Below are 55,912 nucleotides of genomic sequence, written 5' to 3'. Positions count from 1 at the left end.
CTTCGCCGTGTCGAACGCTTTGCGCGCACTGTTAAAGGCCTGATAGGCAAGCGCCTCGTATTCGCCAGATTGTTGCATCCAGTTGAGCGCGCCCACATTCTGCTGCTCCAATTGATAGCGGGCCGCACGCTGGTCAGTCACACAGCCAGACAGCGCGGCAGAACAAACAAGCGCGATTGAAATTGGAAATATTACTTTTCTCATAAAACCCCTCTTTGAAAGAGAGGTATTTGCCAACACGCTCCGTGTTCTCACAATCGCGGTTTATCGCCCGCGCAATTTTGCACCCTGAGATGTTGAGCAGCGCTCTAGGCTATTGAAGCCACCCATCGAGCTTTCCAAAAATAGATTCCGATTTTTGGGCTGATGCTGTAGTCGCAGTTGCAAGCCCCGTCGACAGCATTCATGAAGAGTGAAGTCCACGATTCTTCGAAGGTGGAGCACGCCTATGTCTACGACTGAATGTTTTGCCAACACACCGCAACCGCCCTACTTCGTAGTCACATTTTCATCGCAACGATTTGGCGCTGATGATGGCTATGGTGAAATGGCTCAATGCATGGCGGAACTGGCCTCAAAACAACCCGGTTATATTGGGGTTGAAAGTGCGCGCGATACGGAAGGCTTCGGCATCACCAATTCGTTCTGGGCAGACGAAGAGAGCATCCGGGCATGGAAGCGCGACGTTGATCATCTCGTCGCGCAAAAACTCGGTCGCCAGCAATGGTATGAAACTTATCGCGTTCGCATCGCCCGGGTAGAACGCGCTTATGGTTTTGACGCAAAAACCACATAAAGCAATCTCCCAATTTGCTTCGTGAAGCGCTATGAGAGTTGTGAAACTATTCGGGAGCCAGCCATGCCCTCAAAAACCATCGACCATGCTTTCACCGCCCGCAGCCTAACCAGCGCTGCCACCGACCCCACCCACGCGGGTGTGCTGTCGTTCATGCGGCGTGTTTATACGAAGTCGCTGAAGGGTGCTGAAGCAGTCGTTTGGGGCATTCCGTTTGATGCGGCGGTTTCCAACCGGCCCGGCGCGCGCTTCGGTCCGCAGGCGATCCGTCGCGCATCGGCGATTTTCGACAACGATCCACAATATCCGTTTGAGCGCGATCTATTCGAAAACCTCGCCGTGATCGACTACGGCGACTGTCTTCTTGATTACGGCAATCATTATAAGACGCCCGCAACGATAGAGCGGGAAGCCGGAAAAATCCTCAAATCCGATGCGTTTTTGCTAACGCTTGGCGGGGACCATTTTGTGACATGGCCACTACTCAAAGCCCATGCCGCAAAATACGGCCCGCTTGCACTGGTTCAATTCGACGCGCATCAGGATACCTGGTTTGATGATGGCAAGCGCATTGACCACGGTTCTTTCGTAGCTCGAGCCGTGCGTGACGGAATTATCGATCCTGAACATTCTATCCAGATCGGCATTCGGACGCATGCGCCAGAAGATTGCGGAATCAAGATCATCTATGGTCACGAGGTTGAGGACATGTCGGCGCAGGCAATTGCCGACGTGATTCTGAAACGCACTGTTGGCAAGAAGACCTATCTGACTTTTGACATTGATTGTCTTGATCCGGCATTTGCACCAGGAACCGGCACGCCAGTTGCTGGTGGCCCGTCTTCAGCGAAGGTGCTGTCTGTGCTTCGCAAGCTCACACAACTTGATTTTGTGGGTGCAGATGTTGTTGAGGTTGCACCCGCTTACGATCATGCCGATATAACGGCAATAGCCGGAGCGACCATTGCGATGTATTATCTCGGACTTCTGGCCGAGCAAAAAGCGCGACGATAAAAACTAAGCCTTGCTGCAGCTCAGAAATTGATTCAAGCAGCTCGAAAATTGATTCCGAATAATGGCGTAACTTTCTGAAATCTAAAGGCAAAGCGCATGAAACCGAAAATCTTCATCGACGGCGAACACGGCACAACTGGTCTGCAAATTCGCAGTCGCCTTGCCAAGCGCGACGATCTTGAAGTGATTTCCATTCCAGAAGCCGAGCGTCGCAACAAGGATTTGCGTACCGACTATCTGCGTTCTGCCGATATTGCGATCTTGTGCCTGCCGGATGACGCTTCCAAGGAGGCTGTTTCGCTGCTCGAAGGTCACAACTCGACCCGGATAATCGATACGTCGACTGCTCATCGAGTGCACTCAGAGTGGGCCTACGGCTTTGCGGAGCTCGCCAAAGGCCAGCGTGAGCGGATTGCTGAAGCACGCCTTGTTGCTAATCCCGGCTGCTATCCGACCGGCGCTATCGCCCTTGTTCGCCCCTTGCGCGATGCCGGGTTGTTGGCGGCTGATTATCCAATCAGTGTCAACGCGGTTTCCGGCTATACAGGCGGCGGCAAACAGATGATCGCGCAGATGGAAGATAAGAACCATCCGGAGCATCTAGTGGCCAACAACTTCCTCTATGGCCTGCCGCTGCGTCACAAGCATGTGGCTGAACTGCAATTGCATGGTCGTCTGGATCGCCGCCCACTCTTCAGCCCAAGCGTCGGCCGTTTCCCTCAAGGCATGATCGTTCAGGTTCCGCTCTTTGTGACCGAACTTGAAGGCTCGCCGTCGCTTAATGATATCCATAAGGTTTTGACCGAACATTATGCTGGGCAGAATATCGTTGAGGTTGTTTCGCTGGAGGAAAGCAGTCAACTGCCGCGCGTCGATGCTGAAGAGCTTGCTGGCAAGGATGGCATGAAGCTTTTCGTGTTTGGAACGGAAGGCGACAATCAGGTCAATCTCGTAGCGCTGCTCGACAATCTCGGCAAGGGCGCATCGGGTGCCGCTGTTCAGAATATGAATCTGATGCTCGGCAAAGCCTGATGACGGAAAGGCCGATATTCCCCGCCGAATGGAATGTCGGTTCTTATGTGCCGCTCGCGGACACACATTCAAGTCTGGTCTGGAAAGTCGAACGCAATGACTTTCCAGACGAAGTTTTTGTTGTCAAGCAGCTCAAGCCCGCTGGGATGGAGGAACTGCGAGGCACACATTATCTTTCATGGCGTGACGGTCATGGGGCTGCAAAGCTCTATGATCTCAAGGAAACATCGATGTTGCTCGAATATGCGGGCGGCTACCACCTCGATGAGCATCTCAAAAGTGGCAAAGACGAAGAATGTCTCGCTATTTTTGGGCAAGTGCTGACTGCATTGCATCAGCCTTCCGCCTCACCTGTTCCAGATGATTTGCAACCACTTAACAAGCATTTTTCCGGCCTCTTTGCAGTCGCAAGACACAAACCAATTTATGCGGAGGCTACGGAACTTGCAAAGCGCCTTTTGGAAATGCCGCGTGAAGCAATTCCGCTGCACGGCGATATTCATCATGAGAATGTCATGCGAGGGCCGCGCGGCTGGCTTGTGATCGATCCCCACGGGCTGATGGGGGATGCGACATTTGATGCCGCCAACATCTTCTACAATCCGCTGGATCGCGATGATCTGTGCCTCAATCTCGAACGCGCTCAGCGCATGGCAGAGCATTTCGCGCCGATCCTCAGATGCGATCCTGCCTATGTCCTCGATTTCGCATTTTCCTATGGCTGTCTCTCAGCCGCTTGGCATCGCGAAGACCGCAATGATGCCGATGAAGCGCGGGAGCTGAAGATAGCTTCCGCGCTAAGGCATCTGCGTCAGACTGTTTATTCTTTGTAAGCGCCTTTTGTTGCGCGCCAGTGTGCAACGGCGAAAGCCAGCACCATCAACGCCACGAACTGGTGCGTTAGGCCGAGATCAAGAGGAACACTCATCAAAAGTGTGGCAATGCCTATCGCTGCCTGCACGAGTATCAGGCCGAGCAACACGATTGTACGGCGGGCATGGGTGGTTGCTGCCGCATTTTTCCAAACCTGCACGGCGTGAATGACCGCCAGAACCAGAACTGTGTAGGCGAACATGCGGTGTACGAACTGCACGGTCTTTGGATTTTCAAACAAATTGCGCCACCAAGGCGACTGGATGAACAAATCTGACGGGATGATCGCACCATCCATCAGCGGCCAGGTATTGTACGTAAGACCTGCATGGAGCCCGGCGACAAGACCGCCAAGATAGATCTGCACCAGCACAGCAAAGACCAACCAGCCTGCGAAACGCTGGATAGACCGTTCCGCCGGGCGCTCGGTATAAGTGACGAGCCCTCGCGCGATATAGAACACGGCCGTTATGATGACGCAGGCCGTCGTCAAATGGATGGCAAGACGATACTGGCTGACGCTGGTAAGCTCGCTCAGTCCCGATGCAACCATCCACCAGCCAATAGCGCCCTGAAAGCCGCCGAGTGCCAGAAGGCCAAGCATCCGGTATTTAAGGCTGCTGTTCAGACGTCCGGTCAGCCAGAAGAAGGCGAGTGGAATTGCAACCAGAAAGCCGACAAATCGCGCAAGCATGCGATGCGCCCACTCCCACCAGAAGATGGACTGGAACGCTTCGAGTGACATGCCCTTATTGATCTGCTGATATTGCGGAATCTGGCGATACTTATCGAATTCTTCCAGCCATTCGGCATGATTGAGCGGCGGAATGACGCCGTGGATCGGTTTCCATTCAGTAATCGACAAACCAGAGCCAGTCATGCGCGTTGCACCACCGACCATGACGATTGCGATCAGAACGACAAAAACTGCATAGAGCCAATAGCGGATCAGCCGACGATTTTTATCCTCGCCGGATCTCACTGCGCTCTGCCCTTCATGTCGAACGGATACTGCCGCCATGCCATTTTATCCCTGACTGTTCATCTGCCCGATACATGCCGCATAGGAGAAGCGGTTACAAGCCAAGTTCACGCGACATGCCGACGCGTTTTCACTTCCTTTGCGTGTTCTCACAAGCTAGTGAAGAGCAGGATAGAGGAGAAAGACATGCCCGTTCGGCTGAAAAAACTCATAGGCACATTTCTGCTGGTTGCTCTTGTGATCGTCTATGCAGTTTTTGCGACAATTATAGCTGTGGCCCAGCTTGGTAATTCACCTGCATGGGTGCATCTCCTTTATTTCTTCTTCACCGGTATTCTCTGGGTGTTGCCTGCTATGGGTATCATCTGGTGGATGGCTCAGCCTCCTCGCCCAAAACGTCGTTGAGTGATTTGCGGGGGCAACCGAAACGTGACTGATGAAGCCCAAGCCAATCTAACGCCACGCCTCATTGTTGATTACGCGCAACTGCGTGCTTTTTGGTCAAAGCCGGGTGCACTGCACGGTAACGCGCAAACTTTCGACTGGATCGACTGCTGGCGCAGGCATGTCAATTCGGACACTCTGGTTGCTGGTCTGTTTGCTGACAATGCGCCGGTTATGTTGCTGCCACTTGAGACTGTTAGCGTAAACGGCACACGCGTGTTGCGTTATCCAGGCGGAAGCCATGCAAACTGCAACTTCCCCTGGCTTGACGGTTCGGTCGACCACGCATCCGTCGGCCTGCTCGTGTCGACCATTCGGATCGCTAGGCCAGATATCGATGTGCTTTCGCTAACGCGGCAACTGCCCATTCTATCCGGCCAAGATAACCCTTTGTTGCAGCTGAAAAGTATGGAGAACCCCAATCCTGTGCTTGCCGCGTCTCTGGTCAGCGGATTTGATGCAGTCCTTGAGCGAAGCAACGCCAAGCGAAAACTCAAAAAACATCGTCAGCATGGCCGTCGATATGAAGAGGCTGGCGGGTGGCGAATTTATGCCCCCCAGTCCCGTGAAGAAACGAACGAGATACTCAATGCTTTCTTTGCTCTCAAAGCGCATAGATTCCGGCAAATGGGGATCGACGATCCTTTTGCCGATGCCCATATTCAAACGTTCTTCAAAGAGCTTTACGGAAACGCGACTGGGAGCCTGCACGCAGCATACGAACTGCAAGTCCTTGAAGTCGGCGGCAAAATCCGCTCGCTGATCGGCAAAACCCGTTCGAAACTCGGTCCGACTGTCGAATTCAGCGCGATAGCCGATGACGAGTTAATGACTGCCAGCCCTGGGGAGTTTCTGTTCTATGAAGACATCAAGAGAAGCTGTGACGCTGGCCTGACCATCTATAGCTTTGGGATCGGCGACGAGCCCTATAAGCGAGAATGGTGCGATATTGAATCGAGCATCTTCGACACCATTATCCCTCTAACGGCCAAAGGCAAAGCCTTCACCGCACTGCAATCAGTCCGTAACAAAGTCGTCGCGACAGTTAAAGGCAATCCCCACTTATGGCAGTTCGCAAAAGCGCTACGCAGCAAACTGGCGAAACGCTAAGATTTCACGATAAGCGCTTCTCAATTTGATTCAGACGAGAGCGCTATCTCGTTGATCGTGAATCGAAATCAGGCCGTAGGTTGTGACGCATCAGGGTTAGCACCTGTCGCCTGCTGATTGTCCATCAGAATGATGACGTCTTCATAGCCGCCCTGATCCATATCAAGCGCTGCCATAACGACACTGTTGTCGTCGGGATCGACAATATTCATGATCACGACAGCCGGACCGTCGGCAATACGGCGTATCTGCCGCGATGTGGAAGGGCCGCATTCGACCACCACGAAATCATAAACCGTTTCCAGCGCATCCAGGATATACGGCAGGCGATCAGCCGAACGCATCGCGTTCTCAGGCGCTACCTTGCCTAGCGGCATCACATGCGCCTGAGAATAGTGGTCCGTATGAATGACATCGTTGAAGCGCCGCTCACCGGCCAGAAGCTCTGTAATACCGGCTCGGTTACTGCCATCGAGCATAACTAGCCCCAGCGTACCGTAGGCTGTCATATCGATCAGAATAGCGCGTTTGCCCCGATCCGCCAGCTCCCGCAGAAGACGCACAGTCGCAGCGGATGCACTATCGCCTTCCGGAGATATCGCGATGACCCGCTTTAAACTGCCTTCAATCAGGCCGTTAGCCACCGTCTTCACACCATTTGGATTTTCTGGTGCGTCTTCCGCAGAGGCAATTTTTGAACCTGACATGAAAGGCGACGTCCAGCGCCGCACAGGGCGGCTATCGGCAGTTTTGAACTCGCTTGCGGAAGGCGGCGTGAAAGCCATGTCTGTTGCAGCTTCAATCACTGGCATTTCAATTTCTTCCACCGCTGCAATAAGGCGCCCGTCCACTGTGACAAAGGCCCGTCCACTGAACAATTCACGCAGCAAGACGAAAATTGATAGGAGCAACAGTCCAGCAACAAAGGTCGCGCTGACAACCGGCAAGGTCTTTGGATAATATGGCAATCCCGGCGCATCAGCGCGAGAGAAAATCCGCGCATCGGCGGGGACATAATTGCGATCCGTGCGCGAGGCAGCTTCGCGATAACGCGTCAGATAGGTCTCAAGAAGCTGACGCTGCGCAGCCGCTTCACGCTCGAGCGCCCGCAGTTCCACTTCCTGCTCACCAGCCTGGGCGGCCTGTGCCTTGACACGATTTAACTCACGATTGAGTTCATCCTCGCGCAGTCTCGCAGCACTCACCTCATTGTTGAGGCTCGTCAAAAGCTTGCGCCCTTCTCCATCGATCTGTCGGTCGAGATCGGCGAGTTGCGAGCGCAACGATTTGATGCGCGGATGGCCATCAAGCAACGTTACTGAAAGATCAGCGATTTGCGAATTGAGCTGAATGCGACGTTCGGAAAGGCGCTGCATCATACCGGATGCTACAACATCAGGCAGAGTATCAACCGGGACACCGGCTGCAAGCGCTCTGCGAATGCTTTCCGCTTTTGCTTCCGAGGTTGCGCGGCTTGAACGCAGTCGCGTCAATTCCGTCGAGACTTCGGATAGCTGCTGGGTGGCAATGGTGCTGTTTGTCTGTCCCGTCAGAAGGCCATTTGCTCCGCGATAGTCCGCAACTTTCTTTTCTGAATCCCGCACTTTGCCGCGCAGATCCTCGATTTCTGGTGCAAGCCAGCCGGTTGCATCATCGTTAGACTGGAGTTTTGCAGCGCCTTGCAGCGCGATATAGGCGTCAGCCACTGCGTTTGCGATATCCGCTGCTTCCTGCGGATTTGAAGACGTATATTGGACGACGATCACACGCGAACCGCTGACGTTGAAAACCTGCAAGTTCTGGCGCAACCTTTGCAGTACACGCTCTTCAGGTGCCAGACTGGTCGGATTGTTGCGCATACCAAGAAGAATCAAGATACGCGTCCAAGGCCTTACATTTGTTGAGGTAAATGCCTCGTTGTCGGTGAGCTTGAGCTTATCTGAGACTTGTTTCAGAAGATCGCCCGAAGTCAGCACTTCGACCTGGCTTTTCACCCCTTCCGGGTCCATCAATGGCCGTTCAGCTGTGGCTTCACCATTTGGACGTGTGAAAACGGATTCACGGGATTCGATCAGAATACGGGTCTCAGCGCGATAATCAGGTGTCAGAAGGAGACATATGATCCAGGCAAGCACTGCCATAATGAGTGCGCCGCTGACAATCAAAAGCCAATTGCGGCGCAAGCTCGAAAAGAGCGCACCAATATCAATATCTGCGTCTTTCGACAGCCTATCGACTTCAGACATTCTCATACTCCGCCCGATGTTCCGCCCAATACTCTGGATGTGCGGTTCCCGAGCCATCACCTCGCCCACTCAAAACGTGTCGAAGGCCAATTTTGTAAGAAAATGTAAACGAACAAGGTAACCAGAGGGTTAAACTGTCTATTTGTTCGGTTTCACTGGAAAGAGAGAAAGTTTTTCCGGAAGCGCATCACTTCTTTACCAGCCATTAACCTTAATCAATCGATAACGTCATGTATCAGCATTTGGATATCTCCTATCCGAATCTGCAAATGCGGCAATGCTTTTCGGAAGAGACCGAGGCGACAATGACGATGCAGAAAACTCATAAAAAGCGCACGAGCCGGTTGGTTCTTGTTGCGCTTGGCCTTGCGGCGATGACGCTTTCCGCATGCTCCAGCTATCGCCCTGCCCCACAGGCGTTTCATGCCGCGTTAAACGAACCCTATTTGCTCAATGCAGGTGACCGTGTGCGCGTTACCGTGTTTGAGCAGGCAAGCCTCACCAATAATTATAGCGTCGATCAGTCGGGCTATATCGCATTCCCGCTTATTGGCAGCGTTCCGGCAAGTGGAAAGACGGTAAAGCAGCTAGAAGGCACAATTGCCTCAAAACTGCGTGGCGGCTACCTGCGCGATCCTGACGTCAGCGTTGAGGTCGACCGTTATCGTCCGATCTTCATCATGGGTGAAGTGGGCGGTGCGGGCCAATATTCTTACGTGCCAGGTATGACTGTGCAAAAGGCAATCGCCGCAGCTGGAGGGTTTACTCCACGCGCCAATCAGGAAAGTGTCGATATTACACGCACGATCAATGGAGACGTGATGACAGGACGCGTCCTGATCTCTGATCCGATCCTACCGGGCGACACCGTCTATGTGCGCGAACGTCTATTCTGATGACGATAAATGTCTGATGAAAAGCACAACACGCCCTTACGAATCGTCCATTGTTTTCGCGAACCTACGGGTGGCTTGTTCCGCCATGTCCGCGATCTCATCAGCATTCAGGCTTCAAACGGGCACCAAGTTGGCATTCTCTGCGATGCGACAACCGGTGGCGTGCGCGAAGATGAATTACTGGAAGAATTACGGCCCAAGCTTGCATTGGGCATCCATCGTATCGCCATGCAAAGACATATCGGCATTGGCGATATCAAAGCTGCATACAAAGCCTATCGCATTATCAAGAAATTGCAGCCGGACATCTTGCACGGACATGGCGCCAAAGGTGGCGTTTATGCACGTCTGTTCGGCTCAGCTCTACGGGTTTTTAAGTCTCGCGTAGCCCGTATCTACTCACCGCATGGCGGCAGCCTGCATTTTGACAGAAAGACGCGTCGTGGTGGCGCGGTCTTTCTGGTCGAAAGGTTGCTGGCTCCGCTCACCGACGCTGTTCTGTTCGTTTCAAACTTCGAGAAGCGGACATATGAAGAGAAGGTTGGCAGGCCATACGACCTTCATGCGGTTATTTATAACGGCTTGTCTGATGAAGAGTTTGTTCATACGACAACCGCAACTGACGCCACTGATTTCCTTTTCATCGGAACGATGCGTGAATTAAAGGGGCCCGATCTGTTGATCCGCGCCCTTGCTTCTCTTCGTGACAAATCCGGGAAGCGTTTTACCGCCACTATGGTCGGCGATGGCGCGGAGAAGTCCGATTTTCTCACGCTCGCAAATGAGCTCGGCATGGCTCACCAAATCCGCTTTTTGCCCGGCATGGCTGCGCGAGAAGCGTTTCCGCTTGGCAAAAGCATCGTGATTCCATCACGCGCGGAAGCATTTCCTTACATCGTGCTGGAGGCATTGGCTGCTGGAAAAGCTGTCATTGCGAGCAGTGTTGGCGGCATTCCGGAAATCTTCGGCCCCAACTCACCGGCTCTTGTTGAGCCCAACTACGAGCTGCTCGCAGCCAAGCTGCTCGTAGTTGCCAGCGCTGAGGCTGATTTCGTAAAATCGATGCCCGACAGAACACGCCTGCGCGAGCGGTTCAACCTTCAGGCAATGGCACATTCTATAGAATTGGTTTACCGTGAAGCACGTTCCTGAAAATCTTGCACCAGCTAGGACCATTTGATCAGCAAATCCTTAGGATTTGCAGTTAAATATAGTCCGGCACGTTGATTAGCAGGGGTAAAATTGTGCGGGATAATGATGTGTCTTCTCCAATCGATCCTGAGGCAAGTAATGCCAAAGGCACGAGTGGTTCCAAACCGAGCGAACAGAACGGGTTGAACGCAATGGCGCGCCAGATGGCCGCGCAATATGAGCGTAACACCCTGTCGCCAACCATGCTCAGCGGTGTGATACGGCTCGTTGAATTCGGCATCGTCCTCACGACTGGCATTCTGAGCTTTGCCTATTATGTCAGTTTCAACACCTCGCTCCTGATCTACTATCTGCTCATCATGCTCGCGGGCGGTGGCCTTTACGTTCTGATGATGGAAATAAACAACGGCTATCAGATCAATATTCTGCGCAGCCCCAGCCGCCACCTGAAACGCGTAATCATCAGCTGGGCAACTGTGCTGGGAGCCGTTGCCGTAGCAGGTTTTCTCTTCAAGGTTTCATCGGATTTTTCGCGCGCCTGGTTTCTGATCTGGGCTTTGAGCGGAATGATCGTACTCATCATCTGCCGCCTCTTTGTCTCGTGGAGAATCCGTCGTTGGGCACGGAATGGTATTATGGAGCGGCGCGCTGTCATCGTCGGCGGTGGACCCAATGCCGAAGCCCTGATCCGCACACTTGAACAGCAGCCGGATAACGACATTCGCATCTGCGGCATCTTCGATGACCGTGATGACAAGCGTTCGCCGCCCATCGTGGCAGGCTACCCCAAACTCGGAAACGTAAAGGAGCTGATCGAATTTGCGCGTATTGCGCATATCGATATGCTGATCGTTTCGCTCCCTATCAGTGCCGAAGAACGCATTCTGATGATCCTTAACAAGCTGTGGGTGCTGCCGGTCGATATCCGTCTGTCGGCACTTAACAACCACCTGCGTTTCCGCCCCCGCGCCTATTCCTATATCGGCAGCGTGCCGATGCTCGACATCTTCGACAAGCCAATCAACGACTGGGACTCAGTTGCCAAGCGTATTTTCGACATTGTGTTCAGTCTGCTTGGCATCGTCTTTCTTTCGCCCATCATGCTGGCAACCGCGATTGCCATTAAGCTCGACAGCAAAGGCCCGGTAATCTTCAAGCAAAAGCGGCATGGCTTTAACAACGAAGTCATCAATGTTTGGAAGTTCCGCTCGATGTATGCGGAGCAGAGCGACCCGACTGCACGCAACGCCGTCACAAAAAACGATCCCCGCGTGACCCGCGTCGGACGCTTCATCCGCAAGACATCCATCGACGAACTGCCGCAGTTCTTCAATTCGCTGACAGGTTCACTGTCGCTTGTGGGCCCTCGCCCCCATGCGGTGGCCGCGCACTCTCACAACGTGCTCTATAATGAAGTCGTTGATGGCTATTTCGCACGTCACCGCGTCAAGCCGGGCGTAACCGGCTGGGCGCAGATCAATGGCTGGCGCGGCGAAATCGACAATGAAGACAAGATCACCATGCGCACAGAATATGACCTGTTTTACATTGAAAACTGGTCGCTCTGGTTTGATCTCAAAATCCTGTTTCTGACCCCCGTCAGACTTCTCAACACGGAAAACGCTTATTGAGAACAGTCGCCAACGGTACCAGCAGTGTTTCGGCACCTTACCGCGTTTTACCTGCAACAGAGGTTGCAGGTAAGCGCGCTTTAAACAGGCTCATCGCTAACTTTGCTATTGGACTTGGTGTTTTTCTACTTGGGTTCGTGATGAGCGAACCCGCTCCATACGAACTTTATATGGTCGCGCTCATAGCAATCGCCATGCTTTTTGGGATGCGGTTGACACGAACCAGCCTGGTGTTGCTCGCTTTGCTGACCGTGTTCAACTTCGGCGGTATGATTTCCGTCATGCAAATGGCTGACACTAAGGATGCGCCATTATATATCGCTGTTTCGCTGTTCCTTGCCTTTACGGCTGTCTTTTATGCCGCAATCATCGAAGCAGACTATCGTCGCCTGAAAACGATATTCAACGCCTATCTTCTGGTCGGTATCCTATCGTCGCTGCTCGGCATTGCGGGATATCTAAACCTGTTTCCTGGCGCCGATGCCTTTACCCGTTATGGCCGTGCAATGGGTGGCTTTAAAGATCCGAATGTTTACGGGCCGTTTTCGGTGCTTCCCTTCACATGGAGCCTTTACCGCATCATGAAAGGCAATGGCCGAGATTTGCTCGTCTATATGCCGTTGTGCTGTGTACTGACACTCGGCATACTGGTTTCCTTCTCACGTGCTGCTTGGGCCATGGCGCCGCTCTCGTTCCTTTGTCTTTTTGCAGTGCTGCTGCTTCAGAGCCAGAGCAACAGGTTTCGCCTGCGCTTGATCACAATCGGCTTGCTTGCGGTCCTTGTCATTGCACTGGCTATTCTACTACTCCTGCAAATTCCCGACGTAAGAGCGCTCTTTTTAGAGCGCGCGCGCCTTGAACAAAGTTACGACAGTGCGCGTCTGGGCCGGTTTGCCCGGCACTGGCTCGGCATGGTGCTTGCGACCGAACATCCACTGGGAATTGGACCATTGGAATTTGGTCCCATGTTCGGCGAAGACACCCATAATGTCTGGCTGAAAGCAGTGCTTGATTATGGCTGGATCGGTTTCATCGCCTTCATGACTTTAACCTTCCTGACACTGGCCATCGGTTTCAAACTAATGTTCAGAAATCGACCATGGCAACCTTTTCTGCTTTGCGCTTATGCGACCTATCTTGGTCATGTACTCATCGGCAATGTGATTGACACTGATCACTGGCGGCATTTTTATCTGCTTTTTGGCCTCATATGGGGGTGTGCTGGGTTGGAGTATAAACACTACCGCAAAGCCGCTTCACACAACCAATTCCAAGGAAATTTGCTTTGCAATTCGTGATTTATGCCGCCGCAGCTATATTCGAAATAGCCGGATGCTTCTCGTTTTGGGCGTGGCTTAAACTGGACAAATCCCCCCTCTGGCTTGTTCCAGGTTTGGTTTGTCTCGCCCTTTTCGCCTATCTGTTGACACTGATTGAAAGCGATGCTGCGGGACGTGCCTATGCAGCCTATGGCGGGATTTATATTATTGTATCGATCGTATGGATATGGGCTGCAGAAGGCATGCGCCCAGATCGCTGGGACGTTATAGGCGCGACCGTAGCCTTTGTTGGCGCGTGCATTATTCTTTTCGTTCCACGCACTTAGTTCACATCCTGAAAAATGTGAAACGCTTCAGCTGATCTTACTGAACTCAATATAAAAATCGCGGATACCCGAGGCAAGAAACTGTACGGCCACACAGGTCAGCAAAAAGCCCATGATCTTTGTCACCGCCTGCATACCGTGTTCCCCGAGCACCTTCTCGATGAGCGATGCGGAGGACAGTGCAAGATAGGCGACACAGATCGTTATAGCGACTCCCAAAATAACAACCACATGGCCCACAACGGTATGCTCAGATGGTATCTGCGACGCAAAGCTCATAACAACCGCTATAGAACCCGGCCCTGCCAGGCTAGGCATTGCCAGTGGCGAGAAAGAGTAATCCAGTTCAGCCTTTTTGATATCGGCAGGTTCTGCATCCACTTCGGACGAAGAATCCTCACCAGAGAAAATCATCCGCAAGGCCAGGATCATGATAATCAGCCCGCCAGCCACACGAATACCGGGCATGGAGATACTAAACAACGAAATGATCCCATTTCCGAGCAGCAGAAAAGCCGTTAGGATCGAAAAGGCATATATGCAGGCTTTTCTTGCCTGAACGCGTTTGTTTTCCGCACTCATGCGTTTGGTCAGCGACATATATAACGGGATTGTCGTCAAAGGATTCATAATAGGCAAAAGACCGATCACAACGATCGACACATATTTTGCAAAATCAATAATCAAACTCATCCCAACAGCCTCAAACATCAAGCATCTCTGATAACAATAGCGCAGAAAAACTTGAAAGAACGCACTTTAATACCGGCAGATAACCTATTCGCTCACCAATTAAAATTTGGGAAGTCGATCAAGTGCCTAATCAATTTTGGCTATCATAACGCACATTAAATTATACCAAAAGGTCAAATTATTACACCGGGTAACTTTGCTATATAAAATAAACACCACATTCACTCCGTATCATCAAAATTATTGTGAGCGAACAAGTGTGATTGTTAAAATAAAAAATGCTCATTAGATTAAACCATACTATAACGATAAAAATTCTATATTCATACTTCATCAATAATCTAGATTAGTTATTTTACTAAACTTTATTAAATGAGGAGATCACGCCTTACCCCCGTACGTGATCTTTGCGAGTAGCACATAAGGTTAAGATTGCCCCGGCCCTCAGCCGGGGTATTTTTTTGACCGCAGAACTACAAATTTCTCTGGACGCACATAATCCCACGGGATTCACGGCATGCAAAATTGGATAGTTCATTTCTAAACTGCCAACCTTGCACATCATGCAGAAATAAATAGCGAATAACTACTTATGCAGCTTTGCGCCTTTAACCAGTTTGTCGACGATTTTCTTTTCTGCCCGAATGGCGATACCGACAACATTTGCAGATTCAGGTGCAAACTTTGAAAATACATCTCTATTCGCAACGTCATGCCCTGTGGAAAACATCTCTTCAATATAGAGAGAAGTTGTGATCCCTCTTTCCAGTGACTTTACGTGTATTTTGTGCATTTGAGCCGCATCCGCAGACATCACGACTACTGGCTGAATGGACAAAGCATTGTAAATGTTGCCGGCCCCATCCTGATAAGGCTCGCCGATGATATCCGGGTGTTGACTGACAATCCCGCTAGCGAGAAAAGCGGTGACATTCAGCTCCTGCCAAGGTGCCAAATCATCACGCAAAACAATTGTGAACTTTGTATCGAACATGCAAAAATGATCCCATTATATTCGTGCTAAGCGGATAATAGGGAACGCAATATTTTGAGTATTGAACGTTTGTGCAAATCTGAGCGAATTCTGCATGCTCCAACAAAACGGGGCATTGATCGCATTGATGCGAGATTCCATGGCGTTGGATTTAGCCCTCATCGTCATGATACCTATGCGCTCGGAATAACCTTAGCCGGTGTACAGACATTTCGCTATCGTGGAGCCTCCCGCGTTAGCGTTCCTGGGAATACGATTGTCATTCACCCCGACGAACTTCATGACGGTGCCGCCGGTTCTGAAAACATGCTGCATTACAGGATGTTCTATTTTCCGCCGGAACTATTGCTGGAAGCGTCAAGTCGCACGCACATCTTACCTTTTGTCAAAGAACCAATATTGTCTGACAAATCGCTGCATCAATTGCTGGTGGAGGTTCTTATAGATCTCAGCAACGAACCCGATGAACTGCTACTCGACGACGTTATAATGCGCTTGCAGTCCAATCTATGGAAGCATGCAGATAGAGAAATTACGCATCCAAAATTTATTGCGCGTGATGCGATCTTGAATATTCGTGAATATCTTAAGGAGAATATCGAAAGCACAGTATCATCTGTCGATCTTGAGAACATTTCCGGTCTCGACCGATATACATTGTCACGCCATTTCAGAGCACTTCATGGAACGAGCCCACACCGCTATCTAATTATGCGCAGGCTTGAAAAAGGTCGGCGCATGCTATCCGGCAGCAATATAAGTCTGGCTGAAACTGCACTAGCCTGTGGTTTCTCAGATCAGAGTCATTTCACGCGGCATTTCAAATCAGCCTTTGGAATGACACCCGGCCGCTGGTTACGGTTTACGCAACGACCGTAACTACCCATCGTGCAGTTCCAAGCTAATTGCAGCGACGGAAAGACTGAAAAATGTATGTGACTGCAGGTTGAACCGAAAGTGGTTCACCAGCATCGTCAATGCATTGTTCTCATTGGGGAAAAATGGTCGGAGCGGCGGGATTCGAACCCACGACCCCTTGACCCCCAGTTATGAAATTCTATCAAGAATGTCGTCTAACGTTGAAAAGTGTTACTGACAACCTATTGTTTTATAGCGATTTATTAGATAGCGTCAGCTAAGAGCTAACGTTATCGAATAGTATCGGTCGTTACCCGGTGGTTACTAGCTCTCATTTGTAAATGATAGCAAAGGGGCAAGTGATTAATGGCAAAGCTCACAAAAAAGGCCGTTGAAGCCGCCATTCCGGATGGAAAACCTTTCTTCTTGTGGGATGCTGGCGATGGAGCCGTAAAAGGATTTGGCGTCAAAATCAGCGCAACCGGGAAAAAGGTTTTTGTTGCCAAATTTAGAATTGGCGGAGGGAGGTCTGCTCCGACTAAGCGCGTTTCGATAGGAGAGTTTGGAACATGGACCGTAGAACAAGCTCGCGCACGAGCAGCTGAGCTTATCCGTGAAGGCCAAGCCGGTATAGATCGCAAAGCAACCGATGCTGCAATGCGCGAAGCCGCTCAAGCGGCACGCGCAAGTGCAGACAAAGAGCGCCGTTTAGCACGCAATCTGCGCATGGACCGCCTCGCGGCACGTTTTATGCGTGACCACGTTAGGGTTAGACGAAAAGCGGCAACGGACGACTTCTATCGCCACATCATTACCAAGTACATTTTCCCGGCTTTTAAACATCGTGATGCTCGAACCATAACACGGGGCGAAATAAACACGCTCCATGTATCGCTCGCGGACAAACCTGCTACGGCAAATCGCGTCGTGACGGTCATTTCTGCAATTTACGGTTTTGCCGAACAGATTGAACTATTACCCGATAATATTCGGCGTCCGACGTATCGAATTGAAAAATACAAGGAGCAATCGAAGGAAAGATTTCTCGACATAGCAGAGTTGCAGCGCTTAGGTGCAACCATTCGCGAAGCCGAAACAGTTGGCATCGCCTACGAAGTTGACGAGACTAAAGCAAACTCCAAGCACGCGCCAAAACCCGAGAACAGGTTTGTTAAAATTGACCATGAAGCTGCGTCTGCACTTCGGATGTTGATATTCACAGGCGCTCGCCTCAGAGAAATTTTAAACCTTACTTGGAAAGAGGTGGATTTAGAACGCGGGCTGTTGAGGTTGCGTGATAGTAAAACTGGCCCCAAAACGGTTCTTCTCAACGCTCCGGCTCGTGCGGTTCTGGTAAGCTTACTTGACTTGAAAAGAAGTGATTATGTCTTTCCAGGCGAAAACCGGGACGGCAAGCCACAGCCGCGAACAGACCTGAAAAGGCCGTGGCGTCTCGTCTGTAAAGCGGCAGGCTTAGAAGGCGTACGCATCCACGATCTTCGACATAGTTTTGCCTCCGCCGGCGCCAGTGACGGCCATGGTTTGCAAGTAATCGGAAAGCTGCCGGTCATGCCGATGTTGCAACAACACAGAGATATGCCCATCTTGCGACCGATGCAGTTCGACAAGCAAGCGACGAAATTGCCGCCAAAATTGCGCAAGCTATGGGAGAAGCCCCCGTATCTGATACGGCAACACTCTTGCCGTTCTCGAGACGGGAGGCATAATTAATTGAAATCGTCTGTGCCTCAGTCAATTACATTTTCGGATTGGATTTGCCGTTACGATTTAACAGCCGTCATGGCTCGCCTTGATCAACCCGGTTGGGAAATAGACAAACTTCTAGGTGGCATTTCTCCGAAGTTGGATACAGATGCTACAAAAGCGTGGCGTTCGGAATTAGCAATGGCGGCAATCGCTGCGCTGATTTCCGCACAGGACAGGTACCGCGAGCAAGAACGTCGCCGCGAGACGATAGACCTTTTGCGTGGGCTTGGCGGAAATTTATCGGAAATGCTGAAAGAGTTTTTGGCAACCCTCACCAAAAACCCTGACCCTGATTTCAAAAATCTTACTCTGCACGAGTTCGAGGCTCAAATACTTCCACCTAGCTTACGCGAAATCCTTCTCTCGTCGGCTATACAGCTTCGTGACGGTCTCGAACAATACCGAAGCAATGCATCCAAGGTGGCCCAGCCGACCCGTATCGACTGGCTCGGCATCCTATTTGCTCGTAACTTTGATCTAAAATGGCAAAGCTTGCAAAAATCAGTAAAAAGCACGCCGTCGAAATACACTGTTGCGTTAACGTTGTGGTGCGACATGGGATTTCCAACTGATATGGAGCGAAATGTCGATGGGAACGATCTCGAGTGGATGAGGAACAAATTCAGGGCAGCCGGTAAAATGGGTATCGAAATATAAAAAATTAGTTACCACGCCCTACGGGTGCGACACTTGCCATTGTCAGTCGATAGCAATCGACAAAGGGTAATAGCATGTCTCAGAAAAACATTGACGCTACAGATGTAGCCCACAGGAGAAGCGAACGACATTCGTGTGTCGCAAACTTCTCAAGATCGTTTTCATTTTATGATCGTTGGTTTCCAGCCACGCGCAAAGCCCATTGACATAGCAAGGCTCGCGTACTCGATTTCTTTGACGAGAAAATCACGGTCCTTGAGCAGCGCTTCTATTGCGGCCCGTACATCGCCCTTGTGATAGGCCAGCACCAATTCAATTTCTTCGTCGTATTCATTCTCTTGCACAACTGCATTCATTGTTCTGCTCCGTTAAAAGCAGACACACTCGCCGCCAGGCGTGTCTATTTGTTCCCTTATTGTTCCGCAGTTGGTGTAAGAGTCAATTCACGAAAAACGCTTGAGAACATAAAAAGAACCTCCGTGGCGATTCTCGTGGCGTTTTTTGTTCTGACGCGCCACGGAACTTACATCTGTGTTCAGTTTGTTCTTTTTTCTGATTTTAGGGGCTTGCGGTTTAACCCTATATAATCTAGGGCTTTCTCCGGCTCGGAGCGTAGCGCAGCCCGGTAGCGCACTTGACTGGGGGTCAAGGGGTCGTGGGTTCGAATCCCGCCGCTCCGACCATTTTTCCCCAATTAGAACAATAGATTAGAAGAGAGTGGTTGCTGTAAGCCCTCTCAGATTTATCTCAAATGTATCTCTGGTAACCACCCGGTAACCACGGGATTTTAATTTCGAGCTTTCGTTGGTTGCCAATTAGCGACGAAATCTTTCACAGCAAGTTGAGTGGCTCCCTCGATAAGGGCATCAATTGCAAGTTTTCCGAAGTTCGCTCGTTCAAGCTCATGGCGGCAGGCGTCGAGGACTGCAAGATCGACGTTGTTCTCTAGAAGCACGTCGGCCATTTGACGCGTGATTATCGCTTGCAGGCTGTAACGGGTGTGTCGCGGAGGATATGGGTCGATAATCATAAAACTGCTCTTTTTGGTTATGATAACTATTTTTATTGGTTTAGTCACCATATACGTCGAATTTGTTTGCGGTCAATAATATTTTAGGTATCGTACCTAAAAAAATATGGATGATACAAAATGGCGATTACAGGTAATCAGATAAGAGCAGCAAGATCATTGCTCGGATTAGAGCAAGTGGCGCTCGCAGAAAAAGCAGGTGTTAGCACCAATACGGTGCGCAACATGGAGGCGGCCGGGGCGGATCGCGTGCGTGTTCGCACAGATACACTAGATGCAGTCACGGACGCTCTCAAAGCAAATGGCGCTGTGTTTATCGACGAGGGAGAAACGTCGATTGGCGGCCCGGGAGTTCGTTTGCAAACACGCTGATCAAGAACAGTGTTTGTCTTCTTTTAAGACGGAATGCCAATTCACTGTGACCTTTGCGTCGTCCTCTTTCTGGCTTCGCTTTTTGGCTGGCAATAGGGCATCCGCCTTGAGAGGCGGCAGCCCACTGAGCCACTGCTCGTGATCTTCGCGAGCGTCCGCTTTTGCAAGCGAACTTACTAGTTTCAAAAGTCGTGGATCGATTGCCGCTTTATCTGTCATAACTAGCCTCCTATCGGAAATGGGCATAGCGGCGAGCCTCAAACGCTATTACGCATCACGGGCGAAGATATCATGAAATTACATGTACAGTTCATTACTACTCCGCAGGGGGAGGAAATGGCAGTCCTTCCCAAGGCCGACTATGACAAGCTGCTCGAAGCTTTTGAAGATCGCGAAGACATTGAAGCTGGTCGCAAGTTCCGCGCAAAACTGTCCGCTGGCGAAGAAGAATTGATCCCGGCCGAGTACGTCAACCGCATGATCGACGGCGAGAACAAAATCAAGGTTTGGCGTGACTTTCGCGGAATGAGCGCTAAGGCACTCGCCGACGCTGCCGGTATGAGCGCACCTTACCTCTCGCAGATTGAAAGCGGTGCCCGCGAAGGCTCGCTCGATGCTTTGAAGAAACTCGCGGAAGCGCTCAAGGTCAGGATCGATGAACTCATTAAATGATCGCGCATTGCTTTAGATTATCAGTAGGGGGACCGATATGTCTGTTAAAAATTTAGATGCCTTAAGCGAAAATACTAATCTTTATCGAATAATAAGATTAGATTATCTGGAGCAAATGTTTGAAGATCATAAAAATGTTTTGGTGCGCCCACGTTTATGGTCCGATAAATCAGATGGTAATATTTTAAAGGTCGGTTACGATAAACCAGATGGACTGACGTCGGGCTTGGATGAATTAGCTTATGCTCAGTGCTGGACGCTGGAAAAGTCATCTGCCTTGATGTGGCAGTCATATGCGCGAAGCAAATTTGATTACGTGAGAATTCAAACAACCATTCGAGCATTGGTGGAAAGTTTGCACTACCAAAGGGACCCGTACTACGATGAAGATAGGTATTACATAGGTAAAGTAAGATACATTGATAGAAATAAAGCGGCTAGACATAGAAAAGATATATTTAATAAGTACGCGGGTCTAGATATTCTAGCTAGAAGTTTTCTTGTTAAATCTCATTTTTTTAGCGGGGAAAATGAAGTTCGTTTAATTTCTCTCGTTATAGATGCGGATTATACATGCCTAGAAAAGAATAATATTCGATCTTATCCGTGCGATCCAAACAAGCTTATAAGTAAAATACGGCTGTCTCCGGAATTGTCGCAAGACGAATTTAAGAGAATGGAAAGAGTGGTCAGAAAGCTGACGGGGTTTGAAAAGGAGATAGCGAGATCGTCGATCTTTGACGAATGGGACTTGCCTCCAATATCAGTAGAGAGAAACATTCAATTCTTCTAGCTGCCTCGGGCCACATTTCAGTAACAACATTATGAGTTACAATGGGTGTTAATAGCTATCCTCTGCCTCCGTAAATGCCACATGGTGAAATTCGGCAACAGTGTGAAGGTATAAAAAGTTAACGCATTGCCGTTTACGCCAGAGCGTATAAGGGTATGTTAACCACACTGTGGTGTGTTGACGGAAAAGGAATACCTCTCATGAGCACCATCTACACAATCGGTTACGAAGGCACAGATATCGACAAGTTTGTGCGCACGCTTCAGGTCGTAGGTGTGCAAGTGCTCGCTGACGTCAGAGCGTTGCCGCTCTCACGTAAGAAGGGCTTTTCAAAAAATTCTCTTCGGGAACGGCTTGAACAAGCAGGTATAGAGTACCACTCCTATCAGCCGTTGGGCGACCCAAAGCCGGGCAGAGACGCTGCGCGTGCTGGTCGATTTGACGAGTTCCGCAAGATTTATACGGCACATATCGAAACCGATGCAGCTAAAGAAAAAGTTGCTGAACTCTCGCTTACGGCATCGGAAAAGATCACATGCATGTTGTGTTTCGAGCGCGACCCTAAAACCTGTCATCGAACGATCATTGCAGAGAAGCTTGTCGAGTTCGACATATCGTCATTCGACCTTTATGGCGATGATCCTAAAAAATACGAACGTAATTTGGCGATGCTGCCTACAATACGGTTAGAAGCTGCTGAATAAATCACGTGCAGGCTCTGTCTTCGGCGGATAGACGAGGCTTATTATCAGCCAGGTATCCGGGAAGCGGTGAATAGTTCCCATCAGAAACAATAATTCTTTATTCGGAAGTTCCGTTTCCAGCTTGTTTCGGAATGGGGCTTCCCAGTTGTCGCCATACTTATTGGCGCAGTGCCAATAAAGAGCGCCAGCCTCCCAATCAACAATTTTGTGTGTATGTTCGTAGTCGACGCCGTCCAATTCACAAATATAATTGTAGTAAAAATCGTAGGGCAGCTTTTTAAGTAGCTTTATGTCTTTCGGCTCGTCATCGAAAAGCCCCGCCTGTGTTTGATAACCAAGAAGTTTATCTAATTCTTCTTTTGTCCAATTCGGGTCTTTTACCTTTCGAATATCTAAGGACTTAATCTTTTTTGGCTTCAGGAATGCGAGTGTATGGCCGCTCGACTGGCGATTGCTTTCCAGTTCGGCGAAACTCGAAAACGTTATGGTATTCTGGATCGCTTCTCGTCGTGCCTGCCAGTTATTTTTCGTCGTGAGTGGCTCCCCAATGCATTCTATGGCATCAATAACGACCGCATGACTTTCGGGGCGATGATCTTTCTTGGCTTTTACGTAGTGAACCTTGCGGTTTCGCTATGGAGCATTCAACGGTTCTTGTTTCATTGCGAGTTTCCGAGGATGTTCAACGCCGCGTCGTAACAAAACGCTGGAACAATCGCACACCGGCAGACCGCGCCGCACTGCAAGAAAGGGGGGAGTGATGGGCGATCTTCCAACAATCACCACTTATCGCGGTCAGGTCATTCGCGACTTACCCAACGATGACCTGATTAACATCATCCTCGAAATGATTGTTGAGAATCACCGCACCCAAGAAATGCATCGCCTCGAAATTGAAGGCTGGAAAATGCTCGTTGAAGTTGGAGGGAGAGAATGAGCTTACTCACACCTGAACAAGCCGCAGAAGCGTTGAGCATTTCACATCGACACCTAATCCATTTGACAGATGACGGTGAGTTGCCTTTCATTAACATAGGCAGAGGCATGCGGAAAATCCGCCGGTACGAACCGGCAGATATTGAAGCATTTAAGAACCAACGAAAGACAACCGAATGCCAGTATACATCCGAAAAGACAGCAAGGACGGCACGTACTCCTACGAGTTCCGGCTACGCGGTCATCGATTTTCGGGAAACACTGGAAAAAAGACGGAGCGAGAGGCGCGCCAATTCGAAAAGGTAAAGCGAAAAGAAGCCGAGCTTGAAGCGCATAAGCAGGCTGATTTCAAGTCGGATGATTTAACGTTTGAAACCGCATCCAACAAATATTGGCACGAGGTCGGTCAGCATCATAAAAATTCAGACACTACGCTTTGGTCCCTCGACTGGTTGCAGGCATCGATCGGGCGCCGGACCAAGTTAAGCAAAGTGACAGACCGAACGATAGCTGAACTGGTCGCCAAACGTCGAAATGAATTAGTCCCGCAGAGCAAAGAGCCGCGGAAAATATCGCCTGCCACTGTGAACCGAACCATGACGCAGCCGCTACGCGAAATAATGCTGCGGGCTGCGAAGATATGGAAAGTTAAGGTCAACGATATTGACTGGTCGCAGCACCTGTTGCCGGAAAAGGGCGAACGGGTGCGCGAAGCCTCAACCGGCGAAGAAACCCAGATAATGAGCAAGTTGAAGCGCGGCTATGATGTGGCTGTGCGCTTTGCTTTTCTCTCAGGCTGTAGGCGAATGGAGATCCTTGGTCTTACATGGGCTCACGTGGATTTCTTCGGGAAGACGTTCACCGTGACCGGAAAAGGCAATAAGGTGCGAACAATCCCAATGTCACAGGCAATTTTCGACCTGCTTTGGGATGAGCGCAACAATCATGAAACGGCAGTATTTACGTTTGAAGCAATTCGAACAACGAAGATTCCGGAATATGTGCGTGGGACGCGATACCCGCTGAGAGAGAGCGGATTGAAAAGCGCGATGCGCCGAGCCGTGTCAGGTGCTGGTGTCGAGAACTTCCGATTTCACGATACCAGGCACACAGCCGCAACCCGGATTTTGCGCGCCAGCAATCTACGCGTAGCCCAGAAGTTACTCGGCCATACCGACATCAAAACTACCACGAAATATGCGCATGCGATGATGGAAGATGTGCGATCCGCTATGGATGCAATGAGCGGAAACAAAGATGAAATTGACGTTGAAGTGCCAAAGAGGAAAGCTGAATGAGCGTCTATAAGCGAGATGACACGCATTTCTACAGTTACGATTTCCGGATGGATGGGAAAAGGTACTCAGGGTCAACGCTTACGGTCGATCTTGAAGAAGCAAAGGAATTTGAACGAGCAGTAAAAGAAGATGCTCAAGGCATGAGCATAACCTGTCGATCGGTTTTGCGTAGAGCTGCAAAGTCCTCAAATATGATCCGCCAAACCAAGTATGGCTACGTTTACATGATCAAGAGCGGCTATTTCGTAAAAGTTGGACATTCTCACGATCCATCATCGCGATTTCGATCCATCAGGACCGCAACACCTGATGATTGCGAGATACTTTTCTACATGCCGGGATCGGTAAAGCTGGAGAAACGACTGCACCGCGAGTTCGCATCCTGCCACTATAAAAAGGAATGGTTTTTCCTGTGTGGGAAACTCAAAAAATTTGTTCAAGAATTCGAAGATAACGGCAAAACAAAAAACGCCACGAGAATTACTGTGAGCGACTTTTCAAATCAGGTAACCTGTTGATTAATTTGGGGGAATAGATTTCAGGGAACTTTTCCCCCAGTCAAGTGCGCTACCGGGCTGCGCTACGCTCCGAGCCGGAGAAAGCCCTAGAATATAACGACTTGTGGTGCAAGGTCTATTTTCTGAATTTGTGAAAATGGAGACGCCCGCACCACAAAGCTGTAAGAACTACGTGTTACGGATTTGGTAGGTTTCCGGGACGTAACGGTAGCCCTCGCCAGCACGCTGCAGATAAGCAAGCGAGGGAAATGGCATGTGATAGCCAATAAATGGCAAGCGATCCGTAGCCAGCATATCGAAGATTCGCTTTCTAGTCTCGGCAGCCATTTCCTTGTCTATATCGAACGAAACATGCCAGTCGGGACGCTGCAAGGTGATAACCGAATGATTAGCTGTGTCTGAAATCAGCATAAGCGACTTGCCATCCGATTCCACTCGGAATGCCAAATGCCCTGGTGTGTGGCCAAAGGCGCCTATGGCATGGATACCCGAAACCACTTCGTTGCCATCATCAATGAAGATGGTCTTTTCTGCGAACGGCTTCACGTTCTTTTCGACCATTTGTGCGACGGTCTTTGCAGGGCTTTCAAGGCGGGCTGGATCGGTCCAAAAGTCAAACTCTTTCTGTCCTGCGGCATAGCGTGCATTTGCAAAGGCGGGCTTACCCTCTTCCATCAAGCCGCCGATGTGATCGGGATGGAAATGACTCAGAACAACCAGAGAAATGTCATCCGCCTTGTAGCCGGAAGCCTCCAGTGCACTGATCAGTTTGCCCTGCCCGGCTTCACGAGCTCCTGCTCCCATACCCGTATCAAACAGAACGAGCTCTTTGCCGGTATTGATAAGAACAGGCGTGAAGCTGTTCACAAAACGGTCGGCAGGAAGTAGGTTTTCTTCCAGCAAGGCCGCAACATCTTTTGGATCCTGATTGATCGCATATGTCTTCTCTGGCGCTTCACCCGCCCGACGTCCATCAGAAAGAGTCGTGATTTCGAAGTCACCAAACTGAAACCGATGAAAGCCGGGATTTTCCGCCTTCGACACAGGTGTTTGCGCTGAGGCTTGCGAAGCTTCAAATGGTGACAAAGCTACTCCACCACCCGCAGCAGAAGCTGCAACAATAAAATTTCGCCGGGAAATAGCCATTGATCAGTCTCCAGAATTGATTGTGGTAATTAAGGATAGCTTAAAAAGCTCTTTGATCCAGCGTGAAACAATTAACTTTTCGTAAGGATCGGCTTGTTCACGGACTTGCAGCTCGCGAAAAAATTCTCTATTTGAGGGCTGCGCGGGACGACCCGTGCCTGTGTTCGCATAGGGGACGGCCCCATTGGAGGGTGCTCCATGGCTGGGCCTATAGAACAATTTGCGATCCGACCCATCGTCGAGCTTGGCACAGTGGGTGGCCAGCAGATTGTTTTCACGAATTCCGCACTTTACATGCTGCTGACAGTGACAGTTGCTGCAGGCTTCCTTTTTCTCGCCTCGCGCCGAGGTAAGGTCGTACCAGGTCGCTGGCAATCATCAGCTGAAATGCTTTACGAGTTTGTATCAAAGACAGTGCGTGAAAATGCAGGTGAACACGGAATGAAATTCTTCCCGTTGGTGTTCTCGCTTTTCATGTTTATTCTTGTGGCCAACCTCATCGGCATGTTTCCTTATGCCTTCACGGTAACAAGCCATATAATCGTCACGTTCGCGCTGGCTATGCTCGTATTTCTAACCGTTACTATTTACGGACTGCTACGCCACGGTTTCAAGTTCTTCCGCTTGTTCATGCCGGCAGGCGTCCCGGTGATGCTCGCGCCGATTATCGTTCCGATCGAACTCATGTCTTATATCTCACGTCCGATCAGCCATTCAGTACGTCTGTTTGCAGTCATGCTCGCCGGTCACATCACGCTGAAGGTATTTGCTGGATTTGTGGTTGGACTGGGCAGTTTGGGTTCGCTGGGATTAATGTCGGCCATTATGCCTCTCGCCATGACTGTCGCATTGACGGCACTTGAATTGCTGATGGCAATAATTCAGGCATATGTCTTTACCATGCTGAGCTGCATGTATCTCAATGACGCTCTGCATCCTTCTCATTAGACCTATAGTATTGACGAAAGGACGGCCTTTCGTTCTCTTGAAAAATGGGACGGCCCATACCCAAGGAGCACTAAAATGGCATGGATTTATCTGGCACTCGCCGGTGGCCTCGAAATTATTTGGGCCTATTTCATGAAAAAGTCGGAAGGCTTTTCGCTTTTAACGCCCAGCGTCATCACGATTGTAACAATGATCGGCAGTTTCGCCCTGCTTTCGATTGCAATGCGTACCCTGCCGCTGGGGACAGCCTATGCCATTTGGACCGGCATTGGCGCGGTTGGCGCATTCGTCGTCGGAATATTCATTCTGGGTGAAGCGGCAACATTCTTCCGCGTCGCCAGCGTGACACTTATTCTGGCCGGCATTATTGGCCTGAAGCTATCGTCGACGTAGGCCAAAAAAGAAAGGGAGGCACTGCCTCCCTTTTTCATTTTATTATCTGAAAAACATGAACCCGTTTTTCAGCGAACCTGATCCAGCAGGCGCTTGCATTCAAGCAAGTCAAAAAGCGCTTCCTGAAGAAGCGAGCGATTATCCTTCGATGGGCGTTTCCCATCAGCACCAATAGGGCCTTCTTCCTCACCCTTCAGTAAGCCAAACAGCTTGCGTGCGGGTTGCGGTGCCTTGATGCCGCTTGGCAGCGCCATTTCATTATCGGCAGCGTTTTCCATCGCCTGCTTTTCAGCTGCAGCCTGCTTCTGGCGCGTGATGGCTTCGATGGCCTGAACATCGCCATTGCCAAGCGCGATAATGAATTGCGCATTGTTTTCGCGGAGAAGTCGCTGAACACCCTTGATGGTATAACCTTGATCATAAAGCAGGTGGCGAATGCCTTTGAGCAATTCAACATCAAGCGGACGATAATAGCGACGACCACCGCCTCGCTTCATCGGTTTTATCTGGGTAAAGCGTGTTTCCCAAAAACGCAGCACATGCTGCGGAAGATCGAGATCTTCTGCTACTTCGCTTATAGTCCTGAATGCATCAGGGCTTTTGTCCATCTGCTTGCCCTTTCCAGTGGTTTAGCCTCGCCGTGCAGCGAGTCCTGCCAGCCCAGATAGTTCAAATGGCAATCGACACGTCATTTTGTGCGAGCCATAATATCATGATAATCGAACGGCATTTAACATATAAATATCGAGCGAAAAGCCCCTACTTTTCGGCTTGTTATATTAGGGAACCGACTCGCTTTGTCCGTAGATTATATAATATCAGAACTTTATAAGCACCCCTTCATATATAACAGGAAGAAGCACAGATTTCAGGCTGCTGATGTCACTGGATATATAAGCAAGCAAAATACTTCGCCCCCGAGGGGGCGACGCAGTAAAATACAAAGAGATTAAAAACCTCTATCCATCTAAAAACTACGACTTGGCGCTTTTCGACCCGCGCTTCTGGTGTTCTTGAAGGATGCGTTGTTTGAGAACGTTAGACGCTTTGAACGTCATGACGCGACGTGGAAGAATTGGCACTTCCTCACCGGTCTTCGGGTTGCGGCCGATGCGCTCATTCTTGTCACGGACCTGAAATGTCGCGAATGACGACAATTTCACAGTTTCACCGTTTACGATAGCGTCACAGACTTCGTCGAGGATCATCTCGACCAGAGCCGCCGATTCTGTTCTGGACAGGCCTACCTTGCGGTAAACAGCCTCTGCCAGATCAGCGCGTGTGACCGTCTTACCTCCCATAACCGAACCTACCTGGTTAGCGTTTGAACAGATAATATCCTTAAGTGACAGGAGGTTACACAAATAAACGCGGTCCGGTCAAGCCGCGAGTTTCCTCGCGGCCCATCAATTTTCTAATTACCAGCGCAACAATACCGCGCCCCAGGTAAATCCGCCGCCCATCGCCTCCAAAAGCACGAGGTCGCCCTTCTTGATACGACCGTCTGCGGCGGCTGTTGCAAGCGCCAGCGGAACTGAGGCCGCTGACGTGTTGCCGTGTTTATCGACAGTGATAACCACCTTTTCCTCGGCAATATTCAGCTTTTTTGCTGAAGCGTCGATAATACGCTTGTTGGCCTGATGTGGCACGAACCAGTCGATATCGTCTGCAGTCAGACCTGTTTCGGCAAAAGAGGCTTCGATCACATCTGTGATCATGCCCACGGCATGTTTGAAGACTTCACGGCCTTCCATGCGCAAATGACCCACCGTTTGCGTGGTCGATGGGCCGCCATCCACAAAAAGCTTTTCCTTATGATTGCCGTCAGAACGAAGATTTGCAGCCAGAATACCACGATCCGACGTCAGGCCTTTGCCTTCGCCTGCTTCTAGTACCAGCGCGCCCGCACCGTCACCGAACAGCACGCAGGTCGTGCGATCATTCCAATCGAGAATACGCGAGAAGGTTTCCGCTCCGATGACCAGCACGCGCTGAGCCATGCCACCGCGAATATAAAGGTCCGCTGTTGTCAAGGCATAGATGAAGCCACTGCAAACCGCCTGTAGATCGAACGCAAAGCCTGATGTAATACCCAACTCGCGCTGGATTTCGACCGCGCTTGCTGGAAATGTGTGATTTGGCGTCGATGTTGCGACTAGAACCAGATCGATATCGGAAGCTTGAAGACCAGCATTTTCAAGCGCTGCACGCGCAGCCGCTGCACCGAGCGAAACAGTCGTCTCGGTTTCATCTGCGATGTGACGCTGGCGAATACCGGTGCGCTGAACGATCCATTCGTCAGAGGTTTCAATCACGCCTTCAAAATCGGCATTCTTCATGATCCGCTTAGGCAGCGCCGAACCAATACCTCTTACGACAGATCTTATCATCTTTTTTCCTGTCCTCGAGCGGCTTCTATTTTCCTGAACCGGAATAGCCACTCTATCTTTTTGTTTTATAGCAGTTTCGGATGAAAACCCGATTCCATGAAACTGCTCTAGCCTGACCACACCGGGTGCACGCCTGCCGATGAACATTCATACCCGGTTAAGAGGGTTAATTATCACTTGGCTGCTTCGCTGCCGTCATTGGATGCAGCATGCGGATGACTGTGGTGGAAATGAGCCAGATCGGCTTCAATCTTCTCAAGAAGCTTGTTACGCACCATGTCATAGCCAACTTCAATTGCCGAGCAGAAGCCTTCCGCAGTAGCACCGCCATGGCTTTTGATCACAACGCCGCTCATACCAAGCAACACGCCACCATTCACTTTGTTCGGATCCATCTTTTCGCGGACGCGGTCAAATGCGCCCTTTGCAAAAATATACCCGATCTTCGCGAGCCATGTACGGGTCATTGCCTGACGGAGCAGTGTGGCCATCTGACGTGCCGTACCTTCGGCAGTTTTCAGTGCGACATTGCCGGTGAAGCCTTCTGTCACGACGACATCGACGGTGCCCTTGCCAATATCGTTGCCTTCAACAAAACCGGTATATTGCAATCCCGCAAGTGGTGTATCGCGTAGAATTTGCGCGGCTTCCTTGATCTCGTCGAGGCCTTTGACCTCTTCCGTACCAACATTGAGGAGCCCCACCGTCGGCTTGCGTATCTCAAAAAGCGCGCGCGCCATACCGGCGCCCATCACTGCATAATCTACGAGCTGCCGCGCATCAGCACCGATTGTAGCGCCTACGTCCAACACAACGCTTTCACCGCGCAAAGTCGGCCAGATGGCAGCTATAGCCGGACGCTCAACATCAGACAGCATGCGCAGGCAGAATTTTGACATGGCCATCAGTGCGCCGGTATTTCCAGCCGAAACACAGACATCGGCATCGCCCGTCTTTACTGCTTCAATCGCTTGCCACATGGAAGATTTGCCGCGACCAGAGCGAAGCGCCTGGCTAGGTTTGTCATCCATTTTAACGGCGACCTGGCTGGCGCGAAATTCGGACGCTGCCTGCAGTTTCGGGTAACGTGCCAACACAGGCTCGACCTGACCGGCCAGCCCAAAAAAAATGAACCGGATATCAGGATGGCGTTCAAGTGCCTTCGCCGCGCCGGGGATGACCACTTCTGGGCCAAAATCACCGCCCATGGCGTCAATCGAAATTTTTATCACTATTGATTATTCCTGTGCGATCCCTTCCCCAATACTGCCTGTCTAAAAGCAGAGGGGTTTTCCGCGAAAATAGTGTTTTTCCGGTCGCGCACAACCAGATTCTCTCAAGCATCAGTTAAATCACGGCTTATTCTGCCATTCTGAAAGCTTGGCAAAAGGCGAATCAGGCTTTTCTTCCTCTTCCACGTCGCCGAAAACGGCTGGTTCCGCATCTGCGGGCAAGCCCGGCTTGCGTGGATATGGATCGAGTGCGAGTTCAAAAAATTCTTCGGCCACTGCACCGATGTCAATTTTATCGCCGACGAAAGTCTCCGGAATATCTGCGCCGTCAGCATCCAGCAGCAACTCGCCACTTTCATCGAGCTGAATTTTAGCGAGGCGCGAATTTTCCGGTACGAAAATCGTATCCACTTCTTCGGCAATCGTGGCATCGATCGGTTCCAGCGTCACAACGCAAGACTGCACGATTTCTGCATTAATGGTGCCTCGCAGGCGGATGCCGTTCTTTTTCCACGGCGTCAGCAGAAACTCAGCGGCAAAGGAGTTCACAGCCTGAAGGTCATGTTCAGCTGCCAATGCTGCTCTTTCCCTGTCATTGGTCCCAATCTTCACCGTCAAGCCCTTGTGGGGCAGATGAAGAACCGGAACAGGATAGGTCAGCGCCGGTTTATCAGTCATTCTCGTTTGCCTCTTTTGTACTATCGATTGACGCAAGCATCATTTCGTCTGCATCCATAAAGGATATGTCGCCTGCTGCCAAAGCACTGTCTTCAATGTTTGCCAACCGATCACGGCACGCAAATACATATTCACTCAGATAGTGAGCATGTGGCCAGAATTCGAGATCGGGTCGAATGTTTCGCGTCAAAGCGGTCGCCAGCGCTTTTTTATCATCGGCGTCCAGTGCCGTGCCATACGAGCTGACGCGCCCGTAAAACATGCGTGCAAGCTTCTTCATGCGCTTGGGAACGCCTTGATCGCCGATTCCCAATTCTCGCAATGAATGATCAACATCCTTGAAAAATTCGTCTGCAATGTCCTGCGCAAGCGGCATCAGCACCGAATTTTCACCCTTCATGCGATGAAGAGATATGAAAATATGAACCGAAAGCATCTCATAACGACCTAAAGGCGTATCAGGCACCTGAAATTGTGCATAAAATCGCTTCTGCCGCGCCGCCGCCACGATCGTCTCGTAAACGCGAAGCACAACTGTCTCATTAGCTTTTGATTTGCGGCGAAAAAGTCGAAGAATCATTCCTGTACGACCGTACTTGTTGCATCCAGAAGCAAGGTGGTTTACCGAAGTTCTCTCGACGGCGAAAGTGCCGCGCTGATATAGAATGTATGGAGAGGTCTTTGTTGCAGCGAATTTTCCCAAGCGCACGCAAACAGCGTGCCCTTCTCGCAGGCACAGCAATTCTCTTTTCGGCGGCTCTCGTCGGATGCAACACTGCATCCACGCTAAACCCGTCGGAAACGCTTACAGAGGGTTACGTGCTCGATCAGGAGGCGCTTGATTCGGTTCCGGTTGGCTCCAGCCGTGAACAGGTGCTTCTCGCACTCGGTACACCGTCCACCACGGCAACCTTCGACAATGAAGTGTTCTATTACATTTCGCAGAAGCGCTACCGTGCGGCACAGTTCATGAAGCCGAAGATCATCGACCGTCATATCCTTGCGGTTTACTTCGACAAGGAAGGCAAGGTCAGCAATATTGCCAATTATGGCCTGCAGGACGGTAAATTGTTCGATTTCGTATCGCGCACGACCCCAACGGGCGGCAAGGATCAGACCTTTATCGGTCAGATCATCCAGGGCGTTGGCAAGGCTCCGACATCGCTGCCGGGTGCAGCAGGCGGCGCAAACAACTGATCTGTTGCGAATCTCAAAAAAAGCCCGCCAACTGGCGGGCTTTTATTTTGCGACTTACAGCGGTTCCAGTTAATAGTGAACCGCTGTAACTATTTGTTTTTACGCATTTCCGAACGCAAAACCGGTTCCCACTTTTGCTGGAAATGCTTTAAATCAAACCATGTGGGCTAGTACCGCCAGCAACAAGAGTGCAACGATGTTGGTGATCTTGATTGCGGGGTTAACTGCCGGACCGGCCGTATCCTTGTAAGGATCGCCCACCGTATCGCCTGTTACAGAGGCTTTGTGCGCTTCCGACCCCTTCATGTGTTTCACACCATCGGCATCGGTAAAGCCGTCCTCGAAGCTCTTCTTGGCATTATCCCATGCACCACCACCCGACGTCATGGAAATAGCCACGAACAACCCGTTAATGATCACACCCAAGAGCGACGCACCCAGGGCCGCAAATGCTGCAGCTTTCGAACCCGAAATTAGCAGCACGCCGAAATAGACAACGAGTGGTGCCAGAACCGGCAGTAGCGACGGAATAATCATTTCGCGGATTGCTGCTTTGGTCAGAAGATCGACCGCTCGCGCGTAATCCGGGCGCTCCTGTCCTGTCATAATGCCGGGTTTTTCACGGAACTGACGCCGTACTTCTTGCACCACGGCACTCCCTGCCCGACCGACTGCCGTCATGGCCATGCCGCCGAAAAGATATGGAATGAGGCCACCGAAGATCAAACCGGCCACCACATATGGGTTAGACAGCTCAAAGGAAACCGGCCCCATATCTGCAAAATAAGGATAGGTTTGCCCATTCGCGGCAAAATAAGCCAAGTCGTTGGAGTAAGCTGCGAACAGCACCAAAGCGCCCAAACCCGCCGAACCAATTGCATAGCCCTTGGTGACGGCCTTGGTCGTGTTACCGACCGCATCGAGCGCATCGGTTGATTTGCGAACTTCCGGATCGAGCCCTGCCATTTCCGCAATACCACCGGCATTGTCGGTTACAGGGCCAAATGCATCGAGCGCCACAATCATACCGGCGATGCCCAGCATCGCCGTCACAGCGATTGCTGTGCCAAACAAGCCCGCCAACTGGTAGGTGCCGATAATGCCGCCAACGATGACAATTGCAGGCAAAGCGGTCGATTCCAGCGAAACGGCCAGCCCCTGAATGACATTTGTGCCATGGCCGGTAACGGAAGCCTGCGCGATGGAATTGACCGGACGCTTGTTGGTACCGGTGTAATATTCCGTAATCACCACGATCAAGCCCGTAACGACAAGACCAATCAAGCCACAGATAAAGAGATTGGTGCCTGTAATCGACATGCCTGCGACAGTGCCTATTTCACCCCAGCCAATTGTCAGCGTGTTGGCAACTGCCAAACCCACGATCGACAGAAGCCCGGTTGCAATGAGGCCTTTGTAAAGCGCACCCATGATGGAGCCGTTGACGCCTAGCTTGACAAAGAAGGTGCCTGCAATCGAGGTCAGCACGCATGCGCCGCAAATTGCCAGCGGATAGAGCATGACGCTCGAAAGCACATCGGAGCCGTTAAAGAAGATCGCACCCAGAACCATTGTCGCAACCACAGTGACTGCATAGGTCTCGAACAGATCCGCGGCCATGCCTGCACAGTCGCCGACATTATCACCCACATTATCGGCAATGGTTGCTGGATTACGTGGATCATCTTCGGGAATGCCGGCCTCGACCTTGCCAACCAGATCGCCACCGACGTCAGCGCCCTTGGTGAAGATGCCACCGCCCAGACGCGCAAAGATCGAAATCAGCGAAGCGCCAAAACCGAGCGCTACAAGCGCGTCGATCACGGTGCGGTCAGATGGCGAGTAGCCCATCCAGACCGTCAGAATAAAATAATAGACGGATACACCGAGCAGCGCGAGACCAGCGACAAGCATGCCGGTGATAGCACCAGATTTAAATGCGAGCTCCAGCCCGCCAGCAAGGCTGAGGGACGCGGCCTGCGCCGTCCGTACGTTTGCACGGACGGAAACATGCATGCCGATAAATCCGGTCAACCCGGAGAGAATAGCCCCTATGAGAAAGCCGATACCAGCAGTAATCGACAACAGATACCAGACTGCCAGAAAGACGACGACGCCAACAAGGGCGATCGTGGAATATTGTCGCGTGAGGTAGGCGGACGCGCCTTCACGGATAGCGCCGGCGATTTCCTGCATACGCGGCGTGCCCTGATCGGCCGCAAGCACTGAGCGGATCGCCCATGCGGCAAAAAGAACGGAAACGACACCGCAGGCAATGACGAGAAGAAGAACTCCAATTCCCATTTAGGCCAACTCCCATTGAGCTCGCGCCAGCCACAAGCAGATCGCTCGCAGTAGAGTAGCGATTACCTGCAAACATCGGCGCAAAGAGACCCGGAAACCCCTCCCCGGGCCAGGACTGGCGGCATGGAAGTGCCTGAAGCCGACTATTCACCGGGCTTCATCGGCTAGTTCTTACTTGTTTTTAGTTTTCGAAACATCTGCCTGAAATCAAATAATTGGCACAAGTTTCTGCATTTCAGCATTCTCAATGCCGCTGGCTCAACATGCGGAAGCAGTCTGCAAAGGTCAAGCCGTAGTTTGTTGGTCGACAAATGAAAAAGACTGCGGTTTCTCGCAGCCTTTTTCAATTTTATATAACTATTGATTATTACTTGCCACGCGGCTTTGTACCACGGCTTTCGCCGCGAAGTTCAAAAGCAAGACGATCCAGCACAGCGTTGACCAGTTTAGGTTCGTCTTCCGTGTAGAAAGCCTTGGCAATATCCACATATTCCGAAACGATCACAGCTGTTGGCACATCCTTGCGGGTCTTCAATTCCCATGCACCCGCACGCAGAATTGCGCGCAACGTGGAATCAAGGCGTGAAAGCGGCCAGTCTTCGGTCAGCGCGTTATGGATCAGCGGGTCCAGCGTAAGCTGATTATCGACAACACCGGCAACAATGCCGCGGAACCATTGAGGATCAGCATCGAGATATTGCGTGCCGTCCACTTCCTTGCCGAGCCGATGAGCCTCGTACTCGGCAACGACTTCCATAACGCCCGTACCGGCGACATCCATCTGGTAAAGCGCCTGTACGGCAGCCAGACGGGCAACGCCGCGCTTGTTTGCAGGTCGTGGGGCGTTCGGTGCGGAACGGCCTTCAGAAGAAGAAGTCATCGTCTCAGGCTCCGAATTTCTTGCGCAGATCAATCATGGTAAGCGCTGCGCGGGCAGCAAAGCCGCCCTTGTCCTTGTCTTCACGACGCGCACGCACCCAAGCTTGCTCGTCATTTTCTACCGTGAGAATACCATTGCCGATTGCGAGGCCTTCCTCAACCGAAAGATCGGTCAGAGCGCGGCAGGATTCGTTGGCAACAATATCGAAATGATAGGTTTCGCCGCGAATGACTGTGCCAAGTGCAACAAAGCCATCATACTCGGTGCCACCATTTTCTGCGCCATCAAGGGCAAAAGAGATAGTCGCAGGCACTTCAAGTGCGCCAGGAACTGTCACAACATCATAAGTTGCACCAGCTGCATCGAGAGCCGCCTTTGCGCCATCGAGAAGCGCATCGGACAAATCCTCATAGAAACGCGCTTCGACAATGAGCAGGTGCGGCGCATGCGCCTCGTGCTTGGACATGAGAAACTCCATGACAGAAATCGCGGACCGCAAATCTGCGGTCAACGCTAAATTCAGAAAATAGCTTAGGGTTGTTAGGCTCTAAGCTTATTTCTGATATTGCGCAAGCCTTGCTGCGTAACGAGCAAGCTGATCGATCTCGATATTGATCTTGTCACCTGTCTGACGATCACCCCAAGTGGTCACTTCCAGTGAATGGCGAATAAGCAGAACATCGAACTCATTTCCGTTCACGCCGTTGACCGTCAGCGATGTTCCATCAAGGGCGACGGAACCCTTCTGGGCAATAAACGGCGCAAGCTCTTCTGGAGCGCGCAGAGTGAAGCGGACTGCATCGCCCTCGTCCTTGCGCTCAACAATTTCTGCCTGTCCGTCGACATGACCAGACACCAGATGTCCACCCATCTCATCGCCAAGCTTGAGGGAACGCTCAAGATTAATCCGCGTGCCATTCTCCCATTTTGAGATCGTGGTTAGGCGAAGGGCTTCCTCCCATGCTTCGACTTCAAACCAACGCGCATTGGTGCCTTTTTCTGGCAAAGCCACAACGGTCAGACAAACACCGGAGCAGGAAATGGACGCTCCAAGTTCAATCGTCTCCGGATCGTAAACCGTTTCGATACGCAACAGAATGCCTTCATTAAGAGGCTTGATACGATCCACTTTGCCGATATCTGTAACAATCCCAGTAAACATCACGCTTTCCTTACATACTCGATACAGACATCGTCGCCGTACTGCGCATGGCGCAAAATTGTAAATTCATTATCGATATGGGATTGCAGATCCGCGACGGCAACCCCATTCGTTGCGCCAATTTCCACAGGCGAGTAAAACAGGACAAGCCGGTCAACCAGCTTCTCCTGCAGAAAACTCTTGGCAACACTTGCCCCGCCTTCAACGAGAACGGAAGAAATTCCCTGAGCGGCAAGATCGTCCATTAGCTCCGGCAAGGCGATGCGGCCCTCATCGCTTTCCGCAGCGATAATGCGGCATCCTGCAAGCTGCATTTCGTATCGCCGTTCGGGTGCCACATTTTCACAACAGGAAAGCCACAATGGAAGGGCTTCTGAACTGCGAACAAGCCGTGAATCGAGCGGTAACTTCAATCCACTGTCCAGTATAAGGCGAATTGGAGAGCGTTGTTCCAGTCCTGGAAGGCGGCAATTCAGGATGGGATCATCGGCAATTGCCGTATCAACCCCGATGAGGATCACATCGGTCTGTGAGCGCAAAATATGTGACTGCGCGCGCGCAATGGGACCAGTAATTGGAACCTGCCCCTCACCTTTTGTCCCGATGAAGCCATCGGCAGAAAGTGCAAGTTTTAGAATCACTTCCGGACGTTTTTTAGAAGATCGATTCAGATAGCCTGCCAGATCATCAGCCGCCATGTCCGACAAAACGCCTGGCACCACTTCAATGCCAGCCTCACGCAGAATGGCGAAGCCTTTTCCGCTCACTCTTTCATCGGGATCAGTCGCCGCAACGAATACCCGCGCAACACCTGCACGTACCAGTGCTTCCGCACAAGGCGGGGTGCGACCGTGATGGGCACAGGGTTCGAGCGACACGTAGGCTGTTGCGCCTTGCGCTGCTTCGCCGGCATCTGCCAAGGCTTGCGGCTCCGCATGAGGTCGTCCGCCAATCGCCGTTACGCCACGACCAACAATAACTCCGTCCTTGACGATTATTGTGCCAACAGAAGGATTTGTCCCCGTCAGGCCTTTGTTGCGGCGCGCATAACGGATGGTCGCTTCCATGAAACGGAGATCATCCGAAGTCACATTGGCATGCGGGAATTCCAAACGGTTCATATTATGCGTCCGAATCGCGTTCATTCTCGATCGTTGTCAGTTCATCGATGACATTGTGGAAATCAACAGCTTTGCTGAAATTGCGATAAACCGATGCGAAACGGATATAGGCAATATCGTCGACACCCTTGAGCGCATCCATTGCCAAGCGGCCAATTTCATCTGAGGTCACTTCCGCTTCGCCAGAGCTTTCAAGCTGTCGCACAATACCGGAGATGGCGCGTTCGATCCGCTCTTCATCAATCTCGCGCTTGCGCAGCGCCACATCGATGGAACGAGCAAGCTTTTCACGATCAAAAGGCACACGGCGACCGCTCTTTTTGACGACCATGAGGTCGCGGAGCTGCACGCGTTCAAACGTCGTAAACCGTCCACCACAAACCGAACAGACGCGACGCCTGCGAATAACCGCGCCGTCTTCCGCTGGACGAGAATCTTTCACTTGAGTGTCTTCAGATTGGCAATAGGGACAACGCATGGCACTCTCTCAACTTACTTTTACGCATGTCGTTGCCGCAAACCGCTTCACACTGAGGGCGCGAGACATGCCTTAGAGCGTTGAGCGCCCTCTTGGACGCAAAAAAGAACGCTCTAAATTATTGGATCTACGCATCGTGCTTTCTAAAAATCAAATCCGATTTTTGGGCCGGTACTGTAGACAGACTGATTCCTATTAATCATAGCGCATCCGAACAAAGCTGCATAATCGGGACCGAAACGAAAAAGCCCCGCTCAACAGGGTTGAGCGGGGCTTGAGAAATGCGTGAATAATTATCCCTGATAATCATACATTGGGAAACGACTGGTCAGCGAAATGACCTTGGTCTTTACCGCTTCTTCAACGGCTGCATTGCCTTCATCGGAATTTGCAACCTTGAGACCATCAAGCACTTCTGCGATCAGCGAGCCGATTTCCTTGAATTCGGCCTTACCGAAGCCGCGGGTCGTACCAGCAGGCGTGCCGAGACGAATACCCGAGGTTACAAATGGCTTTTCCGGGTCGAAAGGAATGCCGTTCTTGTTACAGGTCACATTTGCACGACCGAGAGCTGCTTCTGCGCGCTTGCCTGTTGCATTCTTCGGACGCAAGTCAACCAGCATGAGATGGTTGTCAGTGCCGCCAGAGACGATATCGAGGCCCTGCGACTTCAGTTCGTCCGAGAGTGCACGCGCATTATCGACGACGTTCTGAGCGTAGGTTTTGAATTCTGGCTTCAGCGCTTCTGCAAACGCAACGGCCTTACCAGCAATTACATGCATCAGTGGCCCGCCCTGCAGACCAGGGAAGACAGCTGAATTGAACTTCTTCGCCAGATCGGGGTCGTTGGTGAGAATCATGCCGCCGCGAGGGCCGCGAAGCGACTTGTGAGTCGTCGTGGTGCAGACATGGGCATGTGGAACAGGCGATGGGTGCACACCACCGGCAACCAGACCAGCAATATGCGCCATGTCGACCATGAGATATGCGCCGACTTCATCAGCGATTTCGCGGAAGCGCTTCCAGTCCCAGATACGGGAATAGGCCGTACCACCAGCCAGAATCAGCTTTGGCTTGTTTTCACGTGCAAGACGGGCAACTTCATCCATGTCGAGAAGATGATCATCTTCGCGCACGCCGTAAGAAACTACGTTGAACCACTTGCCCGACATGTTGACAGGAGAGCCGTGCGTCAGATGGCCACCTGAATTAAGGTCAAGGCCCATGAAAGTGTCACCCGGCTGCAGAAGCGCAAGGAATACAGCCTGATTCATCTGGCTGCCCGAGTTAGGCTGTACGTTGGCGAACTCTGCGCCAAACAGTTTCTTGGCGCGTTCGATTGCCAGTTCTTCAACAACGTCAACATACTGGCAACCGCCGTAATAGCGCTTGCCCGGATAACCTTCGGCATATTTGTTGGTAAGGATGGAGCCTTGAGCTTCAAGTACCGCACGGGAAACGATGTTTTCCGAGGCGATCAGCTCGATTTCATGACGCTGACGTCCGAGTTCGTTACGGATCGCACCGAAAATATCGGCATCGATTTCTTCAAGAGTTGCATTGAAAAAAGCGGTATTGGCTTGCGACATGTTTCACACCCTCCGGTTTAGCCGGTCAAAGCTATATGAGATGAGGCGCATTATCACACTTCGATTGGCAAGGCCAATGGCGCTTAAGCGAAAAGCATGTTCCAAAATGCGGCATGACGTAGCCATAGCGCCTATCGTGATTGAACCACACGTAATCGCTCACTCTGTTTTCATTTTTAAGCATGTCTTTCAAGGAAAACCGGTTCCCACTTTTCCGCGACATGCTTCAAACAAAAAAGCCGCCCGAAAAAGGATCGGACGGCTTTTTTGCAAGTGAATTCAAATCAGGTATCGGTGCCCAGCGCCAACGCGGTCGCACCATCCATCTTGTAGATATCATCGCGGAACTGCACAACACCATCGCCTGTCGACCATGCGGTGATGTAAACGAAATGCAGCGGCACAGGATCGGCCACCTGAATCGGCGTATTCACACCGGAAGCAATAGTGCCCTCAATATTCCGGCGATCCCAACCAGCGGTGTTCTTTAACAGCCAGACGTCAAGATCGCGAACATTCTGCACGCGAACACAACCCGACGAATCGAAACGCATGAGCTTGTTGAAGTAACTCTTCTGCGGCGTGTCGTGCATATAAACGGCGTGCTGATTGTGGAAGTTGATCTTCGTCGAGGACATGGCGTTGATCTTGCCTGGGTCCTGACGGAACATCAGCTTCACAGCGTCATCCGTATTCCAGTCAACGCTTTCCGGCGGAACTTCCTGACCCTGCGCATTGTAAAGGCGGATCTTGTTGTTTGCCAAATATTGCGGGTTTTTCCGCATCAGCGGAATAATATCCTTCTGGATGATCGACTTCGGCGCAGTCCAGTAAGGATTGAGAATGACTTCGTGAATCTTGGATTCCAGAATAGGCGTCTGACGATCGATCTTACCGACAACAGCCGTATGACGCTGCGCGACGTTGCCGCCTTCTACAGCCTCAATACGGGCAGCCGGAATGTTGACCATTACAAAACGCTGCTCCGACTGGCTTGCAGCAGCCATGCCAGAAAGTCGCTGAAGGTTGGTTTGCAGCTGCCCAAGACGCGTATTGGCGTCCACATTCATGGCCGCATACGTAAACTGGCCCATAACACCGTCAGCTGGAAGACCATGACGTGACTGGAAGCGCTTAACGGCTGCATCGACGTAGGTGTCGAACGCGCCAGAAACACCGGCTTCGCGTGGGAGGTCACCGGAAACGATAAGGCGCTGACGAAGAGCCTGTACTGTCGGTGCGTTCGCGCCAAGCTGCAGTTTCGCATTTCCGGGCACCTGTGGCCAGCCACCGCGACCTGCAATATCGGTATACTGAGCAATCGCGGACTGAAGATTACCAACCGTCTGCTGGCTTAGAACCGGCTGATTGGTAGCAACTTTCTGACCACCAGTCGCACGGGCATCGAACTGGTCATCCCAGTTACCACGGCGTGGTGCAGCAAGAATGTCGTTCAAAGCTTGCTGCTGAGCAAAAGCTGCAGGAACCATTGCCGAGGCGGCGGCCGTAAGACCGGCAGTTGCTGCGCCACGCAGGAAGCTGCGACGACCTACATTGAAAGCTTGCGTCTTCTTGTCGGTTTTGGTCATAGATTTGGTCCCAAAGGCTAACCGGTTGCGCCCAGATGCATCGCATCTGCAGATAGCTCTAAATTATGCGCTGTATATATTCGCTTATGTCGATTTTTATGGCTTATTCATGTCGCGGAGCCCGGATTTCAAGCCGGGCCATGCTGAAATAGCTCGCAATCATGAAGTTCGGCGCACAAAGCATACCAATTGTGACCGTTCTGCAACAAACCTGTAGGTTGCTAAAGCGCGCCGAATTTTATTCCATGCATACGGTACGCTTCATTTTCTGTTTTCAAGCATGGTTTTATCCCAAAACCGGATCCACTTTTGGGAGACGTACTTTACAGCCTGTAAGCGATGCTGTCGTTCCAGAAACGATCAAGACGCTGAAGCGAACGGTTCATTGCAGTGAACTCTTCCACCTGAATACCACCAACCTGCTCAATAGAAGCAATATGGCGCTGATACAGAGCCTGCACCTGATCAGCAATCTCATTGCCCTTGTCGGTCAGGCTCACACGGACCGAACGGCGGTCGGTGTTGGAGCGCTCATGATGGATAAAGCCCATCTCAACAAGCTTCTTGAGATTATAAGAGACGTTCGAGCCAAGGTAATAGCCACGCGAGCGCAACTCACCAGCTGTCAGTTCGGAATTGCCGATATTGAACAGGAGCAGCGCCTGCGTCGCGTTGATGTCGCTGCGGCCATTACGGTCGAATTCGTCCTTGATAACGTCGAGCAGTCGACGATGCAGGCGCTCAACCAGTTGCAAAGCTTCGAGATAAAGCGTGCGCAGGGCGGCTTCGGGATTCAAAAGCGGAGCAGATGCATCCATTCTGTGCTGTGCATTGATCATTTCTTTTGCCTCTCTGTCGGAGCAGCCTTTCATGAGGCCGCTCTCTTTGTCCTGTTTCATGCGGTGTATTTTCTCACCGTTCATGAGAGGACTTTAGGCGAGATGCATAAAATTCGAATTAAAAGTCAGCCTTAACAGTAGCTTACCAAGGGAAATGCAGTTTCAGGCTTAATGTTCTATTACTCGTGGATTGAATTTAACGTTTTAACCCCGGCCGAAATACAAGCTGTCTCCGATGTCAAATTCGAAAAATCCACTAGATTCATAAGCTTGCTAGTGGTCATTGAGATTCCGGCATTTTCTAAACACCTGTAATTAGTGATGCAAATGTCGGAATCAGGCCACTACAGCATAATTCCTTCAACTTGAATCAGTTTAAGGTAAAATTATGCTGTAAATATAGAGTGTTAGAGCGACCTTTGTGCGCCCAAGAGGGCGCACGGCGCTCTAGGCTATAATTTCAGCTGGGAATCCCCATGCGCGGTCCCATACGCGACTGCCGTCTTTTCTCAATGAAAAGCACCACGCGGAAAACGATATAGATGATGATGCAGACCGCATTAAACCCGACGGTAAACGGCTTATATTCAAAGTGGCGTGCAAAGACAGAATAGATGGCGATTTCGCCAATTGCCGCAACAAACCACAACACAGCCCCCCATGGCGCGCGCATCCAGAGGCCGGTCGCTGCAACGGGCATGAGAAGAGCGAGCGCAACCGATGCAGTCTGCCACTGCCACGGCATGAGATCAAAGCGCCACAGCAACCCCGGCTGAATACCGATCAATTTTATCCAGTAAAAAACGCCACTGGCGAGAGCCGCCAATGCGATCAGCCGCATGAACCAGACGAACGACCATTCGGCTCCACTTGGCTGTATATGCTGGTGCAGTTCATCCTGACGCATCAAAAGCTCAGTTCCCTCTCGCCAAGATTGGCAAAATACGCATTCACCATTTCCGGCTTCACATCTTCGATTGAAGCAGGATTCCAAGCGGGCGCACCATCCTTATCAATCAGGACAGCCCGCACGCCTTCGTAAAAATCATGTGCCTCAAGCATACGCGATGCGACGCGATATTCCATCCGCATGCAATCATCCAGATCAAGCGCTCGGCCATCGGCGATCTGGCGGAACGTAACCGCGACACTTGTCGGCGAACGCGTTGCAAGAACGGTCAGAATATCATTGGCAGGCTTGCTGCCATCAGTAGCCGACTTTTCCAGTGCTGCAGTACATTCGGCAAGTGTTGCATGGGCAAAACTTGCTTCAATCAACTGACGCGTTTCCACAGGCGTTTCATAATCCGGATACTGACAGCGCGCCAGCGCGGTATCGACATCTGCCGTAGCGATAAGATCGTCACGCAAATCGTCAAGGTCATTTACAGCAATGGCATGCGTGGCAATTCCACTTTGCAGACAATCACCCCAGCGAATGCGGTTGCCGGTGAGTGCAAGATAGTAGCCGAAATTATCATGGAGATGAGGCAGGAAGGCACTTCCCCCGACATCCGGAAAGAAGCCAATGCCAGTTTCAGGCATTGCGAAAAGTGTGTTCTCAGTCACGATACGGTGTGAGCCATGTACAGAAATGCCTGCACCGCCGCCCATAACAATACCATTCAACAACGAAATATATGGTTTGGGGAAACGTCCGATACGCGCATTGAGGCGATATTCGTCCTGGAAAAAATCATACGCGGGCGTGCCATCCTGCCCCGCCTTATACGCTGCAACGACATCGCCACCAGCACAAAAGGCACGGCCCTCACCCTCAAGAATCACACAGGCGACGTCTGGATCGGTTTCCCATGCTTGAAGCGCGCGGTCGAGTGCAAGAATCATCTTATGCGTCAGCGCATTGAGCGCAGATGTACGCGTTAGCTTGACGAGCCCTGCCTTGCCCTTGCGTTCGAAGCCGATTTCACTGCCGCCACCGAAGTCAATCTGCATGTCATCTCTCCCGTTTGATTAGAGCGGTTTCAGTTAAGACTGAATCGTTGGAACCGCTCTAATCATTCTTTCTTGCGCATTATCCTGCACAAAACCGCTTCGCACTTTTACTGGAAATGCTTTAAATGGGTAGAAATTGCGAAGCCCCGCGTCAATCCTGCGCAGGCCATTGTGCTTGGATTAGCCACTTTTCCCGTGATAAACCGTGCTCATCTGATAACAAGCTTCCGAACCGTTAGATTCCCAAGCTTTCTTCTCTCGGGAACATTTATATGACTGATCGTTTGTCCAACATTTCTTCTGCCAACATTTCAGGCCATGTCGATGACGTGACCGGAGGTCGTCGTCTGCGCCGAATGCGCAAGGCCGACTGGTCGCGCAGACTGGTTCAGGAAACACATCTCACGGTGGACGATCTTATCCTGCCATTCTTCCTTACCTATGGAACAGGCGTCAGCGAACCCGTGGAGGCTATGCCCGGCGTGGAGCGCTGTTCCGTGGATATGGCCGTACGCATGGCCGAGAAAGCTGCGAAGCTTGGTATTCCGGCGATTGCGCCCTTCCCGCGCGAAAAGGCCGAAGTGAAGACCGAAGATGGTTCTTTTGTTGCAAGCCCAGACAATCTGATCAACCGCGCGGTCCGTGCCATTAAGAAAGAAGTGCCAGAGATCGGCATCATCACCGATGCCGCACTCGATCCATTCACGACCCATGGTCATGATGGCATTTTACGCAACGGCGAAATCATCAATGATGAATCCGTCGCCATGGTGGTTCGTGGGGCACTTGCTCAGGCTGAAGCGGGTGCGGATGTTATCGCGCCTTCCGACATGATGGATGGCCGCATTGGTGCAATCCGTCAGGCCCTGGATGCACATGGTTTCAACCATGTGCCTATCATGTCTTATGCGACGAAGTTTGCTTCCGCCTTCTATGGTCCTTATCGCGATGCGATCGGCACTGCTGGTTTGCTGAAGGGCGACAAGAAGACATATTACATCGACCCTGCAAACCCGGATGAAGCGGTGCGCGAAGCCGAACAGGACGTGGCCGAAGGTGCTGACATGCTGATGGTCAAGCCCGGCATGCCTTATCTCGACATCATCCATCGTCTGAAGAGCACTTTCCGGCTGCCAACCTTCGCCTATCAGGTGTCGGGCGAATATTCGATGATCAAAGCCGCAGGCATGAATGGCTGGATCGACGAAGAAAAGGTGATGATGGAAAGCCTACTGGCTTTCAAGCGTGCTGGTTGTGACGGCATTCTGACTTATTTTGCAATGGAAGTGGCTGAAAAGCTTAAAAACCACGGCTGAGGGTTCAGAACCACTATTTCCTTGAAATAGTCTCTTTCATTCACCATTTTGGTAACTGTTCTGCACAATGCGGAGCAGCGGACGGCTTTATTTTTCCGTACGTTTCTCTTTTAAACGACTGGAAGGGACAATGTCCGACCATATTCTGCACGGCGAAATCATGGGGCCGCGTTACGAAAGCCGCGCATTTTTTGAAGGCGTCCGAACGCGCCGCATCATGGCTTTTCTTATCGATTACATGATTGTCTTTTTTCTCTGCATTCCAGTGGCAGTCGTGATTTTCATTCTGGGTATTATCACGCTCTCTTTGGGATGGGCGCTTTACGCGATCATGTTTCCAGTTGTGGCGTTGTTTTACGTCTCACGCACGTTGGGAGGCCCTCAGCAGGCCACCAAGGGCATGCAGATGATGAATATCAAGCTTGTGCGCCTTGAAGGCGGAACTGTCGATCCGATGCTGGCAATCGTGCACTCAGTTCTTTTCTGGGGCTTGAACGTCGTGCTTACGCCGCTGATCCTGCTGGCCACTCTGGTGACCGATCGCAAGCGTGCGGCTCATGATCTTTTGCTCGGAACTGCAGTGATCCGTTCGGATCGATAAACCAATCATCAAAAAAATTCAGGGTCGGCTGTGCAGAATGTCTATTGACGTTTTGTGCAGCCGGCTCAATCTTTAGGCTCAGGATATATCGTGATGGTTCCGGTATTGCCGTTTTGTGGATATTGAATGACCCATCAACCGCAACAGTCTCCGCAGTTCTTTCTAACAGCTCCCTCGCCCTGCCCTTATCTTGAGGGCCAGCTGGAGCGGAAAGTTTTCACGCATCTCGTTGGCGACAAAGCCAGCGAGATCAATGACCTGCTAACGCAGGGCGGTTTTCGTCGTTCCCAGAACATTGCCTATCGGCCAGCATGCGAGCTATGCCGTGCATGTGTTTCAGTCCGAATTCTGACCGGTGAATTTGAACTGAACCGGAGCATGCGGCGGGTGTCGCACCAAAATCGTGATTTGATTGGTCGCCAGCACAAGGCACAGCCAAGCACCGAACAATATGCACTCTTTCGCGATTATCTCGATGCTCGTCACCATTCCGGCGGCATGTCCGACATGACCGTTCTCGATTATGCGATGATGGTGGAAGATACGCACGTCAACACGCAGATTATCGAATATCGCAGACGTGGGCCAGATAGCTTCATCAGCGCAAAAGGCGATGGTGAACTTGTCGCGGTAGCATTGACCGACGTGATGGCCGATGGCCTATCGATGGTCTATTCGTTTTTCTCGCCCCATATGCATGAACGCTCGCTGGGTACGTTCATGATACTCGACCATATTCAACGCGCTCGCGCTGCTGGCCTGCCCCATGTCTATCTCGGCTATTGGGTCGAAGGCTCGCGGAAGATGCAGTACAAGGTCCGTTTCAAGCCGCAAGAGCATCTTGGTCCACGCGGCTGGCAACGGTTTGAAGGCTACAGCATAATTCCTTAAACTTGAATCAGTTTAAGGTAAAATTATGCTGTAAATATAGAGTGTTAGAGCGACCTTTGTGCGCCCAAGAGGGCGCACGGCGCTCTAGTGGTCTGATTCCGACATTTTCCTCCCTCAGTTACAAACGTCGAACAATTCAGCCATAATCAAAACCGCGCTCAGTTCACCAACCGCTTTTCCATAGGATAAGATAACTGGCCAGCGCGCCAAAGCTTCGGCTCTCCAATCTGCACGTATCCCATACTCTGATAAAAGCGGCGCGCAGTGCCAGTGCTCACCAGTTGGGCAACAGCCACGCCAGTTTTGCGCAAATGTTCTTCCATAGCCAGCATCACTGCCTTGCTGACACCACGAAAGCGAAAATCGGGAGACACGTAATTGAGCAGAATTTTCCCATCGCTGGAGACTTGTCCCACCCCCGCAATATTGCCGTCAATCTCCACCACTACCGTTAGCTGAAGCGGCGCCGTGATCCAGTGGCGAATATTTTCTGGTGTCTTATTGGCAAGCCACGCTGAGAGAATATCATTCCGCTCTTTGTGGTCCTCGACGCACAGCTCGGCAATCGATCGTCTTATCGCATCGCAGATAGGGTCGACATCCTCGGCTCGTGCTGATCTGATCTGCAAGCGTAGGCTCTCCTGCGTCACAACAGATATCCAGAAGAATAAGGCCTAACGCTGTCAGTATCGACCCCAATTTTAGAGCACCGATCCGACTGAATCAGACCGGCGCTCTAATCATTTGTTTTTACACATTACCCGGCACACAGCTGCTCCGTGCAGTTGCTGGAAATGCTTCAAAACTTACCCGAACGCGGGAAGCCTTTTGGCACAACTCGCCCTGCGGACGCGCGGGCCGCGATCCACTCGACCAGCTCTTCCTTGCTGCGATTGAAGGTGCGATCAGCCGAATCCTGCCATGACAGCCCCTCGGCAATTGCAAAGGTACGGACATCAGACACGCCGCCGTCCTTGTACTTCTGCAGACGTACGCCCTTGCCACGCGTCATTTCCGGGATTTCGGAAAGCGGGAAGACAACCATCTTGCGGTTCTCACCGACGACGGCAATGTGATCACCCGAGATGCGCTGACAGAGCTTTGTCTCGTCCGGCACCTTCACATTCATCACCTGCTTACCCTTACGGGTATTGGCGACTGCTTCATTTTCAGGAACGATGAAGCCATTGCCCTCATGAGAAACCAACAGCAGCTTGGCTGACGGGTCATGCACGAAAGCCGTAAGAATATCCTGATCGTTTTCCATATCGACAAGAATACGGATCGGCTCGCCATGACCGCGACCACCCGGTAGCGTATTTGCACCAATCGTAAAGAACTTACCGCCCGTTGTGACCAGCAGAATTTTGTCTGTCGTTTCCGCATGGAAAGCGAGTTTGAGCTTGTCGCCTTCCTTGAAAGCCAGCGTGGAGAAGTCGGCCAGATGCCCCTTCATTGCACGAAGCCAACCTTTTTCAGACACGACAATGGTCACTGGCTCGCGTTCAATCATCGCCTGATGAATGTCTTCCAGATCATGGGTCGGCGCTTCGGCAAAGGTGCTGCGACGCTTGCCCAGTTTGGTAGCAGGGCCAAATTTCTCGCGCACTGCCTTGATCTCGGTGCTGATCTTCTTCCACTGGCGAGTGCCAGAGGCGAGCAGCCCCTCAATATCGGTCTTCTCAGATGTCAGACCATCGAATTCCTTGCGGATTTCAAACTCTTCAAGCTTGCGCAACGAACGCAGGCGCATATTGAGAATGGCTTCGGCTTGATTATCCGTCAAATCGAAGAACCGCATCAATTCCTGCTTCGGCTCGTCTTCCTCGCGAATGATCCGGATGACTTCGTCGAGATTAAGATAGGCCTTCAGGAAACCACCAAGGATTTCAAGGCGCTTCTCAATCTCGGCCAAGCGGAATTCGGAGCGGCGAACCAGCACTTCCTTGCGGTGCTCCAGCCATTCCCGCAGCACACCGCCAAGCGACAGAACGTTCGGCACCTTGCCGTGCGAGAGCACGTTCATGTTGAGCGAAACGCGGTTTTCAAGCTCGGTCAGCTTGAACAGCGATTCCATCAGCAGTTCAGGATCGACTGTACGGTTCTTGGGTTCGAGAACGACGCGAATATCTTCCGCAGATTCGTCACGGATATCGTCGAGCAACGGCAGCTTCTTTGCCAGAAGCAGTTCCGCGATCTTCTCGATCAAGCGCGATTTCTGCACCTGATAAGGGATCTCGGTGACGACGATAACCCAAGTACCGCGATTGCCTTCTTCCTTGTGCCAGCGTGCACGCGCGCGGAACGAACCTCGCCCGGTGCGATAGGCTTCAACGATGTTGGCATGATCCTCAACCAGAATGCCGCCAGTCGGGAAATCCGGTCCGCGCACCTTACATTTCAGAAATGCAGCCGGATCGTTTTCCGCTTCCTTTTTCAATTCTTCCCATTGTTCAGGCGAAGTGATGAGTTCTTCAACGCTCGCCTCTGGGTGATTGATAAGATAAAGCGCCGACGAGCAAAGCTCCGCCACATTATGCGGCGGAATATTGGTGGCCATGCCGACCGCAATACCTGCCGAGCCATTGGCGAGAAGATTCGGGAAAGCACCCGGAAGAACAATCGGTTCTTCGTCTTCTTCGTTATAGGTCGGGCGGAAGTCGATGGCGTTTTCGGTGATGCCTTCAAGCAGCAGCGTTGCCACTTCAGTCATGCGCGCTTCGGTATAACGCATCGCGGCGGCATTATCGCCATCGATATTGCCGAAGTTGCCCTGCCCGTCCACAAGCGGATAGCGCACGGCAAAATCCTGCGCGAGACGCACCAGTGCATCATAGATCGAAGCATCGCCATGCGGATGGAACTTACCCATCACATCACCGACAATACGCGCACATTTTGCATAAGCCTGATCGGGATTGAGCCGCAACAAGCGCATGGCGTGCATGATGCGCCGATGCACCGGCTTCAGACCGTCGCGCACGTCCGGCAGCGCACGATGCATGATCGTGGACAGCGCATAAGCGAGGTAGCGCTCCTCGAGGGCTGACTTGAGATCGACCCGTTCGATGTGTTCTTCGCCGTCGCCCGGCGGAATCAGACTTTTACCCATACTTCTCAGTACCAATTGCGCGATTCGTCAGCAAGTAGCGATGAGAACCAATCCAGTACATTCGTCGCAATGTTGCCGTCATTCAGCATCTATAGAGGAATTGTAGATGTTTTCTCCACAGCAATCATGGCGCGAACGAAACGGGCTGTATTTTCATTCGTAAAGGCTTATGAAGGCTGTCTAAATTTACTAAATGATCAGGAGCCAATAAATGAAGGTTTTCGTTGTTAGCAAGCAGGCCGCGCGCGTCTTCGCAGCAAGCACGGCACTCTCGCTTGTTCTTGGCAGTGCAGCAATGGCTGCAGATGCAAATGCAGTCGCAGAGCGCGTCAAGGCCCTCTATACAAAGCAGGGCGGAGAGCTGAACTTCGCCGAAGTTCAGGCTGACGGCGACAACATTTTGCTCAAAGGCACAACAATCAAGCTGCCTACCGTTTCTGACAGCGCGACGCCTGTAGGCGACATAACGCTCGAAAACGTGCAGGACACGCCAGAAGGCGGCTATAGCATCGAAAAAGTTTCGGTTGCAGATTTGGACTTCGCTCCTGAAGGCGCGGACAAGAACGATAAAGCCACGATCAAAGGCATTTCGATGGAGAACGTTATTCTTCCATCCGAGAAAGCCGAAGGCCCGCTCGCAAAGATGGTCTTCTACGACAAGATGAAGATCGACGAATTTTCGGTTGGCACTCCGGGCAAAGATGGCGCTCAGATTAAGGGCGTGGAAGTGACGCTGAATTCGGCCAACAAGGCCGAAAAGATCGACTACACTTTGACCATTGCCGATATTGATGCGGTTTTCGAGAAGGACGGCAAAAACCCGCTGGCACCGCTCGACATGAACGCACTCAAAGGCTCAGTCAATTCAAAGGGCACATGGCAGCCAAAGTCTGGCAACGCGACATTGGATCAGTTTGAAATCGACGCCAAGGACCTTGGCAAGATCAACCTGACGGGCGCCATCGACGGCTATGATCTGTCTTTTGTCGAAGCATTGCAGAAGACCCAGGAAAACATGGCTAAGGCCGATGCGGAAAAAGATGCCGCTGGTCTCGCACTTCTGGGCCTTGCAGAACAGCTGAGCCTTAAGAACCTGTCGATCCGCTTCGATAACGAAACACTGACGCAGAAGCTGCTCGACTACTATGGCAAGCAGCAGGGCGCTGATGGCAAGCAGCTTGGCGAACAGCTGAAGATGATGGTTCCGCTGATGGCAACACAGCTCAAGAACCCGGAATTTGCTCAGCAGCTCAAGGCCGCAGCTGAAAAGTACTTCGACGATCCAAAGTCGCTGACTATTTCCGCTTCGCCGGACCAGTCGGTTAGCTTCGCATCCATCGTTGCAACCGCGTCGCTCGACCCAACGAAGATTATCCAGCTTTTGAAAGTTGGCGTCGAAGCCAACAACTAATCAGATTCATGCTGATGAAACGGAGCCCGGTGAGTTCTGCTCACCGGGTTTTCTTTGTGCTCTTTCATTCCATCAAAGAAAAAGCCCGGTCTCGCGACCGGGCTTTTTTGTTGTCAATTCTTAGACGAATTAGCTCTTCTGGGTTGGTGCCAGACGAATGTGCAGATCACGCAGCTGCGCTGGTGTTACATCCGAAGGTGCATTCATCAGAAGATCAAGCGCCTGCTGGTTCATCGGGAAGAGCGAGATTTCACGCAGGTTCTTTGCACCGACGAGTAGCATGATCACGCGGTCAACACCGGCAGCCATGCCACCATGTGGAGGCGCGCCGTACTGGAACGCACGGTAGAGGCCGCCGAAGCGCTCTTCGACATCCTGCTGGCTGAGGCCAACCTTTTCAAACGCCTTGACCATGACATCTGGCAGCTGGTTACGGATCGAACCGGAAGCGATTTCGAAGCCGTTACAAACCAGATCATACTGGTAAGCCTTAAGCGTAAGCGGGTCCTGCGTTTCCAGCGCTTCCATACCACCCTGTGGCATCGAGAAGGGGTTGTGCGCGAAGTCGAGTTTCTTGTTGTCTTCGTCCCATTCGTAGAACGGGAAGTCGATGATCCAAGCGAGTTCAAAACGTTCGCGATCAACAAGGTTCAGTTCTTCACCGGCGCGCGTTCGTGCATCACCTGCAAATTTATAGAACTTCGATGGCTGACCAGCTACGAAGAAGCAGGCATCGCCATCGCCGAGACCAAGCTGGTTGCGGAGGGCTTCGGTGCGTTCTTCACCAATGTTCTTGGCAATCGGGCCCGCGCCTTCGAGCTTGTCACCTTCCTTGCGCCAGAAGATGTAACCCAGACCGGGCTGACCTTCACCCTGTGCCCATGAGTTCATACGATCACAGAATGCGCGGCTGCCGCCCGTCTTGGCCGGGATTGCCCAGACTTCAACCTTGGGATCGTTGGCGATCATGTTCGCGAAGACCTTGAAGCCCGAACCAGCAAAATGCTCGGTCACCGCCTGCATTTCAATCGGGTTGCGCAGGTCCGGCTTGTCCGAACCATAGGTGCGGATCGCGTCATCATAAGCGATGCGGCGGAAATTCTGCGTGACCGGCTTACCTTCAGCAAATTCTTCGAAAATGCCGCGCATGACCGGTTCCATCGTTTCCCAGATTTCTTCCTGGGTTACGAAGCTCATTTCAAGATCGAGCTGATAGAATTCACCCGGCAGACGGTCTGCACGCGGATCTTCATCGCGGAAGCAAGGTGCGATCTGGAAGTAGCGGTCGAAACCAGCAACCATCAGAAGCTGCTTATACTGCTGTGGAGCCTGCGGTAGCGCGTAGAACTTACCTTCATGAATTCGGCTTGGCACGAGAAAGTCGCGCGCGCCTTCTGGCGAAGAAGCCGTCAGGATTGGCGTCGAGAACTCGTTGAAGCCGATTTCGGTCATGCGGCGACGCATCGCTGCAATGATCTTGGTGCGGCTCATGATGTTTTTGTGCAGCGTTTCACGACGCAGGTCGAGGAAACGATACTTCAGACGAATGTCTTCCGGATAATCCGGCTCACCAAAAACTGGCAGCGGTAATTCCTTGGCAGCAGCGAGAACTTCGATCTCGGTTGCGAAGATTTCGACTTCGCCGGTCGGCAGATTTGCGTTCACCGCTTCGTCTGCACGCGCTTTCACTTCACCGTCGACGCGAATAACCCACTCGCCGCGAACCGTTTCAGCAATCTTGAACGCGGGCGAATCAGGATCAGCCACGACTTGCGTCAGACCGTAATGATCACGAATATCGATGAAGAGAATGCCGCCATGGTCACGGACGCGATGAACCCAGCCAGACAGACGGACTTTGGAACCAACATCCGATTTGCGAAGGGCTGCGCAGGTGTGGCTGCGATAACGGTGCATGATTTCTGCCTTTTGGAACTCAGTAATCTTGTGCAGGCAAAGCGCTGCAAATTCGGGCGGAAAAGCGCATTTTGCTCACGCTTTGTCAAGCCGACACTGTCTGTGTTAGACCAGCTTGACAGAATATGTCGACAAAAATCACTATTTCCGTGTTATTCCCTCGCAATATCATTCTTGCGGCGCGGCAAGCGGGCCGCCTTTTAATATTCTGTTTAAACGCGCATCTTTTCCGAAAACCGCTTCACACTTTTCGGGATGCGCTCTAAAAGAAAAATATGCAGCTCATCACGACCACAGAGGCCCTTGAAGAGGCCGTATCCGCCCTCGCCAAATCCGACTTCGTCACAGTCGATACCGAATTTATTCGGGAAACGACGTTCTGGCCGGAGCTCTGCCTCATTCAGATGGCTTCTCCTGACCACACTGCATTGGTGGATGCACTGGCTCCCGGCCTTGATCTGGCACCTTTCTTTCGGCTGATGGCCGATGAAAAAGTGGTCAAGGTTTTCCATGCCGCGCGTCAGGATATTGAAATTGTATTCCATCTTGGAGACCTCATCCCTGCCCCAATTTTCGACAGCCAGGTGGCTGCGATGGTTTGTGGGTTTGGCGATGCGATTTCCTATGATGCGCTGGTTCAAAAAGTAACAGGCAAACAGCTCGACAAGTCGTCCCGTTTTACCGACTGGCGTCGTCGTCCGCTTTCTGAAAAACAGCTCGATTATGCTTTGGCAGACGTAACTTATCTGCGCGACATCTATCTCTATCTCAAAGCAGAGCTGGAGAAAGAAGGTCGCAGCGAGTGGGTCAGCGAAGAAATGGCAGTACTCAGCGCACGCGAAACCTATGATCTGCATCCAGACGATGCTTGGAAACGGGTTAAAACCCGCATGCGCAAGCCTATTGAACTCGCAATCGTTCAGTCCGTTGCAGCATGGCGTGAACGTGAAGCACGCGAGCGTAATGTTCCACGTGGCCGCGTCATCAAGGACGACACAATAGCCGAAATTGCACAGCAGCAGCCCAAAGATGCAGAAGCACTGGGGCGCCTGCGTTCTATTCCTAAAGGCTGGGAACGTTCCGCTCAGGCATCCGGACTGATTGCGGCTATCCAGTCGGCGCTGGCTATTCCAAAAGAAGATCTGCCGCGCCTACCCAAGCAATCGCATTCGCCCGAGGGTAGCGCAGCGGCAGCCGATATTCTCAAGGTTCTGCTCAAGCTTGTGACCGAAGAACACGGCGTTGCGGCAAAGATTGTCGCCAATTCGGATGATATCGACAAGATCGCAGCTGAAGGCGAAAATGCCAATGTGCCCGCACTGCACGGCTGGCGACGGGAAGTCTTCGGCCAAAAGGCACTAGACCTTATCGCTGGCAAAATTGGTATCAAATTTGAAAACCGTCGTATCCAGGCGGTGGAACTGAACTAACGCAGCAATGGAAACAATGAAAAGGCCGATTCGAAGAAATATCGGATCGGCCTTTTTTTGTTTGTTGGAAGCGCTGTAATTATTTGTTTTTACACATTATCCGACGCAAAACCGCTTCGCACTTTTGCTGGAAATGCTTTAGGGTCCAGACTCAATTGAGCCACCATGTGACGATGGCAGCGATATAGCATGTGGCTGTAAAGTTCAGCATGAGCTTGTCATATCGTGTCGCGACCCTCCTCCAGTCCTTGAGGCGGC

Annotated in this window: 60 protein-coding genes, 1 tRNA gene and 2 pseudogenes (1 of these 63 cut by a window edge); 32 read left to right on the top strand and 31 right to left on the bottom strand. The window is 51.5% G+C overall.

Annotation, left to right across the window (positions count from 1 at the left end; translation table 11 throughout):
- Positions 1–204, bottom strand: partial view of a 5'-nucleotidase, lipoprotein e(P4) family gene (locus tag OIV19_RS17600; RefSeq protein ID WP_264232465.1) — the 5' portion only. 603 nt of this gene lie to the left of the window's left edge; the window shows 204 of its 807 coding nt (coding positions 1–204); it begins with the start codon at positions 202–204; its stop codon lies beyond the left edge, outside the window.
- Between the two features lie 244 nt (positions 205–448).
- Between OIV19_RS17600 and OIV19_RS17595 the strand changes: the two genes are divergently transcribed.
- The 4 genes from OIV19_RS17595 (at position 449) to OIV19_RS17580 (ending at position 3,675) form a co-directional block, all read left to right on the top strand.
- Complete coding sequence (locus OIV19_RS17595; protein WP_264232464.1) at positions 449–796, top strand: antibiotic biosynthesis monooxygenase family protein; 348 nt, start codon at positions 449–451, stop codon at positions 794–796.
- Positions 797–859: 63 nt separating this feature from the next.
- On the top strand, positions 860–1,810 hold the full coding sequence (gene speB / locus OIV19_RS17590; protein ID WP_264232462.1) for an agmatinase: 951 nt from the start codon (positions 860–862) through the stop codon (positions 1,808–1,810).
- 96 nt (positions 1,811–1,906) lie between these two features.
- Positions 1,907–2,842 carry an N-acetyl-gamma-glutamyl-phosphate reductase gene (gene argC / locus OIV19_RS17585; protein WP_264232460.1) on the top strand — a complete coding sequence of 312 codons (936 nt, stop codon included), beginning with the start codon at positions 1,907–1,909 and terminating at the stop codon, positions 2,840–2,842.
- On the top strand, positions 2,842–3,675 hold the full coding sequence (locus OIV19_RS17580) for an aminoglycoside phosphotransferase family protein (protein WP_264232458.1): 834 nt from the start codon (positions 2,842–2,844) through the stop codon (positions 3,673–3,675). Before argC ends, OIV19_RS17580 begins: the two co-directional genes overlap by 1 nt.
- Here the strand turns inward: OIV19_RS17580 and OIV19_RS17575 are convergent.
- The gene (locus OIV19_RS17575; protein WP_191793817.1) at positions 3,663–4,736 is read right to left on the bottom strand and encodes a COX15/CtaA family protein; all 1,074 of its coding nucleotides are present in this window, start codon (positions 4,734–4,736) and stop codon (positions 3,663–3,665) included. The two genes, OIV19_RS17580 and OIV19_RS17575, sit on opposite strands and share 13 nt — an antisense overlap.
- Positions 4,737–4,883: 147 nt before the next feature.
- Here OIV19_RS17575 and OIV19_RS17570 point away from each other — a divergent pair, with 147 nt between their 5' ends.
- Both OIV19_RS17570 and OIV19_RS17565 read left to right on the top strand, forming a co-directional pair.
- The gene (locus tag OIV19_RS17570) at positions 4,884–5,102 is read left to right on the top strand and encodes a DUF2842 domain-containing protein (RefSeq protein WP_024897446.1); all 219 of its coding nucleotides are present in this window, start codon (positions 4,884–4,886) and stop codon (positions 5,100–5,102) included.
- Between the two features lie 24 nt (positions 5,103–5,126).
- Positions 5,127–6,251, top strand: a complete 1,125-nt coding sequence (locus OIV19_RS17565) for a GNAT family N-acetyltransferase (protein WP_264232456.1) — start codon at positions 5,127–5,129, stop codon at positions 6,249–6,251.
- Between the two features lie 68 nt (positions 6,252–6,319).
- Here OIV19_RS17565 and OIV19_RS17560 read toward each other — a convergent pair whose 3' ends face one another.
- Positions 6,320–8,497 (bottom strand): exopolysaccharide transport family protein, encoded by a 2,178-nt coding sequence (locus OIV19_RS17560; RefSeq protein WP_264232454.1) that lies wholly within the window; start codon positions 8,495–8,497, stop codon positions 6,320–6,322.
- 311 nt (positions 8,498–8,808) lie between these two features.
- Between OIV19_RS17560 and OIV19_RS17555 the strand changes: the two genes are divergently transcribed.
- The 5 genes from OIV19_RS17555 to OIV19_RS17535 all read left to right on the top strand — a co-directional run bounded on the left by OIV19_RS17555 (position 8,809) and on the right by OIV19_RS17535 (position 13,782).
- Positions 8,809–9,393, top strand: a complete 585-nt coding sequence (locus tag OIV19_RS17555; RefSeq protein ID WP_208636310.1) for a polysaccharide biosynthesis/export family protein — start codon at positions 8,809–8,811, stop codon at positions 9,391–9,393.
- A 9-nt stretch (positions 9,394–9,402) separates the two neighbouring features.
- Positions 9,403–10,545: a glycosyltransferase gene (locus OIV19_RS17550; RefSeq protein ID WP_264232451.1), complete on the top strand. Its 1,143-nt coding sequence runs from the start codon at positions 9,403–9,405 to the stop codon at positions 10,543–10,545.
- A 107-nt stretch (positions 10,546–10,652) separates the two neighbouring features.
- Positions 10,653–12,176 (top strand): undecaprenyl-phosphate glucose phosphotransferase, encoded by a 1,524-nt coding sequence (locus OIV19_RS17545; protein WP_404900930.1) that lies wholly within the window; start codon positions 10,653–10,655, stop codon positions 12,174–12,176.
- Positions 12,173–13,474 (top strand): O-antigen ligase family protein, encoded by a 1,302-nt coding sequence (locus OIV19_RS17540; protein WP_264232449.1) that lies wholly within the window; start codon positions 12,173–12,175, stop codon positions 13,472–13,474. The genes OIV19_RS17545 and OIV19_RS17540 overlap by 4 nt, the downstream gene beginning before the upstream one ends.
- Entirely contained in the window at positions 13,462–13,782 is a 321-nt protein-coding gene (locus tag OIV19_RS17535; protein WP_095446406.1) for a YnfA family protein, read from the top strand. Before OIV19_RS17540 ends, OIV19_RS17535 begins: the two co-directional genes overlap by 13 nt.
- 27 nt (positions 13,783–13,809) lie before the next feature.
- Here OIV19_RS17535 and OIV19_RS17530 read toward each other — a convergent pair whose 3' ends face one another.
- Together OIV19_RS17530 and OIV19_RS17525 are read right to left on the bottom strand one after the other, a co-directional pair.
- Positions 13,810–14,493, bottom strand: coding sequence for a MarC family NAAT transporter (locus OIV19_RS17530; protein ID WP_244923283.1), 684 nt, complete (start codon positions 14,491–14,493; stop codon positions 13,810–13,812).
- A gap of 568 nt (positions 14,494–15,061) precedes the next feature.
- Positions 15,062–15,469: a DUF2000 family protein gene (locus OIV19_RS17525; protein ID WP_264232443.1), complete on the bottom strand. Its 408-nt coding sequence runs from the start codon at positions 15,467–15,469 to the stop codon at positions 15,062–15,064.
- A gap of 54 nt (positions 15,470–15,523) precedes the next feature.
- On the opposite strand from OIV19_RS17525, the gene OIV19_RS17520 reads away from it, so the two are divergent.
- The 3 genes from OIV19_RS17520 to OIV19_RS17510 all read left to right on the top strand — a co-directional run bounded on the left by OIV19_RS17520 (position 15,524) and on the right by OIV19_RS17510 (position 18,751).
- Positions 15,524–16,348, top strand: a complete 825-nt coding sequence (locus OIV19_RS17520; protein ID WP_264232442.1) for an AraC family transcriptional regulator — start codon at positions 15,524–15,526, stop codon at positions 16,346–16,348.
- Positions 16,349–16,693: 345 nt separating this feature from the next.
- On the top strand, positions 16,694–18,058 hold the full coding sequence (locus tag OIV19_RS17515) for a tyrosine-type recombinase/integrase (RefSeq protein WP_264232441.1): 1,365 nt from the start codon (positions 16,694–16,696) through the stop codon (positions 18,056–18,058).
- A complete protein-coding gene (locus OIV19_RS17510) occupies positions 18,059–18,751 on the top strand; it encodes a hypothetical protein (RefSeq protein WP_264232440.1) in 693 nt (230 codons plus the stop codon).
- Positions 18,752–18,912: 161 nt separating this feature from the next.
- Here the strand turns inward: OIV19_RS17510 and OIV19_RS17505 are convergent, their stop codons facing one another.
- Positions 18,913–19,107 carry a CUE domain-containing protein gene (locus tag OIV19_RS17505; protein ID WP_264232439.1) on the bottom strand — a complete coding sequence of 65 codons (195 nt, stop codon included), beginning with the start codon at positions 19,105–19,107 and terminating at the stop codon, positions 18,913–18,915.
- A 250-nt stretch (positions 19,108–19,357) separates the two neighbouring features.
- On the opposite strand from OIV19_RS17505, the gene OIV19_RS17500 reads away from it, so the two are divergent.
- Positions 19,358–19,434 (top strand) — tRNA-Pro (locus OIV19_RS17500).
- Between the two features lie 104 nt (positions 19,435–19,538).
- Here OIV19_RS17500 and OIV19_RS17495 read toward each other — a convergent pair.
- Positions 19,539–19,781, bottom strand: a complete 243-nt coding sequence (locus OIV19_RS17495; RefSeq protein WP_264232438.1) for a hypothetical protein — start codon at positions 19,779–19,781, stop codon at positions 19,539–19,541.
- Positions 19,782–19,901: 120 nt separating this feature from the next.
- On the opposite strand from OIV19_RS17495, the gene OIV19_RS17490 reads away from it, so the two are divergent.
- Positions 19,902–20,153, top strand: a complete 252-nt coding sequence (locus OIV19_RS17490) for a helix-turn-helix domain-containing protein (protein ID WP_264232437.1) — start codon at positions 19,902–19,904, stop codon at positions 20,151–20,153.
- Here OIV19_RS17490 and OIV19_RS17485 read toward each other — a convergent pair whose 3' ends face one another.
- Complete coding sequence (locus OIV19_RS17485; protein WP_264232436.1) at positions 20,154–20,372, bottom strand: hypothetical protein; 219 nt, start codon at positions 20,370–20,372, stop codon at positions 20,154–20,156.
- 117 nt (positions 20,373–20,489) lie between these two features.
- Here OIV19_RS17485 and OIV19_RS17480 point away from each other — a divergent pair, with 117 nt between their 5' ends.
- The 3 genes from OIV19_RS17480 to OIV19_RS17470 all read left to right on the top strand — a co-directional run bounded on the left by OIV19_RS17480 (position 20,490) and on the right by OIV19_RS17470 (position 22,322).
- A complete protein-coding gene (locus OIV19_RS17480) occupies positions 20,490–20,825 on the top strand; it encodes a helix-turn-helix domain-containing protein (RefSeq protein ID WP_264232435.1) in 336 nt (111 codons plus the stop codon).
- A gap of 37 nt (positions 20,826–20,862) precedes the next feature.
- Positions 20,863–21,618: a hypothetical protein gene (locus OIV19_RS17475; RefSeq protein ID WP_264232434.1), complete on the top strand. Its 756-nt coding sequence runs from the start codon at positions 20,863–20,865 to the stop codon at positions 21,616–21,618.
- Positions 21,619–21,818: 200 nt separating this feature from the next.
- A complete protein-coding gene (locus tag OIV19_RS17470; RefSeq protein ID WP_264232433.1) occupies positions 21,819–22,322 on the top strand; it encodes a DUF488 domain-containing protein in 504 nt (167 codons plus the stop codon).
- Here OIV19_RS17470 and OIV19_RS17465 read toward each other — a convergent pair.
- Positions 22,305–22,742 carry a DUF8757 domain-containing protein gene (locus OIV19_RS17465; RefSeq protein WP_498831061.1) on the bottom strand — a complete coding sequence of 146 codons (438 nt, stop codon included), beginning with the start codon at positions 22,740–22,742 and terminating at the stop codon, positions 22,305–22,307. The genes OIV19_RS17470 and OIV19_RS17465 overlap by 18 nt on opposite strands.
- 12 nt (positions 22,743–22,754) lie before the next feature.
- Between OIV19_RS17465 and OIV19_RS17460 the strand changes: the two genes are divergently transcribed.
- The 5 genes and pseudogenes from OIV19_RS17460 (at position 22,755) to OIV19_RS17440 (ending at position 25,074) form a co-directional block, all read left to right on the top strand.
- Complete coding sequence (locus OIV19_RS17460; protein WP_264232432.1) at positions 22,755–23,021, top strand: hypothetical protein; 267 nt, start codon at positions 22,755–22,757, stop codon at positions 23,019–23,021.
- 61 nt (positions 23,022–23,082) lie between these two features.
- Positions 23,083–23,259 (top strand): hypothetical protein, encoded by a 177-nt coding sequence (locus OIV19_RS17455; RefSeq protein ID WP_264232431.1) that lies wholly within the window; start codon positions 23,083–23,085, stop codon positions 23,257–23,259.
- Positions 23,256–23,411, top strand: a pseudogene (locus OIV19_RS17450) (helix-turn-helix domain-containing protein); the annotation flags it as partial. The gene OIV19_RS17455 and the pseudogene OIV19_RS17450, both read left to right, overlap by 4 nt.
- A gap of 23 nt (positions 23,412–23,434) precedes the next feature.
- Positions 23,435–24,556, top strand: coding sequence for a site-specific integrase (locus OIV19_RS17445; RefSeq protein ID WP_264232430.1), 1,122 nt, complete (start codon positions 23,435–23,437; stop codon positions 24,554–24,556).
- Positions 24,553–25,074, top strand: coding sequence for a GIY-YIG nuclease family protein (locus tag OIV19_RS17440; RefSeq protein ID WP_264232429.1), 522 nt, complete (start codon positions 24,553–24,555; stop codon positions 25,072–25,074). The genes OIV19_RS17445 and OIV19_RS17440 overlap by 4 nt, the downstream gene beginning before the upstream one ends.
- 168 nt (positions 25,075–25,242) lie before the next feature.
- Here OIV19_RS17440 and OIV19_RS17435 read toward each other — a convergent pair whose 3' ends face one another.
- Positions 25,243–26,220 carry an MBL fold metallo-hydrolase gene (locus OIV19_RS17435; RefSeq protein WP_095446404.1) on the bottom strand — a complete coding sequence of 326 codons (978 nt, stop codon included), beginning with the start codon at positions 26,218–26,220 and terminating at the stop codon, positions 25,243–25,245.
- Between the two features lie 198 nt (positions 26,221–26,418).
- Between OIV19_RS17435 and OIV19_RS17430 the strand changes: the two genes are divergently transcribed.
- Positions 26,419–27,168 carry a F0F1 ATP synthase subunit A gene (locus tag OIV19_RS17430; protein ID WP_151095557.1) on the top strand — a complete coding sequence of 250 codons (750 nt, stop codon included), beginning with the start codon at positions 26,419–26,421 and terminating at the stop codon, positions 27,166–27,168.
- A 75-nt stretch (positions 27,169–27,243) separates the two neighbouring features.
- Positions 27,244–27,561: a quaternary ammonium compound efflux SMR transporter SugE gene (gene sugE / locus OIV19_RS17425; RefSeq protein ID WP_095446402.1), complete on the top strand. Its 318-nt coding sequence runs from the start codon at positions 27,244–27,246 to the stop codon at positions 27,559–27,561.
- Between the two features lie 68 nt (positions 27,562–27,629).
- Here sugE and OIV19_RS17420 read toward each other — a convergent pair whose 3' ends face one another.
- The 6 genes from OIV19_RS17420 to OIV19_RS17395 all read right to left on the bottom strand — a co-directional run bounded on the left by OIV19_RS17420 (position 27,630) and on the right by OIV19_RS17395 (position 32,441).
- Positions 27,630–28,169, bottom strand: coding sequence for a MerR family transcriptional regulator (locus OIV19_RS17420; RefSeq protein WP_095446401.1), 540 nt, complete (start codon positions 28,167–28,169; stop codon positions 27,630–27,632).
- A gap of 366 nt (positions 28,170–28,535) precedes the next feature.
- Positions 28,536–28,862, bottom strand: a complete 327-nt coding sequence (locus OIV19_RS17415; protein WP_024897430.1) for an integration host factor subunit alpha — start codon at positions 28,860–28,862, stop codon at positions 28,536–28,538.
- A 117-nt stretch (positions 28,863–28,979) separates the two neighbouring features.
- The gene (locus tag OIV19_RS17410) at positions 28,980–29,951 is read right to left on the bottom strand and encodes a beta-ketoacyl-ACP synthase III (RefSeq protein ID WP_264232428.1); all 972 of its coding nucleotides are present in this window, start codon (positions 29,949–29,951) and stop codon (positions 28,980–28,982) included.
- 173 nt (positions 29,952–30,124) lie between these two features.
- Positions 30,125–31,183 (bottom strand): phosphate acyltransferase PlsX, encoded by a 1,059-nt coding sequence (plsX, locus tag OIV19_RS17405; RefSeq protein ID WP_095446400.1) that lies wholly within the window; start codon positions 31,181–31,183, stop codon positions 30,125–30,127.
- Positions 31,184–31,303: 120 nt separating this feature from the next.
- The gene (locus OIV19_RS17400) at positions 31,304–31,861 is read right to left on the bottom strand and encodes a YceD family protein (RefSeq protein ID WP_151095560.1); all 558 of its coding nucleotides are present in this window, start codon (positions 31,859–31,861) and stop codon (positions 31,304–31,306) included.
- Positions 31,854–32,441 carry a ubiquinol-cytochrome C chaperone family protein gene (locus tag OIV19_RS17395; RefSeq protein ID WP_095446398.1) on the bottom strand — a complete coding sequence of 196 codons (588 nt, stop codon included), beginning with the start codon at positions 32,439–32,441 and terminating at the stop codon, positions 31,854–31,856. The genes OIV19_RS17400 and OIV19_RS17395 overlap by 8 nt, the downstream gene beginning before the upstream one ends.
- 101 nt (positions 32,442–32,542) lie before the next feature.
- On the opposite strand from OIV19_RS17395, the gene OIV19_RS17390 reads away from it, so the two are divergent.
- On the top strand, positions 32,543–33,058 hold the full coding sequence (locus OIV19_RS17390) for an outer membrane protein assembly factor BamE (protein WP_095446397.1): 516 nt from the start codon (positions 32,543–32,545) through the stop codon (positions 33,056–33,058).
- Positions 33,059–33,211: 153 nt separating this feature from the next.
- On the opposite strand, the gene OIV19_RS17385 is transcribed toward OIV19_RS17390, so the two are convergent.
- From OIV19_RS17385 to OIV19_RS17335, 11 genes are all read right to left on the bottom strand, one after another.
- Complete coding sequence (locus tag OIV19_RS17385) at positions 33,212–35,362, bottom strand: sodium-translocating pyrophosphatase (RefSeq protein WP_095446396.1); 2,151 nt, start codon at positions 35,360–35,362, stop codon at positions 33,212–33,214.
- A gap of 367 nt (positions 35,363–35,729) precedes the next feature.
- Complete coding sequence (nusB, locus tag OIV19_RS17380; RefSeq protein ID WP_095446395.1) at positions 35,730–36,242, bottom strand: transcription antitermination factor NusB; 513 nt, start codon at positions 36,240–36,242, stop codon at positions 35,730–35,732.
- A 4-nt stretch (positions 36,243–36,246) separates the two neighbouring features.
- The gene (locus OIV19_RS17375; RefSeq protein ID WP_024897422.1) at positions 36,247–36,708 is read right to left on the bottom strand and encodes a 6,7-dimethyl-8-ribityllumazine synthase; all 462 of its coding nucleotides are present in this window, start codon (positions 36,706–36,708) and stop codon (positions 36,247–36,249) included.
- Positions 36,709–36,795: 87 nt separating this feature from the next.
- Entirely contained in the window at positions 36,796–37,404 is a 609-nt protein-coding gene (locus tag OIV19_RS17370; protein WP_095446394.1) for a riboflavin synthase, read from the bottom strand.
- On the bottom strand, positions 37,404–38,525 hold the full coding sequence (gene ribD / locus OIV19_RS17365; protein WP_264232427.1) for a bifunctional diaminohydroxyphosphoribosylaminopyrimidine deaminase/5-amino-6-(5-phosphoribosylamino)uracil reductase RibD: 1,122 nt from the start codon (positions 38,523–38,525) through the stop codon (positions 37,404–37,406). The genes OIV19_RS17370 and ribD overlap by 1 nt, the downstream gene beginning before the upstream one ends.
- A 1-nt stretch (position 38,526) precedes the next feature.
- A complete protein-coding gene (gene nrdR / locus OIV19_RS17360) occupies positions 38,527–39,003 on the bottom strand; it encodes a transcriptional regulator NrdR (RefSeq protein WP_095446392.1) in 477 nt (158 codons plus the stop codon).
- A 293-nt stretch (positions 39,004–39,296) separates the two neighbouring features.
- Entirely contained in the window at positions 39,297–40,592 is a 1,296-nt protein-coding gene (glyA, locus tag OIV19_RS17355; RefSeq protein WP_095446391.1) for a serine hydroxymethyltransferase, read from the bottom strand.
- Between the two features lie 284 nt (positions 40,593–40,876).
- Positions 40,877–42,181 (bottom strand): L,D-transpeptidase family protein, encoded by a 1,305-nt coding sequence (locus OIV19_RS17350; RefSeq protein ID WP_095446390.1) that lies wholly within the window; start codon positions 42,179–42,181, stop codon positions 40,877–40,879.
- Positions 42,182–42,504: 323 nt separating this feature from the next.
- On the bottom strand, positions 42,505–43,020 hold the full coding sequence (ldtR, locus tag OIV19_RS17345; RefSeq protein WP_151095591.1) for a transcriptional regulator LdtR: 516 nt from the start codon (positions 43,018–43,020) through the stop codon (positions 42,505–42,507).
- A 460-nt stretch (positions 43,021–43,480) separates the two neighbouring features.
- Positions 43,481–43,927 carry a DUF6163 family protein gene (locus OIV19_RS17340; RefSeq protein ID WP_151095567.1) on the bottom strand — a complete coding sequence of 149 codons (447 nt, stop codon included), beginning with the start codon at positions 43,925–43,927 and terminating at the stop codon, positions 43,481–43,483.
- Positions 43,927–44,976 carry an enoyl-CoA hydratase/isomerase family protein gene (locus OIV19_RS17335; protein ID WP_264232426.1) on the bottom strand — a complete coding sequence of 350 codons (1,050 nt, stop codon included), beginning with the start codon at positions 44,974–44,976 and terminating at the stop codon, positions 43,927–43,929. The genes OIV19_RS17340 and OIV19_RS17335 overlap by 1 nt, the downstream gene beginning before the upstream one ends.
- Positions 44,977–45,248: 272 nt before the next feature.
- Between OIV19_RS17335 and hemB the strand changes: the two genes are divergently transcribed.
- From hemB to OIV19_RS17320, 3 genes are all read left to right on the top strand, one after another.
- Positions 45,249–46,292 (top strand): porphobilinogen synthase, encoded by a 1,044-nt coding sequence (hemB, locus tag OIV19_RS17330; protein WP_264232425.1) that lies wholly within the window; start codon positions 45,249–45,251, stop codon positions 46,290–46,292.
- 130 nt (positions 46,293–46,422) lie between these two features.
- Complete coding sequence (locus tag OIV19_RS17325; RefSeq protein ID WP_095446385.1) at positions 46,423–46,893, top strand: RDD family protein; 471 nt, start codon at positions 46,423–46,425, stop codon at positions 46,891–46,893.
- 126 nt (positions 46,894–47,019) lie between these two features.
- Positions 47,020–47,784 (top strand): arginyltransferase, encoded by a 765-nt coding sequence (locus OIV19_RS17320; RefSeq protein WP_264232424.1) that lies wholly within the window; start codon positions 47,020–47,022, stop codon positions 47,782–47,784.
- A 158-nt stretch (positions 47,785–47,942) separates the two neighbouring features.
- Here OIV19_RS17320 and OIV19_RS17315 read toward each other — a convergent pair whose 3' ends face one another.
- Both OIV19_RS17315 and OIV19_RS17310 read right to left on the bottom strand, forming a co-directional pair.
- Positions 47,943–48,413, bottom strand: a complete 471-nt coding sequence (locus tag OIV19_RS17315) for a GNAT family N-acetyltransferase (protein ID WP_157743456.1) — start codon at positions 48,411–48,413, stop codon at positions 47,943–47,945.
- Between the two features lie 170 nt (positions 48,414–48,583).
- Positions 48,584–50,896 (bottom strand): DNA topoisomerase IV subunit A, encoded by a 2,313-nt coding sequence (locus OIV19_RS17310; RefSeq protein WP_151091477.1) that lies wholly within the window; start codon positions 50,894–50,896, stop codon positions 48,584–48,586.
- A 211-nt stretch (positions 50,897–51,107) separates the two neighbouring features.
- Between OIV19_RS17310 and OIV19_RS17305 the strand changes: the two genes are divergently transcribed.
- The gene (locus OIV19_RS17305; protein WP_264232423.1) at positions 51,108–52,307 is read left to right on the top strand and encodes an aq_1923 C-terminal domain; all 1,200 of its coding nucleotides are present in this window, start codon (positions 51,108–51,110) and stop codon (positions 52,305–52,307) included.
- Between the two features lie 129 nt (positions 52,308–52,436).
- Here OIV19_RS17305 and aspS read toward each other — a convergent pair whose 3' ends face one another.
- Positions 52,437–54,224 carry an aspartate--tRNA ligase gene (aspS, locus tag OIV19_RS17300; protein WP_024897408.1) on the bottom strand — a complete coding sequence of 596 codons (1,788 nt, stop codon included), beginning with the start codon at positions 54,222–54,224 and terminating at the stop codon, positions 52,437–52,439.
- Positions 54,225–54,499: 275 nt separating this feature from the next.
- Here aspS and rnd point away from each other — a divergent pair, with 275 nt between their 5' ends.
- Positions 54,500–55,654: a ribonuclease D gene (rnd, locus tag OIV19_RS17295; RefSeq protein WP_095446380.1), complete on the top strand. Its 1,155-nt coding sequence runs from the start codon at positions 54,500–54,502 to the stop codon at positions 55,652–55,654.
- Between the two features lie 151 nt (positions 55,655–55,805).
- Here the strand turns inward: rnd and OIV19_RS17290 are convergent.
- Positions 55,806–55,912, bottom strand: a pseudogene (locus OIV19_RS17290) (IS5/IS1182 family transposase); the annotation flags it as partial.

It is taken from the genome of Brucella sp. HL-2 (assembly GCF_025846885.2).
In the GTDB taxonomy this organism is placed as follows: domain Bacteria; phylum Pseudomonadota; class Alphaproteobacteria; order Rhizobiales; family Rhizobiaceae; genus Brucella; species Brucella quorumnocens.
Note: the sequence above shows the minus strand (reverse complement) of the source record. Positions and strands in the feature narration are given on the sequence as shown.

Coding starts and splice junctions, on each gene's coding strand:
- OIV19_RS17595 (WP_264232464.1), top strand. CDS start 449: ATGTCTACGACTGAATGTTTTGCCAACACACCGCAACCGCCCTACTTC.
- speB (WP_264232462.1), top strand. CDS start 860: ATGCCCTCAAAAACCATCGACCATGCTTTCACCGCCCGCAGCCTAACC.
- argC (WP_264232460.1), top strand. CDS start 1,907: ATGAAACCGAAAATCTTCATCGACGGCGAACACGGCACAACTGGTCTG.
- OIV19_RS17580 (WP_264232458.1), top strand. CDS start 2,842: ATGACGGAAAGGCCGATATTCCCCGCCGAATGGAATGTCGGTTCTTAT.
- OIV19_RS17575 (WP_191793817.1), bottom strand. CDS start 4,736: ATGGCGGCAGTATCCGTTCGACATGAAGGGCAGAGCGCAGTGAGATCC.
- OIV19_RS17570 (WP_024897446.1), top strand. CDS start 4,884: ATGCCCGTTCGGCTGAAAAAACTCATAGGCACATTTCTGCTGGTTGCT.
- OIV19_RS17560 (WP_264232454.1), bottom strand. CDS start 8,497: ATGTCTGAAGTCGATAGGCTGTCGAAAGACGCAGATATTGATATTGGT.
- OIV19_RS17555 (WP_208636310.1), top strand. CDS start 8,809: ATGCAGAAAACTCATAAAAAGCGCACGAGCCGGTTGGTTCTTGTTGCG.
- OIV19_RS17550 (WP_264232451.1), top strand. CDS start 9,403: ATGTCTGATGAAAAGCACAACACGCCCTTACGAATCGTCCATTGTTTT.
- OIV19_RS17530 (WP_244923283.1), bottom strand. CDS start 14,493: ATGTTTGAGGCTGTTGGGATGAGTTTGATTATTGATTTTGCAAAATAT.
- OIV19_RS17525 (WP_264232443.1), bottom strand. CDS start 15,469: ATGTTCGATACAAAGTTCACAATTGTTTTGCGTGATGATTTGGCACCT.
- OIV19_RS17515 (WP_264232441.1), top strand. CDS start 16,694: ATGGCAAAGCTCACAAAAAAGGCCGTTGAAGCCGCCATTCCGGATGGA.
- OIV19_RS17505 (WP_264232439.1), bottom strand. CDS start 19,107: ATGAATGCAGTTGTGCAAGAGAATGAATACGACGAAGAAATTGAATTG.
- OIV19_RS17495 (WP_264232438.1), bottom strand. CDS start 19,781: ATGATTATCGACCCATATCCTCCGCGACACACCCGTTACAGCCTGCAA.
- OIV19_RS17490 (WP_264232437.1), top strand. CDS start 19,902: ATGGCGATTACAGGTAATCAGATAAGAGCAGCAAGATCATTGCTCGGA.
- OIV19_RS17485 (WP_264232436.1), bottom strand. CDS start 20,372: ATGACAGATAAAGCGGCAATCGATCCACGACTTTTGAAACTAGTAAGT.
- OIV19_RS17480 (WP_264232435.1), top strand. CDS start 20,490: ATGGCAGTCCTTCCCAAGGCCGACTATGACAAGCTGCTCGAAGCTTTT.
- OIV19_RS17475 (WP_264232434.1), top strand. CDS start 20,863: ATGTCTGTTAAAAATTTAGATGCCTTAAGCGAAAATACTAATCTTTAT.
- OIV19_RS17470 (WP_264232433.1), top strand. CDS start 21,819: ATGAGCACCATCTACACAATCGGTTACGAAGGCACAGATATCGACAAG.
- OIV19_RS17460 (WP_264232432.1), top strand. CDS start 22,755: ATGGCCGCTCGACTGGCGATTGCTTTCCAGTTCGGCGAAACTCGAAAA.
- OIV19_RS17455 (WP_264232431.1), top strand. CDS start 23,083: ATGGGCGATCTTCCAACAATCACCACTTATCGCGGTCAGGTCATTCGC.
- OIV19_RS17445 (WP_264232430.1), top strand. CDS start 23,435: ATGCCAGTATACATCCGAAAAGACAGCAAGGACGGCACGTACTCCTAC.
- OIV19_RS17440 (WP_264232429.1), top strand. CDS start 24,553: ATGAGCGTCTATAAGCGAGATGACACGCATTTCTACAGTTACGATTTC.
- OIV19_RS17435 (WP_095446404.1), bottom strand. CDS start 26,220: ATGGCTATTTCCCGGCGAAATTTTATTGTTGCAGCTTCTGCTGCGGGT.
- OIV19_RS17430 (WP_151095557.1), top strand. CDS start 26,419: ATGGCTGGGCCTATAGAACAATTTGCGATCCGACCCATCGTCGAGCTT.
- sugE (WP_095446402.1), top strand. CDS start 27,244: ATGGCATGGATTTATCTGGCACTCGCCGGTGGCCTCGAAATTATTTGG.
- OIV19_RS17420 (WP_095446401.1), bottom strand. CDS start 28,169: ATGGACAAAAGCCCTGATGCATTCAGGACTATAAGCGAAGTAGCAGAA.
- OIV19_RS17415 (WP_024897430.1), bottom strand. CDS start 28,862: ATGGGAGGTAAGACGGTCACACGCGCTGATCTGGCAGAGGCTGTTTAC.
- OIV19_RS17410 (WP_264232428.1), bottom strand. CDS start 29,951: ATGATAAGATCTGTCGTAAGAGGTATTGGTTCGGCGCTGCCTAAGCGG.
- OIV19_RS17400 (WP_151095560.1), bottom strand. CDS start 31,861: ATGACTGATAAACCGGCGCTGACCTATCCTGTTCCGGTTCTTCATCTG.
- OIV19_RS17395 (WP_095446398.1), bottom strand. CDS start 32,441: ATGATTCTTCGACTTTTTCGCCGCAAATCAAAAGCTAATGAGACAGTT.
- OIV19_RS17385 (WP_095446396.1), bottom strand. CDS start 35,362: ATGGGAATTGGAGTTCTTCTTCTCGTCATTGCCTGCGGTGTCGTTTCC.
- nusB (WP_095446395.1), bottom strand. CDS start 36,242: ATGACTTCTTCTTCTGAAGGCCGTTCCGCACCGAACGCCCCACGACCT.
- OIV19_RS17375 (WP_024897422.1), bottom strand. CDS start 36,708: ATGTCCAAGCACGAGGCGCATGCGCCGCACCTGCTCATTGTCGAAGCG.
- OIV19_RS17370 (WP_095446394.1), bottom strand. CDS start 37,404: ATGTTTACTGGGATTGTTACAGATATCGGCAAAGTGGATCGTATCAAG.
- ribD (WP_264232427.1), bottom strand. CDS start 38,525: ATGAACCGTTTGGAATTCCCGCATGCCAATGTGACTTCGGATGATCTC.
- nrdR (WP_095446392.1), bottom strand. CDS start 39,003: ATGCGTTGTCCCTATTGCCAATCTGAAGACACTCAAGTGAAAGATTCT.
- glyA (WP_095446391.1), bottom strand. CDS start 40,592: ATGTCGCAAGCCAATACCGCTTTTTTCAATGCAACTCTTGAAGAAATC.
- OIV19_RS17350 (WP_095446390.1), bottom strand. CDS start 42,181: ATGACCAAAACCGACAAGAAGACGCAAGCTTTCAATGTAGGTCGTCGC.
- ldtR (WP_151095591.1), bottom strand. CDS start 43,020: ATGATCAATGCACAGCACAGAATGGATGCATCTGCTCCGCTTTTGAAT.
- OIV19_RS17340 (WP_151095567.1), bottom strand. CDS start 43,927: ATGCGTCAGGATGAACTGCACCAGCATATACAGCCAAGTGGAGCCGAA.
- OIV19_RS17335 (WP_264232426.1), bottom strand. CDS start 44,976: ATGCAGATTGACTTCGGTGGCGGCAGTGAAATCGGCTTCGAACGCAAG.
- hemB (WP_264232425.1), top strand. CDS start 45,249: ATGACTGATCGTTTGTCCAACATTTCTTCTGCCAACATTTCAGGCCAT.
- OIV19_RS17325 (WP_095446385.1), top strand. CDS start 46,423: ATGTCCGACCATATTCTGCACGGCGAAATCATGGGGCCGCGTTACGAA.
- OIV19_RS17320 (WP_264232424.1), top strand. CDS start 47,020: ATGACCCATCAACCGCAACAGTCTCCGCAGTTCTTTCTAACAGCTCCC.
- OIV19_RS17310 (WP_151091477.1), bottom strand. CDS start 50,896: ATGGGTAAAAGTCTGATTCCGCCGGGCGACGGCGAAGAACACATCGAA.
- OIV19_RS17305 (WP_264232423.1), top strand. CDS start 51,108: ATGAAGGTTTTCGTTGTTAGCAAGCAGGCCGCGCGCGTCTTCGCAGCA.
- aspS (WP_024897408.1), bottom strand. CDS start 54,224: ATGCACCGTTATCGCAGCCACACCTGCGCAGCCCTTCGCAAATCGGAT.
- rnd (WP_095446380.1), top strand. CDS start 54,500: ATGCAGCTCATCACGACCACAGAGGCCCTTGAAGAGGCCGTATCCGCC.